Consider the following 55,839-nt stretch of genomic DNA (forward strand, 5'->3'; position numbering starts at 1 on the left):
TTTCTTTAATTCTATCCATAAGTATGTAGGTGTTTAGTTTTAAAAACAGAATTATAGATGTAATATAATCCTATTTTACATAGACGAATAGCATGGACGTTTGTTACTCAGAATTAATTAGAACGTTTGGATATAAACAATGGTCTCTATCCATTATTATAAAAATAAGATTGTAGCTTTTTTAGTTTCAAGAACGATCTATTTGCTGTATTTTTTTAATTTTTGTTCAAATTAATTATGCTTTCAGTTTTAATTTTTGAAAGTTCTTTTAGTTTATTAGCTTCGTAAAGTGAAGGTAAGTCTTTTAAAGGAGTGCCAACTTCAGCTTTATAGTTTATATAATCTTGAAATGTAATACCATCAATAACTCTAGTGTTATAAGCGCTTCTAAAGCGCACACCACCTTTGTTTACTTTGTAACTGTAAGCTAGATAATCAATCTTTTTTGTATCTTTATTTATCCAATAATAGAATTCATCGTCAAAATCTTCTCCTCCACCATCTTTATTAAAAGTAACTTCAATAACACTGTAAGAAATGTTTTTAATAGTAGTGTTTTCTATAAATTTAGAATTAACAGCTTTGTCATTTAATTTATGAGGCAAGGTTGCAAAATAAATCACAGAATTTACTGCACCCGTTCCATTTGCAATGTCTTTTTCTGAAAGGTCAATTGCTTTCCCATTAATTGTTCTTGAGAATTCATTATTTAATAGTGCGTCTTCAATTATTGACGCTCCTTTTTTTGAAATCTTTTTGTATTGATAATCACTTAAATTATTTTTAAAATGATAGGTGTTTCCTCTAAAGACCAATGAATAATGAGCAGAGTTGTATAAATTACCGCCATGAGCAGCAAATGTTTCATTCAATAGTTCTTCAGATTTTGTTAATTTAATGTTGTCTGATGGAATAATAATTTCATTTGAAGAAACAGTATCATTATTTTTTTCTTTATTATTACAAGAAAGAAGTAGGAGCACACAAAATACGATTGAAAGAGTTTTTAATAAGGACATTCTTGTTTATTGGTTTTAAATGATAACTTCTCGATTTGTCGAATGTAATTCAAAAAGCTTTCAACTAATGAATACAATTCAAATTAAAGAGAATCTATAATTTATAATGGTGATTTACTGTTTAATAAAAATACCAAACAATTCATTTCTATTAGGAATAGAGTTATAACACGTTTCGAAGGTTTTTATTTTAAAGTAAGGTTTTAAATAAGATAAATATACTGTTTTGTCTCCACCAAAAGGGCGCTTTTCCAAATCCTCGGTAAGCGGGAAATCAAACCATAAACCAACCAACTTACCATTTGTGTTTAGCAAATTAGCCATTTGTTTAGCATATGCTTTTCGAGTGTCTTCTAATGGTGGAAAAGAACAGAAAAAGGTTTGCTCGATAATGAGATCGTACTTAGAATTGTGAGTAAAGAAGTCTCCTTGAATTAATTGAGACTCTGGAAAAGTTGGATTTCTTTTTTTGAATGCTTCTAGAGGACTTTTTGAAATGTCCATAACATATACATTTTTAAATCCGTTATTATAAAGATATTCAGCTTCATAGGCATTCCCAGCACCCGGAATTAAAATCGTTAATTCTTTATCTTTTAACTGATCAAAATATGTTTTTAGAGGGGCAGAAGGATGGCCAATATCCCAACCTGTTCTTTCTTCTTTATAGCGTTGAGTCCAATAGTTTTTGGTTTCTAGATCTTCTGTTTTCATCTTTAATTTTTATTAAAATTAAAGAATAAAGTCTTTTAAGACAAAATTATACCGAATAAACTTAACTTTTATATTTTTGCAAAATGATTGATAACTTCGAAAATGAATATTTTGGAATCGGTATTCAAAATGGTAAAACACCAGAAAACCTTGGTGTACTTTGGCGCTCTGCACAAAATTTAGGCGCTAGTTTTATTTTTACCATTGGTAATCGCTATGCTAAGCAGGCTTGCGATACGCACAATGCTGTAAAGTCTATTCCTTATTTTCATTATGATAATTTCGAGGAATTCTATAAATATTTACCAAAAGGAGCAAGATTAGTTGGTGTCGAATTAACTAATGAAGCTGTACACTTAGAAACCTTTAATCATCCAAGGCGTTGTGTTTATTTATTAGGGGCAGAGGATCATGGTTTGTCTAAAAAAGCCATCGAAAAATCGCATCATTTAGTGAAGTTTAAAAGTGAATTGAGTTTAAATGTTTCTGTTGCTGGAAGTATTGTGTTGTATGATAGAGGAATAAATAAACCAAGGTCGTAACTTTGCAGTCTGTAAAACAGAATATAATGAGTCATAAAGCAGGTTTTGTAAATATTATTGGTAATCCTAATGTTGGGAAATCGACATTGATGAATGCCTTTGTGGGTGAAAAATTATCAATAATCACATCCAAAGCACAAACTACGAGGCATCGTATTTTAGGGATTGTAAATGGTGAAGATTTTCAAGTTGTATTAAGTGATACACCAGGGATTATTAAGCCAGCTTACGAGTTGCAAGCTTCTATGATGGATTTTGTGAAATCGGCTTTTGATGATGCCGATTTGCTTATTTATATGGTTGAAATAGGTGAAAAAGAATTAAAAGACGAATCCTTTTTTAATAAAATCACTAGTGCCAAAATTCCTGTTTTATTGTTATTGAATAAAATAGATCAATCCGATCAAACGCAGTTAGAAGAACAAGTGCAATTGTGGGCAGAAAAAGTTCCAAATGCCGAAATTATTGCTATTTCTGCTCTAGAAGGATTTAATGTAAAAGAAGTATTCGATAGAATTATAGAATTGCTTCCAGAATCTCCACCTTATTACCCAAAAGATCAACTAACAGATAAGCCAGAGCGTTTTTTTATTAACGAAACCATTCGCGAAAAAATATTAATTCATTACAAAAAGGAAATTCCATACGCAGTAGAAATAGATACTGAAGAGTTTTTTGAAGAAGAAAAAATTATTAGAATTCGTTCTGTTATTATGGTAGAACGCGAGACGCAAAAAGGAATTATTATTGGTCATAAAGGAAGTGCTTTAAAACGTGTTGGTATTGAAGCTAGAAAGGATTTAGAAAAGTTCTTTGGAAAACAAATTCATTTAGAGCTTTATGTGAAAGTGAATAAAAATTGGAGAAGTAATCAAAGACAATTAAAGCGTTTTGGCTATAACCAATAACTAATTATGTTCTGCGTGAATATCTTGACTTCTTAAAATATCTCGCATAAAATGATGCAGTTCATGCATTTGGTCTGTTCCCGTTTTTTTGCCAATTCTTCCACCAAAATACAGGACAAGCCATACTATTGCCATTAAACAGACTAGAAATAGTTGCGTAGCATAATTTGTATCTAAAGACCAATTAGTATAGGCCCAAACACCAAAACCAAAAAACAAGCCAATAACTACAAAGTGTAAAAACATAAATAGTGTCCAAACGGTTGGGTTAGGGCCAAACAAACCATAAAGAGTACTCTTATTTATAGTTTGATTTTTGTTAATTTCTATATGTAATTGAGGTGACCAAAAGTGTTGCTTCGCTTTTGGTATTTTAATAAAAACATGATCATCTACTCGTGAAACTATAAAATTACTTTGTGTGTTTTTTGTGTCCTCAAAAAGATTTAGAAGCGTTTCATTATCCTCATTAATATCAAATTTAAAACGTGGTCTTAATATTATTTCGTTGGTTAAAGGCATTTTTATTGTTTTAAAATTTTAATTTACATTTTTTTCTTTGAATTCTTTTATAAATTTAGGTTTGAAGCGAATATTATCTTTTTTTGAGTTGTATGCTATCAATACACCAGGTGTAAAAGACAAATAAAGGATTCAAAATAGCATTTTTTGGAGGGAATTAAAAAAAATAAACGAGTTCTATAATAAACACTACCTTTGCACGCGCTTACAGGATATGTAATGCAGATAAAACACAAGATATGAGTAATATAGTAGCTATTGTAGGAAGACCAAATGTTGGAAAATCAACATTTTTTAATCGTTTAATTCAACGTCGTGAAGCCATTGTCGATGCCGTAAGTGGTGTTACAAGAGATCGTCATTACGGAAAAAGTGACTGGAATGGTAAGGAGTTCTCCTTAATCGATACAGGTGGATATGTAAAAGGAAGTGACGATATTTTTGAAGCCGAAATTGATAAGCAAGTAGAATTAGCTATCGATGAAGCAGATGCTATCATTTTTATGGTAGATGTCGAAGATGGAATTACAGGAATGGATGAGGATGTTGCAACATTACTTCGTAAAGTTACAAAGCCAGTGTTTTTAGTTGTAAATAAAGTAGATAATGGAAAACGTGCCGAAGATGCTGTAGAATTCTATAGTTTAGGTTTGGGAGATTATTTTACTGTTGCAAGTATTAACGGAAGTGGAACAGGAGATTTATTAGATGCCTTAGTTGAAGCTTTACCAGAAAAAGAACAAGAGGAAGAACAAGACGAATTACCAAGATTTGCAGTGGTTGGTAGACCAAATGCTGGAAAATCATCTTTTATTAATGCCTTAATTGGAGAAGATAGATATATAGTTACAGATATTGCAGGTACAACACGAGATTCTATAGATACCAAGTATAATCGTTTTGGTTTCGATTTCAATTTAGTAGATACTGCAGGAATTAGAAAAAAATCTAAAGTAAAAGAAGATTTAGAATTCTATTCTGTAATGCGAAGTGTTCGTGCTATAGAACATGCAGATGTATGTTTAATAGTCGTAGATGCTAATAGAGGTTTCGATGGACAAGTGCAAAATATCTTTTGGTTAGCCCAAAGAAATAGAAAAGGGATTGTAATTTTAGTTAATAAATGGGACTTAGTAGAAAAAGACCATAAAACAACCATTGCTTTCGAGAAACATATTCGCCAACAATGCGAACCCTTTACAGATGTGCCAATTGTATTTATTTCAGCTTTAACAAAACAGCGTATTTATAAAGCCATTGAAACGGCAGTTGATGTTTATAAAAACAGAACAAAGAAAATTAAAACAAGTGTCTTAAACGATACCTTCTTGCCGATAATTGAAAATTATCCACCACCAGCTTACAAAGGTAAATTTGTGAAAATTAAATACATTATGCAATTACCAACAGCACAACCGCAATTTGCGTTTTTCTGTAATTTACCGCAATATGTACGTGAGCCTTATAAACGTTTTTTAGAAAACAAATTACGAGATATATTCGATTTTAAAGGTGTTCCAGTTAGCGTTTACATGCGCAAGAAGTAAGTTTTAAAAAAAGTTTATTTTATTTAGAATTGTTTTTTTTACTGTAATTATTAGCATTAGAAAACGATACAATACAAATCCAATCTTTAGGTTACAACCTGTTTGATTGGATTTTTTTTATATAAATGTTAAAATAGCACTAAACAAACACTACATAAGCACAACATTAGCTTTACAGCTATTTTAAAATAAAAAACTAAGGTATATTTACTATCCTTACTTTATACTAAAAATGAATATTAAAATAAAATTAGCATATATTTTTATTATTGTAAACACGTTTTGTGGATTCTCTCAAGACAATCCACCATCAATTACGGCTATTGGAAGCCAAGGGTATTGTCCTGATGTACCTTTAAGTATTGTGACTTCAGTTTCAATTACAGATCCAGATTTCGGGGATAATACTTTAGATATTATTACAATTCAAATATCAGAAGGGTATTCTCAAGGAGAAGATTTACTCATCTTAACAGGAGCTCATCCGTCTGTAACATCTACTTGGTCTCCCAATCTCGGTGTTTTATCCTTAACTGGGCCAGCCAGTTTTACGGAATTTGAAAATGCAATACAAAGTGTTCAATATCAAACAACTCAAACTTACTTTACTGAAGATAAGTTTTTTTCTATAAATATAGGTAGTGCTAATTACTTACCATCTACAGACCATTATTATCTTTATGTTCCAGATTTGGGGATTACTTGGACACAAGCAGCGTCTGAAGCAGCTAGTCAAACCTTTTTTGGTTTGCAAGGCTATTTGGGAACCATAACAACTCCCGAAGAATCTCAATTAGCAGGAGAACAAAGTCCAGGCGCAGGATGGATAGGAGCAACAGATTCAGAAACAGAAGGAACTTGGAAATGGGTTACTGGACCAGAAGCAGGAACCGTATTTTGGATAGGAACCTTTAATGGGAATCCACAAAACGGTGCCTTTAGTTTTTGGAATACTAACGAACCCAATAATTTTAATGGAAACGAAGATTATGCGCATATTACAGATCCAAGTATTGGTCAGTTAGGCTCATGGAATGATTTGCCTGTAGGAGGAGATGGAGGTCCGTCAGATCCCTATCATCCTAAAGGGTATTTGGTAGAGTTTGGAGGTATGCCGGGAGATCCTATAATTAATTTATCTACAAGTACTTCAATAGTAACCCCAAGAATTACGCAAGTTAACGATGTCACTTTTTGCGAAAATGAGGCTATTTCTGTTACTGTGAATTCGAATACAGATTCAGTTTTATGGTACAATTCTATAACTTCAACAACTCCAATTTTTAACGGGTTTACATTTAATCCATCTATAACATCAACTACAAACTATTGGATAACTCCCGTGTTTTTAGGGTGCAATACTGGAGAGAAAACTCAAATTACAGTAACAGTGAATTCAGAACCAATCGCTAATAATTTATCATTAATTGTTTGCGAAGATGATCTTATTTACGATGGAGTACAAATATTTGATTTAAATAACGAAATTAATAATATTACCGATGGTTCTTCAGCAAACCTATCTGTAGTGTTTTATAGCGATGTAAGTTTAACCAATAGTATAAATGGTGATGATTACAGTAATACATCTAATCCACAAACGGTTTTTGTATTAGTAACAAATACCGCAACGGGCTGTACTAATGTTTCTTCAGTTGTTTTAGAGGTCAGTACAGCTATTTTAAATAATGCGACTTTAAGCAGCTGTGATAATAGCGGAAATCAAGGTTTTGCTACTTTTAATCTTTTAGATGCAAGTAGTCAAATACTTTTAGGCTTTCCTCAAGACATTGATTTGGCATTCTATGAAACTCTTGAAGATGTTTCTCTTGAAACAAATCAGCTAGATAACCAGTTTACCAACACTATTTCTTTATCACAGATTATATACGTAATAGGAAATCTAAATGGGGTCTGTTATGGTGCAGCAGAAATAGAATTATTTGTTATTGATGTTCCAGAAGTGCTTTCTGATACTGAAATTTATTATTGTTTAAACGGGTTTCCCAACACTTTAGATTTATCAAGTGGTCTTATTGGGAATCAAAGTGGTTTTCTATTTAATTGGTTAACTGGAGAAACTTCAGAAAGTATAAGTATTAATGAAACCGGTGTGTATACCGTTACTATTACAGATAGCGGGACTAATTGTTCAGTAACAAGAAACATAACTGTTTTACCATCTAATATCGCTACCATTGACACCGTAATAGTGGCAGATAACTCGCAAAATAACACAATATCAATTACAGTAACAGGAGAAGGACAGTATGAATTTTCTCTAGATAATAGTAATGGGCCTTATCAAGATAATGGCTTCTTTACAAATGTTTTAATAGGAGCACATACCGTTTATATTAGAGATGTTTTAAATAATTGTGGAGTAACGGAACAAGAAGTTTCGGTTATTGGTTATCCTAATTATTTTACCCCAAATGGAGATAACATTAATGAAACATGGAATATTAAAGGACTTTCAGATAATTTTAATGGTGTCTTTAATGTTACTATTTACAATAGATTTGGTAAGATTTTATATTCTATTAAAAATAAAGATGATGCTTGGGATGGCACATTTAATGGTGTAGAATTACCAGCTTCTGATTATTGGTTTACTGTCTTTTTAGATAGAGGGAAGAATTTTAGTGGCCATTTTACGTTAAAGCGTTAGACACTTATAGCAATACACAATTGGCAAAGTACAGTACAAAACAATATTTAATTTTTAGTTATATCGGGAAATTTAAGGGTCTGGATTTCTAAAGTGGAAACAGATGTTTGTTTTTATTAATTAATGCCACTTCACAATAATAGAATCTAAACCAATAGATATGCCTTCAAAATAATGGCTGTTTTTAAATTGTGGTAAAATGGTGTTTTCAATAATAGTTTTAGCAAAAGAATCTGTAATAATTCTCTGCGTGCCAGTTCCAGTGGCGATTGCTATTTTTCTATCTAACCTAGAAATTAAAATTAAAAGGCCATTATTCTTCTCTTTTGTGCCAACACCAAGATTGTTAGCGAGGTTTTTAGCATGATTTTGAATGGCTTCATTATTAGGGATAGAGTCTATAGTGTAAACACAGATTTGATTAGTACTGCGTTTTTCGTAATTAATAATTTTTTCTGAAAGTTTTTGTTCTTCAGCCTCAGAAAATAAATCACTATAATCTTGAACTACTTTATTATAAATTAGAGTACTGGAGGTTTCTTTCTTACAAGAAATTAGTACTAAAACACTAAAAATAAGAATGAGGTCTTTCATTTTAAAAATAATTTAAATCAATAAGAGGTAAAGAGTAGGCCGCTAAGTTAAATAAGTAAACACATTAGAGTAGTACTGCAAACAGAAGACTAAATGCTTCCTACTAGGTCTACCATCCGCCAGAAGCACCACCTCCGCCAAAGCCACCGCCACCAAAACCGCCACCAAAGCCACCTCCGCTAGAAGCACCTCCTCCGCTGCCAAATCCTCCTCCAAAGCCTCCAGAACCACTTCTGTAGCCTCCACGGCCAGAGTTGCTTAGTATAATAGCTTCAAGGATATCTCGTGGTGTATTTCGGTTATCAAAACCACTTCCATTATTGTTTCCGCCTCGTCTGTTTTTAGAAATTGAAATTAGAATAATAATAAAAACTATAAATAGAAAGAAAATAACACCAAAAGGAAAACCACCTTCGCTAGATTGTCTTGTGCCTTGGTATTCTCCTTGCATGACTTCAAAAATAGCATCTGCGCCACGATTAAGTCCACCATAATAATCGTTTTTTTGAAATATGGAATGATGTCTCGTTCAATAATACGTCGCGACATGGCATCTGTCATTAAATGCTCGGTACCATAACCAGTGCTAATACTAATTTTTCTATCGTCTCGAGCAAGTAATATAAAAATACCATTGTCTTTATCTTGGTCTCCAATACCCCATTCTTCAGCCCATTGTGCACCTAAATAGTTGATGTATTCTCCATTTGTAGACGGTATTATTGCAACTACTATTTGGGTTGAAGTGGTATCAGAATATTTTATAAGTTTTTGTTCTAAAGCTGTTTTTTGACCTGATTCAAGTAAGTCTATGTAATCATAAACGCTAGTTTGTTCTCCATTTGCTTTAGAAGGAACATCTGGAATTTTATATTGTCCAAAAGAAAAATGACTGCTAAATAAAATGAACACAATTAACAAGCGCTGTAAGCTGTACTTGAGTTTAATGTTTGAGTATTGTTTACTGAAGATTAAAGACTGCTGACTTAATTTCATCCTTTAGAAATGGTGTTACTGAGCTCGTTTCTATCATTTTTAGAAATAGGGAAATGTGATTTTAATTGCTGTCCAGCAAGAAGAACACCATCTACCAAAGCTTGTTTACGGTTTCCGTTTTTAAGATGATTTTGTATTGTTTCTTTCGTGGTGTCCCAAAAAGAATTAGAAACAACAGCGTCGATGCCTTTGTCTCCATAAATAGCAAAAGCTTTATCGTTTGTAGCTATATAGATAAGTACAGCATTGTGTAATTCGGTATTCTGCATGTTTAGAATAGAAAATACTTCTAAAGCTCGCGTTTCTATATTGCCTTTAGAGGTGGTTTCGATATGTACTCTTATTTCACCAGAAGTTTGTTGTTCTGCTTTACAAATGGCAGCAACAACTTCTTGTTCTTCTACGGTCGTTAGAAATGATTCAACAGAATTTTGCATAGACTAAAATTCTACTTTTGTAGCATTTTCACTTCCTGGTGCAGATTTAAACAACGCTAGTGCGTTTTTGTTGATGTAGTTAGCAACAAAGCTAGTTGGAAATTTAGCAATATAGATATTGTAAGCTCCGGCTAAACCATTAAATTTATTTCGCTCTACGTTAATTCTGTTTTCTGTACCTTCTAATTGACTTTGTAGTTCTAAAAAGTTTTTATCAGCTTTTAATTCAGGATAGCGCTCTACAGAAACTAATAATCTAGATAAAGCACCACTAAGACCTTGTTGAGCTTGTTGAAACTTAGCCATGCTTTCTGGAGTAAGTGCATCTTTGTCAATATTTATTGTTGGTTTAGTAGCTTCGGCTCTTGCTTTTATTACAGCTTCTAATGTTTCTTTTTCATGATCTGCATATCCTTTTACAGTGGCAACAAGATTAGGTATCAAGTCTGATCTTCGTTGATAAGAACTCTCTACGTTAGCCCATTGTGCTTGTGCTAAACCTTCTTTTTCAATGATTTCGTTATTAATTCCTATTCCCCATTTAAAGATTGCGAAAATTATTAATCCAATAACAATCACTGGTATTAGCCATTTTTTCATAATATTAGGTTTTTTAGCTGTGTTTTGTGCTAGTGCTTTATAGTTCATTTTTTAGTTTAATAAGTTGTGCTTTAACGCCTTCCAATTTACTAATTATTTCAAAATCAGTTAAGCTTTTCTTTTTTTCTTCTCTTAAATGCGTTTTTGCACCTTCTAAAGTAAAGCCACGTTCTTTAACCAAATGATATATAAATTGAAGGTTTTTTATATCTTCAGGAGTAAATTTACGATTGCCTTTTGCATTTTTTTTAGGCTTTAACGCATCAAATTCTTTTTCCCAGAATCTAATTAATGAAGTGTTAACACCGAATGCTTTTGCTACTTCGCCTATAGCATAATAACGTTTTTCTGGAAGGTCTAGTTGCATTAATCTAAAGATTGGTTTTCTATCGAAGAACGGTCGAGCAGTTTGCTATATTCTTCAGCAGTTAAACTACCATAATAGAAGTTAATAGGGTTTATGCGTTTTCCGTCTTTAAATATTTCGTAATGTAAATGTGGGGCTTCAGAGCGACCAGTACTTCCTACAAAACCTATTAAATCGCCACGTTTTACCTTTTGGTTTTTGCCGATTTTATATTTGTATAAGTGTGCATATAAAGATACGTAACCATAACCATGATTTATACGAATATGCTTTCCGTAACCAGAGCTATTACTATCTGCACGTTCAACAACGCCATCACCAACAGCATAAATAGGAGTGCCTCTAGGAGCTGTAAAGTCCATTCCCCAATGCATTTTTCGTGTTTTATTAAAAGGATCTGTTCGCATACCGTAACCAGAAGCCATTCGTGTTAAATTTTCATTATTTACAGGCTGAATGGCAGGAATGGAAGCCAAGAGCTTTTCTTTTTCTTCTGCTAAAACAGCAATCTCGTCCAAAGATTTAGATTGCACGACTATTCTTTTTTGAAGAATGTCTATACGCTTATTACTCTCTTTTATGAGTTTAGAATTATCGAAACCTTCAAAAACTTTGTATCTGTTTACACCTCCAAAACCTGCTTTTCTTTGTTCTTCAGGAATAGGATTAGATTCAAAATATAAACGATATATATTATTATCACGATCTTCTATATTAGCAAGTACAGTTTCGGCTTCGTTTATTTTTTTATTCAATAAATCGAACTGGAACTGCATATTACTTAATTCGCGTTTTAAGGCTTTTTCGTTTGGAGATTCAAAAAACTGACTTCCTATAAAAACAAAGAGTAAACCAAATAAAGCAGTCGCTAATAAAAAAGCTAATATGTACTTAAAAGTACGACGTTTTTTACGTGTTATTTTGCGATACGACAGCGTATCAGAATCATAATAAAATTTTACCTTACTCATGATGTAAATTATACTATTTTTGCAGTGAAATGGAGCTCAAAATCAAGCAACATTATTTAAAAACGTAAAACAAATATAGAAATTGTTTCGCATTTAAAGTAATTTAACAGAAACAAGATATTAATTCAAGCATATGAAGTCTCAAGATATACGCGCAAAATTTTTAAGTTTTTTTGAAGAGAAAAAGCATAGCATAGTGCCATCTGCACCAATGGTACTAAAAGATGACCCAACATTAATGTTTGTAAATTCTGGGATGGCACCTTTTAAAGAATATTTTTTAGGGGATGCACAACCAAAAAACAGCAGGATTTCGGATAGCCAAAAATGCCTACGTGTATCTGGTAAACATAATGATTTAGAAGAAGTTGGTTATGATACCTATCATCATACGCTTTTCGAGATGCTCGGTAATTGGAGTTTTGGAGACTACTTTAAAAAAGAAGCAATAGCTTGGGCGTGGGAGCTTTTAGTTGATGTTTATAAAATAGATAAAGATATTTTATACGTTACTGTTTTTGAAGGTAGTGAGGATAAAGACAACCTTGAAATGGACACAGAAGCTTATGATATTTGGAAACAATACATAAGTGAAGATCGAATTTTAAAAGGAAATAAAAACGATAATTTCTGGGAAATGGGAGAGCAAGGACCTTGTGGACCTTGTAGCGAGATTCATGTAGATATTAGAACTCCCGAAGAAAAAGCAAAAGTAGATGGCAAATCTCTAGTAAATATGGATCATCCACAAGTAGTAGAAATTTGGAATTTGGTATTCATGCAATACAACCGAAAAGCAAATGGCTCTCTAGAAGATTTACCTAACAAGCATATAGATACAGGAATGGGTTTTGAGCGTCTTTGTATGGTATTGCAAAATGTGAAGTCTAATTACGACACGGATGTGTTTATACCAATTATTCGTGAAATTGAAACCATTACAGATAAAGGTTACGGAAAAGACGAAAAAACAGATATTGCTATTCGTGTAATATCAGACCATGTTCGCGCAGTAGCATTTTCTATTGCGGACGGTCAATTACCAAGTAATACGGGCGCTGGATACGTGATTAGAAGAATTTTACGTAGAGCAGTACGCTATGGTTTTACCTTTTTAGATAAAAAAGAACCTTTTATTTATAGATTGGTTGAGGTACTTGTTAAAAAAATGAGTGAAGCTTTTCCAGAATTAAAAGTGCAACGTCAGCTAATTGAAAACGTAATTAAAGAAGAAGAAGGATCATTTTTAAGAACTTTAGAACAAGGCTTAATTCTTTTAGATAGACTTGTAGAAAATGCAAAAGCAAAAGAAATATCGGGGGCAAAAGTATTCGAACTTAAAGATACTTATGGTTTTCCTGAAGATTTAACAGATTTAATTCTTCGCGAAAAAGGCTATACTTATAATGAAGAAGAATTTAATACTAAATTAAAACAGCAGAAACAACGAGGCAAAGAGGCATCACAATTAAAATCTGACGATTGGACTGTTTTAATAGAGGATGAAGTACAAGAATTTATTGGTTATGATACGCTTGAAGCACAAGTAAAAATAACGAAATATAGAAAAGTAACCTCTAAAAAAGATGGCGAGTTATTCCAATTGGTATTTAATTTAACGCCGTTTTATGCAGAAGGAGGTGGACAAGTTGGTGATAAAGGCTATTTAGAGGATGTACATGGAGACGTCGTGTATATTATTGATACCAAGAAAGAAAATAATGTAGCCATTCATTTTTCAAAAAATTTACCAAAGCACATAAATGAAACTTTTAAAGCTTCTGTTGAATCTAAACAGCGTTACAGAACAGAGTGTAATCACACAGCAACACATTTATTACATCAAGCACTTCGTGAGGTTTTAGGGACTCATGTAGAGCAAAAAGGATCTGCTGTGCATTCTAAGTATTTACGTTTCGATTTCTCTCATTTCTCAAAAGTTACTGTAGAGCAATTACGTGAGGTAGAAAACTTTGTAAACCGAAGAATTTCAGGTAAATTAGAACTACAAGAACACCGTAATATACCAATTAAGCAAGCTATAGACGAAGGAGCGATGGCCCTTTTTGGCGAGAAATACGGAGATACAGTTCGTGCAGTTCGTTTTGGGCAATCTATTGAGCTTTGTGGTGGAACTCATGTAAAAAACACAGCAGACATTTGGCATTTTAAAATAGTGTCAGAAGGGGCGGTTGCTTCAGGAATACGAAGAATTGAAGCGATTACAAACGATGCAGTAAAAGACTTTTATTTTGAAAATAACAAATCGTATTTCGAAATGAGAGATTTGCTTAACAATGCAAAAGAACCTGTAAAAGCATTACAAAATTTGCAAACTGAAAATACAGACTTAAAAAAGCAAATTGAAGGTTTATTAAAAGATAAAGCAAAAAATATTATTGGCGATTTAAAAAACGAACTAACCCTAATAAATAACATACAATTTTTAGCTAAAAAACTAGATTTAGATGCTGCAGGAATTAAAGATGTTTGTTTTAAACTAGGAGAGAATCAAAATAATGTATTCTTGCTTTTTGCAACAGAACAAAATGGAAAAGCATTACTTTCTTGCTATATTTCTAAAGAATTAGTTGCAGAAAAAGGATTAGATGCAGGAAAAGTGGTTAGAGAACTTGGTAAGCACATACAAGGAGGAGGAGGAGGACAGCCTTTCTTTGCAACAGCAGGAGGTAAGAACCCAGCAGGTATAGAAAAGGCTTTAAGTGAGGCTGAGAGTTATATAAATGTTTAGTATTACATAATTTAACAAATCGTGGTGCTTACAAGAATTAATAGGTAAAATATATTAAATTATTATTATCCCTATTAAGGTCAGTTAGAATTTTTATTAGAAAGTAATAAATGAAACTACAAACCGAAATAAAACTTAAAAAACAAGAAGAGAACCCGCTAGATTATAACTCAAAAGTCTTGTTGTTAGGTTCGTGCTTTTCAGAAAATATTGGGAATAAATTCGAGTATTTCAAGTTTAAAAGTTTATCAAACCCTTTTGGTATTTTATTTCATTCTAAAGCGATTGAGAATTTAGTAGTTCGGGCAATTCAGAAAAAGGAATATACTGAAGAAGATGTTTTTTTTTATAACGAACAATGGCATTGTTTCGATGCACATTCGCAGTTAAGTAGCTTTTCAAAAGAAAATATTTTAAAGGATTTAAATGCTCAAATCCAAATAACCCATCAGCAAATTACAGAGTCAACACACATTATAATAACACTCGGGACAGCTTGGGTCTATAACTTGTTAGAGAATGATAAGGTCGTTGCTAATTGTCACAAATTACCTCAGAAAAAGTTTAACAAGATTCTGCTTTCTATTGAAGAGATAAAAAAGAGTTTGCAATCTATAATTAAAACCATTCAATCTGTAAACCAAAAGGTGTCAGTGATTTTTACTGTTTCGCCCGTCAGGCATATAAAAGATGGTTTTGTAGAAAACACACTAAGCAAGTCTCATTTAATAGCGGCAATTCATCGGGTTACAGATAAACACGTTTTTTATTTCCCGTCTTATGAAATTATGCTCGATGAGCTTCGTGATTATCGGTTTTATAAGCACGATATGATTCATCCCAATAAAACAGCTATAAACTACATTTGGGAGCGGTTTAATAATGTCTGGGTTTCAGAATCTACACAGCAAACTATGTTAAAAGTAGATGGGATTCAAAAAGCACTAATGCACAAGCCTTTTAATCCAAATTCTAAAGCGCATCAACAATTTCTTAAGGATCTCAATTTGAAAATTATTAAATTATCATCTATCTTTAAACATATTACCTTTTAATAAAGACGTTTGAAATGATGCTTAAAAGTGTTTTTATACCACACAAAACCAATGCATATGCTTGGTTAAATGTGCTGTTTTTAATAGTGTTTTTAGTGCTTGGAGAAATAGATCCAATTGCAGTACTATTTGGCTACTTTTTGGAAACTATAATTATTGGCGTTTTTACAATTTTTAAAATGTATCTAGCGTCAAAACACGATGGAAGTGGTAAATCTATTAAGTTCTTAATTCCTTTTTTTATGTTTCATTATGGGATGTTTGTTGCAGTGCAATCGGTATTTGTATTTGCTGTTGTAGGTATGAGTGATGCTGAATTAATTAAAGAACCGTTTCAGCTTTTGCAAAATTATAGTGCTATTTTAAATTTGAAAGGGATGAATTTAATATTGATTCTATTGGTTGTATCTCAAACTGTAAAGTTTATATTCGATTTTTTAGAGCCAAAAAAACACTTACAGTTTACAGCTAGCGAAATAATGGTTATGCCTTATGTGCGTATTATTATTATCCAGCAATTTGCAGTAATTATAGCCATGTTTTTTATGCTATTTTCTCAAGCAGATATTGTCGCTGCAATCTTATTAATTATTATTCGAGCATTTGTAGATTTCTTTTCAATAGCCTTAAAAGACAATGCTCCTTTTTTAGATTATATGGCAAAAAAGCTGGATAATGGTAAAGCAAGTAAAGCTGAAATTAAAAAACAACTCTTACTCTTTAGTGAGTAGCCAAGTTTAAATGAATAGTTTTTCGATCTGTTAATGCGCTCTTTATTTTTCTTTCCTCATCTCTAATAATAAATATTTTTGAGGTTTCAAAACACACTATCCTTTTAATATACGCATTTCGTCGTATTGCCTGCCTTTCTCTTTTTAATCACTTTTGTACTATTATTAATCACAAAAATAATTATTAAAATGAAAAAAATCAAACAAATTATGTTGCTTTTAATGACGGTTTCATTAGTGACATTATCAGGATGTTCAAACGACGACGATACAAGCGGTGGAAATCAAGGTGCAGCTTCAGGAACTTTAACTGCAAAAGTAGATGGTACCGCTTATGCTTCTTTAGAAATTTCATCTTCTGCTACAGTAGCAAATAGTGAGCAAAATTTAATAATTATTGCTTCTAATTCGGATGGTAACGCCTTTTCTTTTTCTGTATTTGGTTACAGTGGACCAGGTACATACCCTTTCGGTGGTGGAGTAAATATTACAAATGCTGGATCTTACACAGAAACAAATGTAGATTTAAGTAATCCCGCAAACTCAACAACAGAAGTATGGCAAGCACCTTATGATAGTGCTGAAGTAGGTTCTATTACAATAATAGAGGAGACAGATACTAACATAAAAGGTAATTTTACTTTTATGTGTAAAAATGTTAATGGGGACCAATCTATTAAGAATATTACAGAAGGTGGTTTTGATTTAACAAAACAAATTATATAATTTTATTATTATGAAAAAGATATTAAAATTTAAAAGTATTGTGATGGTTGCTCTTTTTTTTAGTGCAACCTCACTATATGCGCAAAAAGCAGAAGTTCCAGATCATAAGTATGAGTTAGGAGCAAAAATAAATGAAATGACACTTACGCAAGGAGGTACAATGGTAGTTGCAACTAACGACGGTCTTGTGGGTATTAAACCTGGTAAGGAAGGATTACTTTTTAATTTCACGGATTACGGAAGAGTAAAACCTGAGCAGTTAAATTTTATTCCAATGGCTCCTTATGTAATGGTTGGCCAAACAGGTTTTGCAAGCATATCTTCTAAGAAGGCAGTTATAGATTATATGTCTGGTAAAGTGTTGTTTACAACAGAATCAAAAGGCTGGAAAAATGTGTTTACCTGTGATGTAATGATGCCACAAAACAAACTTGTAGTTAGTGGTTTTCAAAAAGGCGATGAAAAAAATGCAGGAGTAACGGCAAAAGTTGCTGTGTATGACCTAAATACAGGTGATGAAGATTACTCTTTCTTTTTGGTGGAACCAGGAAAGGTTACTATGAGAAGTTATGCTGTTACTGGTCGGCCTTTATTATTAAAAGATAAGCTGTTAGTGCCAACTAGTCAAGGGATAATTGCTAAAACTAAATCTGGTGAAACTTTATGGGAGAATAAAGTAAAAAATATTAATTGGATGACCAGTAATGAATCTGAAAGTGATATTTATGCCTTTACAACTACTACAAATGGGAAGAATACTAAAATTTTTAAGATTAAGTCTAATGGCAATTCAGCTTGGCCTGACGAGCGTAAAGTAAAAGGAGGTATTTCTAATTTTCAAATTTTACCACAAGGAATAGCTGTAGTTAGTGATGTAGCTGCTTCAGGTAAAAAAGGGTTGGCTAAATTAGCCGCGAGTAGAGCAGAATCTAAAATCACTTTATTAAGCGCTTCAAATGGTGAAGATCTTTGGGATAAGACACCAAAAACTAAGGGATACGTTCAGCATTTTTATATTATGGACGATGGTATTTTGTTTGGTATTAAAGAAGGTGGAATAAATAAAATATCATATGGCGGAAAGACCTTATTTAAAAAGCCATTAAAAACTGGTGAGAATATTTTAACTATGGCGCAAACAGCACAAGGTTTAATTTATATTACCTCAGAAGACGCTAACATTGTAAATCTAAATACCGGAGAGCAAGTATGGGATAAGCCGTTAAAGTTTAAACGTGCAGATGTGGTAAGTTCTGATTATGACAAAAAGAACGATCGCTATTTAATTACAGCAGATGAAAAGTTGTTTTCTATTGATGCTAAAAGCGGAACTTCGGAATTATTAACTGAAATCGATTTTGATGGTAAAGAAGACCCAACGTCTGTAGAAGTTAGAGATGGAGGTGTTTTATTAACTTCAGATCAAAACATGATGATGTTAGATTGGAGTGGAAGTACATCATGGCATGAATATAAACGTGCTCCTGGGAAAAGTGCTTTTGGAGCAATTCTAGCCGGTGTTACCGCTGTAGCTACTGCAGCAGCATCTACTGCTGCCTATAGTTCAGCAAATCAAAATAGAAATAGTTTGGGTAGTTATACCTCAAGAGGTCAACGCGACGCAAACTTTGGAGCAGGCATGGCTGCTGCCTCTGGAGCTTCAGTGGCAGAAATGTTAAAACGTTTTAAAGCGACATCAGCTACGCAAAACGCACAATTTGTTTTAACTAAGCTTGACGATGGAGTCGGCTTAGTGAAACTTAATAAAGACACAAGTGTATTAGAGAAAGAAATAGTGTTGAAAAACAAAAAACCAGAGTATCAGGTTGACGGATACGGCGGTTATTTATACTATAAAGCTAATAATAGCACCATTTATTCATATAATCTTAATAATTAATATTGTTTTTATAACTTGATAATTAAGCGTAATATTTGAGTTATTTCAAGATTTCGCTTATTTTTTTACCAGCAATCAAAAAACGAAAAGCCTAGAAACAAGAATAAATAAAACCCGCAATAATCAATTTTCACGAAACATCAGTATCTAAGAATAGAAGCCTTTACTACTGATGTTTTTTTATTCAGCTATTTTTTTATAATTTACAGTACCACTTATCATCTTTATATGTTAAAATTAAAACACTTCTTAATTGGTTTACTTTGCTTTGTCTGCGGTGTTAAAATTCAAGCTCAAAATAAAAACAACTCTTTAGATAGCTTTTTAATTGTTGCCAGACAGACAAAGAATGATTCTTCCCAAATCCGTATGTATAATAAAATTGCTTTCGGTTATATCTTTAACGATACTAAAAAAGCAATTGCCGTCATTAAAGAGGGTAAACAATTAGCAAATGACGTAGGTTTTAATTTCGGTTTAGCAGAGCTTACTAATACGCAAGGTGTTTTTATGGACGTTACAGGTAAGTCTGATTCTGCAAAGTATTACTTTGAGAAAGCATTAGATCTGAGTAGAAAACATAGTTTTAAGTATATAGAATCTATGTGTGTTAATAATCTCGGGATGTTTAATTGGAATACAGGTGATTTCGAATCGGCATTGGCTTATTTTTTTCAAGCCTTAAAAATGAATGAAGACGCTAACAATGAAAAATCTACGGGAATAGCTTTAAATAATATAGGTCTTATTTATCAAGATATGAACTTAAGTGAAAAAGCACTTGCATATCACCAAAAGGCATTAAAAGTTCGTGAAAAATATAATTTAGAAAACGAACAAATAGCTTCGCTAAATAACATTGGAATTAATTTCAAGGATTTAGGTAGGGTAGATGAAGCAATAGCGATATATAAAAGAGGGCTAGATTTAGCTAAACGGAAAAATAATTTAATAGAACGCTTTAAATTGCTTGATAATCTTGCGAATGCGTATTACAAAAAAGGGGATGCTAATTTGGCCTTGGAAACGTGTTTAAAAGCTTTAGATAAGCCATTAGATTTTGATGCAGAAGAGAAAAGGGAATGGTCTTCTTTAAATAATATTGCAACACTTTACAACGAAATAGGTAAACCTAAAATGGCATTAGTTTATCTCAATAAAGGTTTTAATTTGATAAAAAAATACCCTGAAATTCAATTAGCAGCTTCAAATTTATACTTAACAAGAGCAGAGAGTAATTATATGCTTAGAAACTTTAAGCAAGCTAGAAAAGACAAAAAAAAGTTTGTGGTTTTAAAAGATTCAATCTTTTCCGAAAGTAATGCCAAAGCTATTGCTGCTTTAGAAATTAAATACGAGACAGAGAAAAAGGAAAAAGAAATTTTGGTGCAACGCACAGAATTGGCTGAACAAAATTTAATTATACAAAAGAAGAATTTTCAACTGTATGGATTAATAGCTCTTGTTTTAGTTTTAGGTTTTTTAGGCTATTTATTTTACAACCAGCAAAAGCTTAAAAACATACAACTTCAAAAAGAAACGGAGCTTAAAGACGCTTTAATGAAAATTGAAACACAAAACCGTTTACAGGAACAACGTTTAAGAATTTCTAGAGATTTACACGATAATATTGGCGCACAACTCACATTTATCATTTCGTCTATCGATAATTTAAAATACGGCTTTACACTACCAAAGGAACTACAAACGAGACTAGAATCGATTAACCAATTTACTTCTGGGACTACTTATGAACTTCGAGATACTATTTGGGCGATGAATAAAAGCGAAATTACTTTCGAGGATTTACAAACGCGCATATCTAATTTTATCGATAAAGCAAAAATTAGTTCAGAAGGCATTCAATTTAATTTTAAGGTAGATAAAAGTCTTTCAGAAGAAATAGTTTTTACTTCAGTTCAAGGGATGAATGTTTATCGTATTATTCAAGAATCTATTAATAATTCCATAAAATATGCAAGCGCTAAACATATTAAAGTAGATATTACTAAGCAGAATAAAACTTTAGCTATTAAAATTGTAGATAATGGGAAAGGGTTTAATACCAAAGAAGTTGAGCTTAGGAATGGAATTAATAACATGAAAAAACGAGCTATGGATTTAAATGCAGAATTTCAATTAAATTCTAAAGAAAATTCTGGAACAACCATACAATTGCAAATACCAATACATATGTAAAACGCATGTGTAATAATTTTTAATAAGATGTTATCTAAATGAAAATGACTTTTAAAAATATATTTCTTTTAATACTAATTTTCGGATTTTCATATTTGGGCTTTTCCCAAAACAATTCCTATTTAGATAGTTTGTCGGTTTCTATTTCTAGTCTTTCTAAAGATAATCAAGTAGAACAAATACTTAATATTCCTTACGATAAGGCAGTAGGTAATATAGTTGTTTTTGAAAAGCTTGCAGATCGCGCTATTTTATTTTCAATAAAATTGGAGGATAGCCTTAAGCTAGCAGCAGCATTTGAACAAAAAATATTAGCATTACATTTTACTTCAAAAAATGAGGAGGCACTACAATTATCTTTGCGCTGTATTAGAATTTATGAAAAATATAATAAGCTAATAAAAGTTGGTAAATTGTATAGCGACTTAGGCTGGAAGCTAAAACATAGAGATTTTGATAAGGCTTTTGTTTATATGCAAAAAGGAATTAATATTAGAGAAAAAAATAAAGATAGTTCAAATAGTCTGTATGCTTCTTATGATAATTTTGGTGTATTACATGGGATGAAAAAGCATTGGGATAGCGCATTGTATTATCATAACAAATCTCTAAAGTACAGAAAATCTATTCATGATAGTGTAAGTATTCCATTTGGTTATGCGCATATTGCTAATGTGTATTTAAACACTCAAAAATTTAAACTCGCCGAAAAATATTTAGATAGCTCTTTGTATATAAGAGAAAAGAGAAATGATGTATATGGTGTAACAGATTCTAAATTGTATTTAGGTGATTTATTTTTTGCTAAAAAAGAATTTGAAAAAGCTGAAAAAAAATTCAGTGAAGCTTTTTATTTGTCTAGTAAATATAAATATTACCCTTTAAAAAAATATGCTTCAGAGTATTTGTATAAGTGTAATTATTCTTTAAAGAATTACAAAAAAGCATTAAAGTATAATTTAATTTTTAATAAACTTAAGGACAGCGTTTCTAACGTTGAGACGAATAGCAAAATAGCAGAATTAGAAATTGAATATCAATCAGAAAAGAAAGAAAAAGAAATTTTAAAACAACGTGCCAATATAGCAGAACAAAGCTTAACTATACAAACCCGAAACTATCAAGTTTTTGGGCTTATAGCTTTTGTAATTGTTCTTGGGTTTTTAGGTTATTTATTTTATAATCAACAAAAACTAATAAACCAACAACTAAAAAAAGATAATGAACTTAAAGAGGCCTTGACAAAGATTGAAACACAAAATCGATTACAAGACCAACGTTTAAGAATCTCAAGAGATTTACATGATAATATAGGAGCGCAATTAACTTTTATTATCTCATCTATCGATAATCTGAAATATGGATTTAAACTGCGAGATACTTTAAATTCTAAATTAGAAACAATAAGCACATTTACAACGGCAACAATCTATGAATTGAGAGATACCATTTGGGCGATGAATAAAAATGAAATCACTTTGGATGATTTGCAATCTCGTATTTCAAATTTTGTAGATAAAGCTAATTCAGTTTCAGATGCTATTACTTTCGAGTTTAAAGTAGAAGAAAAAACTCAAAAATATTTGATATTAACTTCTATTGAAGGTATGAATGTTTATCGAATAATCCAAGAATCAGTAAATAATGCACTTAAATATGCTGATGCTTCAAAAATTGAGGTGTATATAAACTCAAGTAATAATAAGTTAAATGTTACTATTCTAGATAATGGAAAAGGTTTTGATTTAGAAACTTTAGCTTTAGGAAATGGACTCAATAATATTAAAAAACGAGCGCTTGATATTCGAGCACAAGTTTACATAGAATCTTCTCCAGGAAATGGAGTTTCTGTTAAATTAGAAAAAAAATTAAATACGTAGTTCGTCGTATTGTAATGTGTTTTAAAATGATATAGTTTAGTGAAAAATAACAATTATGAACATTAAAATAGCCATAGCAGACGACAATACTTTTCTTACCACTGCGGTTAAAGAAAAATTATCTTTTTTTGATGACTTAAATTTTAAGTTTTCGGCAATTAATGGTTCCGAGCTGTTAGTTAAACTTGAAGAAAATCATAATATAAACCTCATATTAATGGATATAGAAATGCCAGTTTTAAATGGTATTGAAACTACAGAAATTGTGAAGCAAAAATATCCTCATATTAAAATTATTATGCTCACCGTTTTCGATAACGATGAGAATATTTTTAATGCTATTAAAGCTGGCGCAGATGGCTATTTGTTAAAAGAAATTAACGCAAAAAATTTACATAGTGGTATTGTAGAAACTATAAATGGAGGCGCTGCAATGAACCCATCCATAGCCATGAAAACGTTAAAATTACTTCGTAACCCTATAGAAATCGAAAATACCAAAGAGAAAGACGACATTAAATTAACAGAACGCGAAATCGAAGTATTGGAGCAATTAAGTAAAGGTTTGAGCTATCATGCCATTGCTGAAAATTTAATTCTCTCGCATGGTACAATCCGCAAGCATATAGAAAACACGTACCGTAAACTTCAAGTGCATAACAAACTAGAAGCGGTACAAAAGGCGAAACGTAATAATTTAATTTAGCAATTGACAAAATGTTTTTACTAAATTAGCACATGCGAAAAATTCTATTTGGAGTTCTTATTACACTAGTAATTCTTTTTACATTTAAATATTGTGGAGATCAACGCAAAGATAAAGTTGTGCTTAAGGAAAACGCTGCTTTAATTCAAAAATCACTTAAAAATGTAGGAAAGTTAGTAGTAACTGAAGGCCATTTTAGTCAGGTATTCAACTATAGTAATTCTAAAGATTTATTTGCAAACTTAGTTTCTGCAGATAAAAAGGCACTTGTTGTAGTAAACGCAGATGTAACCGTAGCCTACGATTTAAGTAAAATTAAATACAAAATAGATGAAGAAAACAAAATCCTAACCATTTTAAGTATTCCAAATGAAGAAATAAAGATTAGTCCAGATTTTGAGTATTACGATGTTCAATCCGATTTTTTTAACCCGTTTGAAGCCAAAGATTATAATGCTATAAAAGAAACAGTAAACAAACAGTTACTAAAAAAAATTGAAGCTTCAGAATTAAAATCAAACGCCAAAAATAGATTAATAAGTGAGCTATCAAAGTTCTATATTCTTACTAGTTCTTTAGGGTGGACATTACAATATAATGAGACTAAAATTAAGACTCCAAAAGCATTTGAAATCCTAAAATTATAATTTTAATTAAGAGTAGTCTATAGCGCTTTCATTTCCTTCGGAAGGGAATAAGGGTAGAGAGAATATTAGGGATGCAACTATAGCTTTTTACTCAAACTAGACCATCCGCCACCATTTATTGCTTCAATACCTTGAGCTTTTAATATAGAAGCTGCACTACTAGAACGCATACCACTTGCACAACACGTTATTACTGGTTTGTTTAGCTTTTTAATATCGTTTATTTTGCTGTTAATTACTTGTAGCGGAATATTTTTAGAACCAGTAATTGAGCCTTGGTCGTATTCGCCCTTAGTTCTAACATCTAAAATAAGTGCACCTCTAGATTGAAAATCTTTAATTTTATCCTTTTTATTTCCAAATAATGAATCTAATAATCCCATATTTTTATTTTTTTACAAATTACATGCTTTCTTTTCAAAACATAAGTAACAATAGTTACAACTTATTTTTTTATCTTCATTAAATATATGAAATCAGAAACACGTAAAGACGAAATTATTAAAACTGCAGCTGAACTTTTTAAAGAAAAAGGCTATAGTGCTGTTACCATGAGAGATTTGGCTACAGCCATGGGTATAAAGGCAGCCAGTCTCTATAATCACATAAACTCAAAGCAAGAAATTTTAAAAGAAATTATTATTTCTCTTGCCGAAGAATTTACTAAAGAAATAGAAGTAATTGTAAGTTCAAACACTAATAGTCTCGATAAATTAAGTCAAATTATTGCGCTACACGTTAAAATATCAACCAATAATGCAAATGAAATGGCATCATTAAATAATGATTGGATGCATCTTGAAGACCAATTAAGCTATTATCTTAAGTTAAGAGATAACTACGAAGCAACTTTTTTAAAAATAATAAAAGAAGGTATAATGTCTTCCGAAATCAAGAAAGCTAATCCAGAAATCATTATGTTTTCAATGCTTTCCACCTTGCGCTCATTGTATCTTTGGGTTCCTAATAAAGAAGATTCTAACGCAAACGATTTAGCAAATAACCTAAGCAAGATCCTAATTCAAGGAATTAACAAATAGTTATCATTTTATTTTGTAATTTTGTCAAACAAACTAACAAGTGTTAGTTTTTGTTTAAGTAACAACTATGGCTCAATTTTATAAACTTAAAATTAAAGATATATATAAAGAAACAGAAGATACATCAGTGGTCTCTTTTGAGATTCCTGAAAACCTTCAAGACGTTTTTAAGTATGCTCAAGGTCAGCATTTAACTTTAAAAGCAGATATAGAAGGAGAAGATGTTCGTCGTTCTTATTCGCTATGCTCTAGTCCTATAGACAAAGAATGGAAAGTAGCAGTAAAGTTGATTCCTGAAGGAAAATTTTCAACCTATATAAATGAGCGGTTAAAAGCAGGAGATGTATTGGAAGCTATGGCGCCAAGTGGGAATTTTGGAGTTCCTGTTGAGCCTAAAGCTTCAAAAAATTATCTCTTTTTTGCAGCAGGTAGTGGTATAACACCTATGTTGTCGATGATAAAAACGCATTTAACTAAAGAACCAAATGCAACATGCAAGTTGTTTTATGTCAATAAAACAGCAAAATCAATTATCTTTAAAGAAGAACTAGAACAGATGCGTAATGCGTTTTTCGGAAGATTAGAAATCTATTATTTCTTAACTAAAGAACGTCGAGATATCGAATTGTTTAATGGTCGTTTTGATGATGATAAAATGAAAGTTCTCACAAAAACATTTATAGATATTCCAGACACAAGCGAAGTATTCCTTTGTGGTCCAGAAAAAATGGTCAACTATGTTAGTGAGTATCTTGTAAATAGAGGATTGCCAAAAGAATTAGTACATTTTGAGTTGTTTGTAACAGGGCTTTCAGAAGAAGATATTAAAAGAGCAGAACGTCTAGCAAAACAAAACGTAGAAGGAGTAGAAGTCACCATTGTAGATGGTGGAAAAGAGTTTGCTTTTACAATGACCAAAGAATATGATAATATTCTTGATGCAGCTTTAGGTGCTGGAGCAGATTTACCTTTTGCATGTAAAGGAGGTGTTTGTAGCACTTGTAAATGTAAAGTCGTCGAAGGTGCTGTAGAAATGAAAATAAACTATGCATTAGATGATAAAGAAGTCTCTCAGAATTTAGTATTGAGCTGTCAGGCTGTGCCAACAACAGATAAAGTAGTTGTGGATTTTGATGTGTAAATAAATTGCTACAAGTTAAGAGGTTGCATTGCAACGTCTTCAAAATAAATAAGTTCAACACGCTAAAGGCCAAAAGCCAATAGCTAAAAGCTAAAGAAAATGAGTGAAGAACAAATTAGAAGTTTAGAAAATCAATTCGAAGCACGTATCGCAAGAGACGAAAAAATCGAACCAAAAGATTGGATGCCAGAAAAGTATCGTAAAACACATATTCGTCAGATGTCGCAACACGCACATTCCGAAGTTGTAGGGATGCTTCCTGAAGGAAACTGGATTACAAGAGCACCATCGTTAAGACGAAAAGTAGCTTTGCTTGCAAAAGTTCAAGATGAAGCAGGACATGGTTTGTACTTGTATTCTGCCTGTGAAACCTTAGGTATTTCTCGCGATGAGTTATATGATCAATTACATTCAGGAAAAGCAAAATACTCTTCCATTTTCAATTATCCAACAGTAACTTGGGCAGATATGGGAGCGATAGGTTGGTTAGTAGATGGCGCAGCAATAATCAATCAAGTACCTTTATGTAACACCTCTTATGGCCCCTATGCAAGAGCGATGATTCGTGTATGTAAAGAAGAAAGTTTTCACCAACGTCAAGGTTATGAAATCATGATAAAATTGGCAAACGGAACGCCTGAGCAAAAAGAATTAGCTCAAGATGCTCTAAATCGCTGGTGGTGGCCAAGTCTAATGATGTTAGGTCCAACAGACGCGGAATCCATTCATACAGAGCAATCTATGAAATGGAAACTAAAACGTAAATCTAACGACGATTTACGTCAGCAATTTATAGATCAAACCGTGCCACAAGCAGAATTGATAGGACTAACAATTCCAGATCCAGATTTAAAATGGAACGAAGAAAAAGGATGTTACGATTTTGGAGAAATCAATTGGGATGAGTTCTGGCAAGTAGTAAAAGGTCATGGGCCATGCAATAAGGAGCGTATGAAAGCAAGAGTTGGAGCTTGGGAAGAAGGCGAATGGGTTAGAGATGCAGCAATGGCTCACGCAGAGAAGAAACAAGAAAGAAAACAAAAACAAGCAGTTTAAATTTCATTGTCAGTTCGAGTGAAATTGCAATTTCGCGATTTTGTGTCGAGAATAAAATGAAACAATACTTATATATTATGTCAAATAAAAAAAACTGGCCACTTTGGGAAATCTTCGTAAGAAGTAAAAACGGATTAGAACACAGGCACTTTGGAAGTCTGCACGCAGCAGATGCAGAAATGGCTCTTGAAAATGCAAGAGATGTTTACACAAGAAGAAACGAAGGTGTAAGTATTTGGGTCGTAGAATCTAAAAACATCACAGCCTCAAATCCTGAGAATAATGGCGAAATGTTTGAACCAGCTCACGATAAAGTATATCGTCATCCAACATTTTACGATTTACCAGATGAAGTGAAGCATATGTAATTATTGCTTAGCAATAATTACAATTCCCATCAAAAAGGTGAATTTATTAATAGAAAGTAAACGTCACTTCGAGTGATTTGTGAGGAAACGAACAAATTGTATCGAGAGTAATTAAATAGATACCCACTTTCGTGGGCGCTTAAGATGAAAAACGAAAATTTATACAATTATATACTTGGCATAGCAGACAATTCCCTAATTCTAGGTCAAAGAATGGGAGAACTTTGTGGTCATGGACCAAGTTTAGAAACAGATATTGCGTGTACCAATATCTCATTAGATTTATTCGGTCAAGTACGAAGTTATTTTCAATACGCATCAAAAATTGCAGGAGATAATAGATCGGAAGACGATATTGCAATGCTTCGTAAGGAACGTGAATATAAAAATGTATTATTGGTAGAACAACCTAATACAGACTTCGCTTATACAATGGCGCGTCAGTTTTTATTTGATGTGTATCATTTAGCATTTCTATCAGAATTGCAAAAAAGCACAGATTTAACACTATCAGCAATTGCAAATAAGTGTATTAAAGAAGTGAGTTATCATGAGCGTTTTTCATCAGATTGGGTAAAGCGATTAGGAGATGGTACAGAAGAAAGCAAAGCTAAAATGCAAGACGCTATAAACTATTTGTGGACGTACACAGACGAATTATTTCATCAAACCGAAGCAGACAAGATTATGGTTTCTGAAGGAGCTGGAGTCGATGTAACAAAACTAAAAGAAGCGTATTACAAAAATGTTGGGGACTTATTAGAAGTCGCAACACTCGAAATTCCAGAATCAAAATACTTCCAAAAAGGAGGTAAAGAAGGTATCCATACAGAGCATTTAGGATACTTATTAAGCGATTTGCAATATATGCAACGCACATATCCTAATATGGAATGGTAAACAAAAAGTGAACTTGAAATTGAGCTTGAAACCACATGTTAAACCTTTCAAATTCAGTTTTAAATTCAGTTTCAAATATATATATGACAACAACAGAACAAAACATAGATCAAAAACTTATTCCAATCTTGGAAGAAGTATCAGATCCAGAAATCCCAGTACTATCTATAATGGATATGGGAGTTGTGCGTACTGCTGTTATAGAAAACAATATTGTCAAAGTCGAAATTACGCCAACCTATAGTGGTTGTCCAGCAATGGATGTTATTGGAGATGATATAAAAAAAGCATTAAAAGATGCAGGTTATAATTCTGAAATTGAATTAATATTAGCTCCAGCTTGGACTACAGATTGGATTACTCCAAGAGGTAGAAAAGCATTAGAAGATTATGGTATAGCAGCACCATTAAGTGCAGAAGCAGATAAAGATGTATTGCTTAATGAGAAAAGACTCGTTAAGTGTACCAATTGTGGTTCGCAAAACACGAGATTAGTAAGTCAGTTTGGTTCAACTGCATGCAAAGCACAATTTCAGTGTGATGATTGTCAAGAGCCATTTGACTATTTTAAGTGTTTGAAATAAAATAATGTCAGTTCGGGTAAATTTCTTTAAAAAAGAATTTTTGTCGAGAATAGATGAAAAATAAAAAGATAGGTATGAGCAATAATTCAATTCTTTTGAAAATTGAAAACAAAGTAGCGTACATAGCGCTCAATAGACCAGAAGTATTCAATAGTTTCAATCGTGAAATGGCGTTTTTACTTCACGATACACTTGATGCTTGTGAAAAAAACGAAGACGTTAGAGCAATCGTTCTTACTGGAAACGGAAAAGCATTTTGCGCTGGTCAAGATTTAAAAGAAGTGACAGATCCAGATTTAAATCCGGGTTTCAAAAAAATACTAGAAGAGCATTATAATCCAATTATCACAAGAATTCGTGCTATTAAAAAACCTGTTATAGCAGCAGTAAACGGAGTTGCTGCAGGCGCAGGAGCTAATATTGCTTTAGCTTGTGATATTGTGGTTGCACACGAAAAAGTAAGTTTTATACAAGCATTTAGTCTTATTGGTTTGGTTCCAGATAGTGCTGGAACTTTCTTTTTACCAAGACTTATTGGATTTCAAAAAGCATTAGCATTAGCTATGTTAGGAGATAAGGTTTCAGCAGAAGAAGCAGAAAAAATGGGAATGATTTACAAGCTAATTCCTCTTGAAAGTTTTGAAGAAGACGTAAATAAATTGGCTTTAAAACTAGCAAATATGCCAACCAAAGCATTAGGTATGATTAAAGAATTATTTAATAATTCTATGACTAATGATTTAGAATCACAATTAGCATTAGAATCTAAATTACAAATAGAAGCTGCACAAAGTGAAGATTATGCAGAAGGTGTTGCTGCGTTTATTGAAAAACGTAAACCAGAATTCAAAGGAAGATAACTGTTATTAAGAGCACTACTGAAATCAAAATATATTTTGATTGAAAGTGTTTTATGAAGTAAACAAGAATCTCACTTAAAAAGATAGAATATTTATGTCATTCCTGCGCAGACAGGAATCCACAATAAAAGAAAATATATGAACGTCGGAATCATAGGAGGAGGAACAATGGGAAGTGGTATTGCACAAGTTGCAGCAACTTCTGGTTGTAAAGTAAAATTATACGATACCAATCAAACTGCTTTAGATAAAGCAAAAGCAAGTCTTGAAAAAATCTTATTACGTTTAATCGAAAAAGGAAGAATAGATTCTGAAGAAAAAAATAGAATCCAATCTAACATCTCTTATGTAGATACATTAAAAGATCTGTCAGATTCAAACTTAACTATCGAAGCAATTATTGAAAACCTTAACATTAAAAAGAAAGTTTTTTCAGAATTAGAAAGCTATGTGGCAGACGATTGTATTATTGCATCAAACACTTCAAGTTTATCGATAGCTTCAATTGCAGCTTCACTTAAAAACCCAAAGCGTTGCCTTGGAATTCACTTTTTTAATCCTGCGCCTTTAATGAAATTAGTTGAGATTATTCCAGCCATTCAAACGTCTTATGAAACATTAGAAAAGGCAATAGATACAATCTCAAGTTGGAAAAAAACAGTGGCTGTTGCTAAAGACACACCAGGTTTTATTGTCAATAGAGTCGCAAGACCATTTTACGGAGAAGCTTTAAGAATTTATGAAGAAGGTATAGCAGATTTCGCAACCATAGATCATAGTTTAAAAAGTTTAGGTGGCTTCAGAATGGGACCATTTGAACTTATGGATTTCATTGGAAACGATGTCAATTACACCGTAACAGAAACCGTTTTTACCGCCTTTTATTTCGATCCAAGATACAAGCCATCATTCACGCAAAAACGATTTGCAGAAGCAGGTTATTTGGGAAGGAAATCTGGAATTGGGTATTACGAATACGATAAAGACGGGAAGAAAGTAGTTGGTAGTGATGTCATTCCAAACGAAAGTGCCATTCAGAGCGATAGCGAAGAATTTCTAAAAGAACAAATATTTAATAGAGTCTTGGTTATGCTAATCAACGAAGCAGCAGATGCACTATTTTTAAACATTGCATCAGCAGAAGATATAGACATCGCCATGACTAAAGGTGTTAATTACCCAAAAGGATTATTGGCTTGGGCAGATGAAAAAAGTATAGATTGGTGTGTGTTAAAGTTAGACGAATTGTATAGCGAATATCACGAAGATAGATACCGTTGTAGTCCGTTATTACGTAAAATGAACAGAGAAAACAAAACGTTCTTTTAAATGAAAGGCGAAGCAATTCCATATAAAATGTTGTCTCAAGATGCTTACAGTACTTGGTTAGGTATAGAGATTCTAGAATGCAAAATTGGGCACTGTAAAGTAGCAATGACAATTAGAAAAGACATGCTAAACAGTATGAACAAAGCACATGGAGGAATTAGTTATTCGTTAGCAGATACTGCTTTCGGATTTGCAGCAAACACACATGGTAAATATGCAGTTTCAATAGAGACAAGTATAAATCATATCGAAGCATTAAACGAAGGTGATTATTTAATTGCAGAATCTGTAATTGAAAAAGTAAATAAAAAATTAGGTTTCAATATTATAGAGGTTAAACGAGGAGATGAATTAGTCGCACTTTTTAAAGGTGTAGTTTATAGAACTCAAAAAGACTGGGAAGAATAATATAGAAACGATTTGTTATTCCTATATAGGCAGGAATCCTCAGTAAAAGAATAAAATATTAATTTGAGATTTAGGTTTTGACTTTAATTTCAATTTCAATTTCAAATATGGAAGCATACATAATAGACGGAATTAGAACACCAATAGGAAACTATAAAGGCACTTTATCTGCCGTTAGAACAGACGATTTAGGAGCAATAGTAATTTCAGAAATCGTAAAAAGAAACCCAAGCATTCCAAAAGAAGCTTATGACGATGTCATTATGGGTTGCGCTAATCAAGCAGGTGAAGACAATCGTAACGTAGCGCGTATGTCATCACTTTTAGCTGGATTACCATTTACAGTGCCCGGCGAAACCGTTAACCGTTTATGTAGTTCAGGATTATCAGCAATCATTCACGCAAATAGAGCGATAAAAGCAGGAGATGGAGATGTTTTTATTTCTGGAGGAGTGGAGAATATGACGCGTGGACCATACGTAATGGCAAAGCCATCATCTGCATTTGGAGGAGATTCTAAAATGTATGATTCTACTTTTGGATGGCGTTTTATCAATCCGAGAATGCAAAAACTATATGGTACAGATGGCATGGGTAATACTGCCGAAAACTTAGTTGAGAAATATAATATATCTAGAGAAGATCAGGACAAATTCGCGTATTGGAGCCAAATGAAAGCAACCAAAGCGCAAGAAAATGGAAGGTTAGCAAAAGAAATAGTGACTGTAGAAATTCCACAGCGCAAAAAAGATCCTATCAAATTTTCGAAAGATGAGTTTGTAAAACCAACAACCTCTTTAGAGGTTTTAGGAAAATTAAGAGCAGCCTTTAAAAAAGAAGGAGGAAGCGTAACAGCTGGAAACTCTTCAGGTTTAAACGATGGAGCCGCTGCAACAATTATTGCCTCAGAAGCTGCAGTAAAAAAATACAATTTAAAACCATTAGCAAGAATAGTAAGTTCTGCAGTCGTTGGTGTTGAGCCAAGAATTATGGGAATTGGTCCTGTTCAAGCGTCAAATAAAGCTTTAGCAAAAGCAGGCTTAACTATGAATGATATAGATGTTATCGAGCTAAACGAGGCCTTCGCTGCACAAGCCTTAGCATGTACTAGAGCTTGGGGATTGGCAGATAACGACCCTAGATTAAATCCAAATGGAGGTGCCATTGCAATTGGTCATCCCTTAGGAGTTACAGGAGCTAGAGTTGCATATTCAGCAGCTTTAGAATTGCAAGAACAAAACAAACGTTACGCATTAGTTACTATGTGTATTGGCGTTGGTCAAGGATACGCAGCGATTATTGAAAATGTGAATTTGTAAAATGAAAATAGAAAGAACGGGTTTAATTTTATATGTAAAAGCATACAAGAAATGCGTTACTTTTTATGCCGAAATGTTAAGTCTTTCTATATTATTTCAGAATGAAGAACTAACCTGTTTTGATTGCTTTGGAACATATCTCATGGTTGAAAAAGAAGACCGATTAGAATACTTAGAAGAGGATTCCAAATTAAAGAACTATAGCTGTTTACGAATTAATGTAGCAGATGTTAAAACAATTTCTGAAAAACTAAAAAAGCAAAATATTAAGGTAGATTATCAAGAGCATTCTTGGGGAAAAGTCGCGAAATTTAAAGATCCTGAAGGAAATTTAATAGCTTTTAAAGACGAAGAAAGCTTTGCTAATCAAATAAAAGACTATAACAAGTAAGATGAATAAAATTCAACATTATGTTCAAGGACAATGGACAACTGGAAAAGAAGAAGGACAACCAATTTTAGATGCTGTAACAGGAGAGGCCTTTACAAGTGTTGCCGTTGAAGGTCTAGATATTCCGGAAATTCTAAACTACGGAAGAACAAAAGGAGGAGAAATACTTCGTAAAATGACATTCCAAGAGCGTGGAAACATGCTTAAAAGTTTAGCATTATATCTTACCAAAAGAAAAGATGCTTTTTATGAGTTAAGTTACAGAACAGGAGCTACGAAAGTAGATAGCTGGATAGATATAGAAGGAGGTTTTGGGAATTTATTTGCCAATGCTTCACTTAGAAAATTATTTCCAAATCAACCGTATCATGTAGAAGGAGATGCTATCGATTTATCTCGTGGAGGACGTTTTATGGCGCATCATATTATGGTGCCTAAAAAAGGAGTTGCAGTGCATATTAACGCCTTCAATTTCCCAGTCTGGGGAATGTTAGAAAAATGTGCAGTAAACTGGATGGCTGGAGTACCAGCCGTTGTTTTACCAGCACCTTCAACTTCTTATTTAGCTGAAGCTGTAGCCAAAGAAATTATAGCCTCAGGTATTTTACCAGAAGGTGCATTACAAATTATAAATGGAACCGTAAAAACTATTCTTGATACTGTAGAATCTCAAGATGTAATAACATTTACAGGTTCAGCAAAAATAGGACGCTTATTAAAAGCGCATCCACAACTTATTCTGGAATCTGTGCCATTTACTATGGAAGCCGATTCTCTAAACGCTTCAATTTTAGCAGAAGATGCTGTTCCAGGAACACCAGAATTCGACTTGTTTGTTAAAGAAGTAAGAAAAGAAATGACTGTAAAAGCTGGACAAAAATGTACAGCGATTAGAAGAATAATTGTTCCACAAAATCTAGTAGAAGATGTGCAAACAGCATTATCAAAAGCTTTAGATAAAGTTACAATTGGTGACCCAAGACTTAAAGAAGTAAGAATGGGTTCTTTAGTGAGTCATCAACAAGTTCAGGCTGTTAGAGATTCAGTAAACGATTTAGCAAAAGGAGCACAAATTGTTTATGGGAGTTTAGATGAAATTAATACCATTGGAGCAGATGCTAAAAAAGGAGCTTTTATAAGTCCAATTTTATTAAGAGCAGATCATCCTTTTCAAAACACAGTAGTTCACGAACGCGAAGCTTTTGGTCCTGTAAGTACGATAATGCCATATAAAAACTTAGATGAAGCTATATTGTTGGCTCAAATGGGTAAAGGCTCATTAGTATCTTCAATCGCAACAAACGATGATAAAATCGCAAAAGAATACGTAGTAAATGCTGCAAGTCATCATGGTCGTATTATGGTTGTTAATCGCGATATGGCAAAAGAAAGTACTGGTCATGGTTCGCCATTGCCTTACTTGGTTCATGGAGGCCCAGGACGCGCAGGTGGAGGAGAAGAAATGGGAGGAATGCGTGGTATAAAACACTATTTGCAACGTACAGCGATTCAAGGTTCGCCAACAACAATTACAGAAATAACGGGTATTTACCAGCAAAATGCAGAATACAAGGAAGCAGAGATGCATCCATTTAAATACCATTGGGAAGATATCCAACCTGGAATGTCGTTAAAGACTCACAAACGTACATTCACTGATACTGATATTATCAACTTTGCGAATTTAACTTGGGATCATTTTTATGCACATACAGATATTACATCATTAGATGGTAGTATTTTCGAAAAGAGAACAGCTCATGGTTATTTCATTATTTCTGCAGCAGCAGGATTATTTGTGTACCCAAATAAAGGGCCAGTTGCAGCTAATTACGGATTAGAAGATTGTCGTTTCTTACGTCCTCTTTACCATAATGATACCGTTTATGTAAGATTAACATGTAAACAAAAAATAGATAGAGATGTCGCTTCTGCAGAACATCCAAGTGGAATCGTAAAATGGTATGTTGAGGTTTTCGATGCTGAGGATGAATTAGTAGCAATAGCAACCATTTTAACAATGGTTCAGAAAAAGCAAGAAGTATTTGTTGAAATGACTGAAGATAAAATCACTGAATATCTTTCAAAATTAAAAGAAGATGCAAAGCCAAATTGGGGAATCATGACACCACAACACATGATAGAACATTTGGAGTACACTTATAAAATAGCTTCTGGAGAAATTCAAGATTTTGAAGTTGCAACACCAGAAAAGATTCTTGAAAAAGTCCATAATAGCTTATATAATCATAATAAATTTCCATTAAATTCTAGGTTTCCATTACTTGAAAAAGATACTTTGGATACGTTAAAGCATCCAGATTTAGAAACGGCAATTCAAAAGCTTAAAGGTCAAAGAGAAAAGTATTTAGAGTATTTTAAAGAAAATCCAGATGTTAAATTGAACAATATGGTCTTTGGAGAATTGAATAGATATGAATGGTATTTGTTAGAGCGTAAGCACTTAAATCATCATTTTGAACAATTCGAATTAATATAGTTTGTCATTCCTGCGAATGCAGGAATCCAAATATTAAGTAAATAATCATTAAAAGTTATATTCCTGCATGAGCAGGAATATTAAAAGAGTTAAAGAGATGTCAGAACCATACGTAAAACAAATTATAGAAAACGAAGTAGGATACATAGAGTTTTTCCATCCTGCACACAACTCGTTACCGGGAGCTGTTTTAGCTGAACTAGCACAAACAATAATTGATGCCGGAACAAATAACGACATCAAAGTAATTGTTCTTAAAAGTGGAGGCGAGAGAACATTTTGTGCAGGTGCAAGTTTTACTGAACTGATAAATATTAATGACGCGGCAACAGGAAAAGTTTTCTTTTCAGGATTTGCAAACGTGATTAATGCGATGCGTAAATGTCCAAAATTTATTATTGGACGTGTACAAGGAAAAACAGTTGGAGGAGGAGTAGGACTTGCTGCTTCAACAGATTATTGTATGGCATCAAAATTTGCAGCAATTAAGTTAAGTGAACTAAATATAGGTATTGGGCCATTTGTAGTTGGACCAGCAATAGAACGTAAAATGGGATTAAGTGCCATGTCACAAATTGCGATAGATGCAAATACATTTTATCCAGCAGAATGGGCAAAACAAAAAGGCTTGTTCACACATGTTTATGAAAGTACTGAAGCATTAGATGAAGCAGTTAAAACAACGGCAGAACATCTGTGTACTTATAATACGGAAGCGATATTAGAAATGAAAAAAGTCTTTTGGAAAGGGACTGAAGATTGGGATGCTTTATTAGCAGAGCGAGCAGCAATTAGTGGAAAACTAGTTTTAAGCGATTTTACAAAAGAAAAATTAAAAACTTATAAATAAATACTGTCATTCAGAGCAGAGCGAAGGATCTCTTCAAAAGATTAACACCGCTCTCGTAACGACATCAAATAGAATATGATTTACAAATTCAAAGGCTATACACCAGTTGTCCACGAATCCAGTTTCGTACATCCTTTGGCTGCAGTAACAGGAAATGTTATTATTGGTAAAAATTGTTATATAGGACCAGGTGCTGCAATTCGTGGAGATTGGGGACAAATTATTTTAGAGGACGGTGTTAATGTTCAAGAGAATTGTACAGTGCATATGTTTCCTGGAAAATCAATTACACTTAAAGAAAGTGCGCATGTTGGTCATGGCGCAATAATTCATGGTGCTAATTTGGGGAGAAATTGCCTAATTGGTATGAATACTGTTATCATGGATGATGCAGAAATTGGAGACGAATGTGTAGTTGGAGCCATGGCATTTGTTAAAGCTGAAACTAAAATTCCAAAACGAAGTTTAGTTGTTGGTAATCCAGCAAAAGTGATTAAAGAAGTTACAGATGAAATGATTGCTTGGAAAACTAAAGGCACACAATTGTACCAACAATTACCAGCACATTGCCATGAGAGTTTAAAAGAAGTGGAACCTTTGAGAACCATTCCTGAAAATATGAAAGTTCAAGAAGACGTTTATAAGACGCTTCGTGATTTTATGAAAAAATAACTATGTCTAGAGTTGAATTTAAAATGCCCAAATTGGGAGAGAGTATTACCGAAGCAGCCATAATTACATGGTTCAAAAATGTTGGGGATACTATAGAAGATGATGAAATGCTTTTAGAAGTTGCTACAGATAAAGTAGATTCTGAAGTGCCTTCAACAGTTTCTGGAGTTATAGAAGAAATTTTATACGAGGCTAATGCTGTTATTAAAATTGGAGATACAATTGCTATAATTAATACAGATGGTCAAGTTTTAACTTCTAAAAAAGAAACTTCTAAAAGGGATACTAAATTACAACAAAAGAAAACTGAAAAGCCCAAAGCGTCTAAAAGGCCTAAGCCTAGTCCAGTTGCTTCTTCAGATCAATTTAGTGTATCAAATTCAAACACGTTCTTTTCGCCATTAATAATTAAAATAGCAAAAGAAAGTCATATTAGTTTTGAAGAATTAGCTAGAATTCCAGCGACAGGTCATGAAGGGCGTTTACGTAAAAGTGATGTCTTTCAGTATATAGAAGAGGGGAGACCATATAAATTTGCGCAACCAGTTGCTCAAAAAGATACTACAGCATATCGTATTCCGCAATTGAATTTTGATAAAGGAAAAGGCAAAGTGGTTGAGATGGATCGTATGCGTCTCATGATTGCAGACCATATGGTGTATTCAAAACATACATCACCACATGTTACAGCTTATGTCGAGGCCGATTTAACCAATATGGTAAATTGGAGAAATGCTAACAAAATTGCCTTTCAAGAAAAACATGGAGAACGTTTAACATTTACGCCTTTGTTTGTAGAAGCTGTAGCTAAAGCAGTAAAAGATTTTCCAAATATTAATGCCTCTGTAGATGGCAAAAATATTATTATCAAAGAGCATATTAATATTGGTATGGCAACAGCCTTGCCTAGCGGTAATTTAATTGTTCCAGTAGTTAGAAATGCCGATACAAAAGACTTGAAAACTTTGGCAGGAAATGTAAATGAACTTGCAAATAAAGCGAGAGAGAATAATTTAAAAGCAGACGATATTCAAGGTAGTACATTTACAATTTCTAATGTTGGAACTTTCGGAAGCGTTATGGGAACTCCAATCATTAATCAGCCAGAAGTAGCAATTCTTGCTTTAGGAATCATAAAGAAACGTCCAGAAGTTATTACTACAGAAAAAGGTGATGAGATTGCCATTCGTAGTATGATGTATTTGTCATTATCTTTTGATCACAGAGTAGTTGATGGATTTTTAGGCGGAAGTTTTGTGCGTCGCGTTGCAGATTATTTTGAGCAATTTGATGTTAATAGAAAAATATAATTGAATTGTCATTCAGAGTGAAGCGAAGAATCTTATTTGAGGTTCCTGTGTCGTTTTTCTCTTCATAATGACAAATAAATAAAAATATGAAACATAATATTTCAATATCCAAAGTCTCTCAATCTAAAGTTGAAAACATCGATTTCAACAACATTCCGTTAGGCACAACTTTCACAGACCACATGTTTATTTGTGATTTTGAAAACGGACAATGGAGCAATCCTAGAATAGAACCTTTAGCATTAATACCAACGCATCCAGCAGCAATGGCATTGCATTATGGACAAGCGATTTTCGAGGGCATGAAAGCTACGGTTGATGGAGAAGGAAACCCAATGTTGTTTCGAGCGAATAAAAATGCAGCACGTTTAAATGCAAGTGCAGATAGAATGGGAATGCCAGATTTCCCTGAAGATCTATTTGTTGAAGGCTTAAAGCAATTAGTAGATTTAGAACGTAATTGGATTCCTCCAACAGATGGAAGTGCATTATACTTAAGGCCATTTATGTACGCAGATGAACCATTTATTGGTATGCGAGCAGCAACACATTATAAGTTTATAATTATGGCTTCACCAGCAGGGCCATTTTTTAGTAAACGTATTAAATTATGGGCTGAGAAAGAATATATCCGTGCTGCCAATGGTGGAACGGGAGAGGCGAAAGCAGCAGGGAATTATGCAGCAGCCATTCGCCCTACAGAATTGGCAAAAGCAAAAGGTTACGACCAAGTGTTGTGGTTAGATGCGGTTGAGCATAAGTATATTCAAGAAGTTGGAACCATGAATATTTTCTTCAAAATAGATGGAAAATTTGTTACACCTAAACGCGATGGTTCTATTTTAGATGGCATTACTAGAATAAGTGTTATGGATGTTTTAAAAGATAAAGGTTACGAGGTTGTTGAACGTGCAATAACAATCGATGAGATAAAAGAAGCATCAGAAAAAGGTGTTCTAGAGGAAGCTTTTGGAACAGGTACTGCTGTTGGTATTGCTTATATTCAAGAGATTGGAGTTGGCGATGAAACAATTCATGTGTCTAATGAAAGTCCAGTAGGATTAGATGTCAACACTACTTTAAACGCGATTAAAACGGGTAAAATAGAAGACAAGTTTAGTTGGATAATTAAAGTAAAAAAAGAGCTCGCTTAGAATAATTTGGGCGTTACCTGAAGGTCGGGCTTTCGGCAGTCGCTATCTGCGAGGAGCTTCAACAAAGCCTCAATCCCTACCGCAGAAGTAACCCTCTAAGAATAAATAATGTCGCTCGTATTGACGAGAGTTTGTCATTCCTGCGCAGGTAGGAATCCACAATGGACGAGAATTAATAAATAGATTCCTGTGTACACAGGAATGACAAGTATGGAAAAAAGCATTTTAGAAAAAGGATTTTCAAAACTCTGCACAGCAAAAGCTATGACAGAATTATACGAAGCTAATTTTAAACAAGTTTCAAAATACGTTCATGCCACATCAAGAGGTCATGAAGCGATTCAAATAGCTTTAGGTTTGCAATTATTACCTCAAGATTATGCCTTTCCTTACTATAGAGACGATGCTATGTTATTATCATTTGGTTTAGAACCTTATGATTTGATGTTGCAATTATTAGCAAAAAAAGCCGATCCGTTTTCTGGAGGAAGAACTTACTATTGCCACCCAAGTTTAAAAGACGATGATAAGCCAAAAATTCCACACCAATCCTCAGCAACAGGAATGCAAGCTATTCCTGCAACCGGAGTTGCCATGGGAATGCAGTATAAAGAATTACAGGGTTTAGATGACAAAGCACTTAAAGATTTGCCTTTTGTGGTATGCTCTTTAGGAGACGCATCTGTAACCGAAGGAGAAATAGCAGAAGCCTTCCAAATGGCAGCTTTAAAACAGATGCCAATTTTGTATTTAGTACAAGATAATGGTTGGGATATTTCAGCAAATGCAGCAGAAACCAGAGCGCAAAATGCTTTTGAATATTCACAAGGTTTTCATGGTTTAGATGCGATTTCAATTGATGGTGCAAACTTTACGGAAAGTTATGAAGCCATAGAAAAAGTGATCCATACTATTAGAACAGAACGTCGCCCATTTTTAGTTCACGCTAAAGTGCCATTATTAAACCATCATACCTCTGGTGTAAGAATGGAATGGTATCGCGATGATCTGGAAGAAGCACGTTCACGAGATCCCTATCCAGTTATTAGGCAACAATTACTAGATGCTGGTTTTTCTGAACAACAGATTTTAGATATTGAAAATTCCGCGAAAGCGAAAGTGCAATCAGATTTCGGAAAAGCTTTAAAACAAGAAGAACCAAAGCCTGAAGATTTATTCACGCACGATTTTGCACCAACACCAATTACAGAAGAAAAAGGAACTCGTGCGCCAGTAGGCGCAGATAAAGTAGTCATGGTAGATTGCGCCTTATTTGCTGTAGAAGAATTAATGAAAAAACATAAAGAATGTTTGCTCTACGGACAAGATGTTGGAGGACGACTTGGTGGTGTGTTTAGAGAAGCAGCAACCTTAGCTCAAAAATTTGGAGACGATCGTGTTTTTAATACACCAATTCAAGAAGCCTTTATTGTAGGTTCAACTGTTGGTATGAGTGCTGTTGGATTAAAACCTATTGTTGAGGTTCAGTTTGCAGATTATATTTGGCCTGGCTTAAATCAATTATTTACAGAAGTGAGTAGAAGCTGTTATTTAAGTAACGGTAAATGGCCAGTAAGCATGATTCTACGTGTGCCAATTGGTGCTTATGGAAGTGGAGGACCTTATCATTCATCTTCTGTAGAAAGTGTAATTACTAATATTAGAGGTGTTAAAATTGCGTATCCAAGTAATGGAGCCGATTTAAAAGGCTTGATGAAAGCTGCTTACTACGATCCAAATCCAGTAGTTATTTTAGAACATAAAGGTTTGTATTGGTCTAAAGTGCCAGGAACTCAAGGTGCAACATCTGTTGAGCCAAGTGAAGATTATGTTTTACCTTTTGGTAAGGCTTGGGTGCTTCAAGAAATATGGAAACAAGAAAATGTTGAAACTTTAACCATTGTAACCTATGGAATGGGAGTGCATTGGGCTATGAATGCTTCCGAAGAATTAGGAATGCAAGATCAAATAGAGGTTATCGATTTACGTACATTATTTCCTTTGGATGACGACACGATTATGAAATCTGTTAAGAAAACAGGAAAATGTTTAGTAGTGACAGAAGAACCTTCAAATAATAGCTTTGCTAGAGCTTTAGCTGGAAAAATTCAGGAAGAATGCTTTAAATATTTAGATGCTCCAGTAATGACCATTGGTAGTGAGAATATGCCGGCAATACCATTAAATTCAACTTTAGAACAAACAATGATTCCTTCAACTAAAAAAGTACAGGATAAAATAGAAAGTTTGCTTAATTACTAGTCTTTTGTATCTTACGTCAAATAAAAATATTTTATGTATACAAGACGAATATTTCCAGTAGCAGGTGTTATTAAATGGACACGAAGGCATATTTTTTTATTTCTCATATTAGCAACAATTCCTGTCATCTTATTTGATGTTGTTGGATTGAAATGGTTGCATGTGCCTTGGTTGCCATTAGGTGTTTTAGGTACAGCAGTAGCGTTTATGGTGAGTTTTAAAAATAATGCCTCTTATGATCGTCTTTGGGAAGCGCGTAAAATATGGGGCGGTATTGTTAATGCCTCTCGTACTTGGACTATTATGGTTAGAGACTTTATTAATAATGACCATAGTAAAGAAAAGCTTTCCGAAACCGAATTATTTGGTATTCATAGAGAATTGGTGCATAGGCATATCGCTTGGTTAACAGCATTGCGTTATCAAATGCGTGCCGACAAACCATGGGAGCAACATGTGAAAGACCAAAAGTCTAATCAGGAATTTAAAGAATCAAATTACCTTGTTTGCGAAGACACTATTCCAATTAAAGACGCCATTAATGGTTACATTTCCGAAGAAGAATATAATACTATTTTTGCTAAAGGAAATAAGGCGTCACAATTATTAGGTGTACAATCTAAAAGACTTAAGACGCTAATGCAGGAAGGTTTGATTGAAGATTTTAGGCACATGGAAATGGTGAATGTGCTAAAAGAGTTTTATACACTTCAAGGTAAAAGTGAACGTATTAAAAACTTTCCTTACCCAAGACAATTTGCAACATTGAATTATATGTTTGTTTGGGTTTTTATCATTCTTTTACCTTTTGGCATCATGGGAGGTTTTGAAGCCATTGGTGAGCATATTATTGGAGATTTAGAAAACCATAAATCTCATACTTCTACGTTACACCATATTCAACAGTTTATTGCACATCATTTTGTGTGGTTTTCAATACCATTTAGTGCATTATTAGCATGGGTGTTTCATACTATGGAAGTTATTGGTGAAAGTACAGAGAATCCATTTGAAGGCGGTCCAAACGATGTGCCAATTACAGATATGAGTCGTGGAATTGAAATAGATATTAGACAGCTTATTGACGATACAGATATACCAGAACCTTATGTTTGGAACAATGATATTGTGATGTAATTATAAGTTGTAATTGTTATCTAAATTTTTTTTTTGTATTTTATTGTTCCATTTCTGGAGGATATTTGGTCATAATCTCAGCAACAAATGTTCTAATTCTTTCCTCTCTTTTGTCAACACTAGAAGATGTGTTTAGATAACCAGAACCTTTTCCTTGCCATACCAATTCTTTCTTTTTAGCATCGATTAAGTCAATGTAAAGGCTGCCTTCTGTCGTGGTACTTATGTTGCTATTAAAGTTGTTTCCCATGTAAGGGCTCCATCCCCAACCATAGCCATAACCACCAAAACCATTGTTCCAAACATTAACTTCTTGTCTTTCTTTAGTAAAAATACTTACTAGTAAATCTGGGTTTTTAGATTTTGTAAAGCCTTTTGCTAGCATTTCTGTTTCAATAGCACGAAGAATTCTACGTTTGTCTAAATCACTAATTTCTGCTTTGTCTATTCCTGTTTTAAAAAACGCAAAGGTTTTATAGGAATCAAAATCTGCGCTTTTATCGTAGTCTGAAGCTACACGAACCGAAGTACAAGAGCTTACAATCATTAAAAGCATTAATAAGGGTAGCGTTTTTTTTACAATTTTTCTCATAGTATAATTTGTTAATGGTTATAACGAATCTATTATAGCATCATCAACGTTATTTGGCAATGTTACTTTTAAATTAGGTTCAATTTCCATAGCACGTTTTATTGCGAAAACTGCGCCTTCGTTTCTTGCCCAACTTCTTCTAGATATACCATTATTAACATCCCAGAATAACATGGATTTTAAGCGTTTTGAAGCTTCTTTACTACCATCAAGAACCATACCAAATCCACCGTTTGTAACTTCTCCCCAACCCACTCCACCACCATTGTGGATACTTACCCAAGTAGCACCGCGAAAGCTGTCTCCAATAACATTTTGGATTGCCATATCTGCTGTAAAGCGAGAGCCATCGTAAATATTACTGGTTTCTCGGTAAGGAGAATCTGTACCGGATACGTCGTGATGATCGCGACCTAAAATAATAGTTTCAATCTCTCCTTTAGCTATGGCTTGATTGAAAGCTTCTGCTATTTTTGCTCTACCTTCAGCATCTGCATATAATATTCTGGCTTGAGAACCGACTACCAATTTATTTTCTTGTGCGCCTTTTATCCATTGGATATTGTCGGCCATTTGTTGCTGGATTTCCTCTGGAGAGTTCTTTTTTATTTCTTCTAAAACAGCGCAAGCAAGAGCATCAGTTTTTGCTAAATCTTCTGGATTCCCAGAAGCACAAACCCAACGGAAAGGTCCAAACCCATAATCGAAACACATAGGTCCCATAATATCTTGTACATAACTTGAGTACTTAAAATCGATACCATTTTCTGCCATAATATCTGCTCCAGCTCTTGAGGCTTCTAATAAGAAAGCATTTCCATAGTCAAAAAAGTAAGTACCTTTAGCTGTGTGCTTATTAATAGCATCAGCATGTTTGCGAAGTGTTTTCTGAACTTCTATTTTGAATTGCTCAGGATTATTAGCCATCATTTCATTCGCATTTTCAAACGATAAGCCTGTTGGGTAATAACCTCCAGCCCAAGGATTATGAAGTGAGGTCTGGTCGCTACCTAAATCTATATGAACATTTGCTTTATCAAAGGTTTCCCAAACATCTACTATGTTTCCTAAATAGGCTATTGAAATAGTTTCTTTTTTAGCTTGTGCTTTATTTACACGTATAACTAATTCATCTAAATCAGTAATCTTTTCATCTATCCAACCTTGATCTAGACGTACCTGAGTTATTTTCGGATTCACTTCTGCGCAAACAGTAATGCAGCCAGCGATATTTCCTGCTTTTGGTTGTGCTCCAGACATTCCTCCTAACCCAGAAGTAACAAATAAGCCACCTTTTGGATCTTTTTTTATTTTTCTGAAGGCATTCAAAACCGTAATCGTTGTGCCATGAACAATACCTTGAGGCCCAATATACATGTAGCTACCTGCTGTCATTTGTCCATATTGTGTAACACCTAAAGCATTAAATTTCTCCCAATCGTCAGGTTTAGAATAGTTAGGAATCATCATGCCATTAGTAACCACAACTCTTGGTGCTTCTTTATGCGAAGGAAATAAGCCCATGGGATGTCCAGAATACATTGTTAATGTTTGTTCGTCGTTCATCTCTGCCAAATATTTCATTGTTAAACGGTATTGAGCCCAATTAGAGAATACACCACCATTGCCCCCATAGGTAATGAGTTCGTGTGGATGTTGTGCTACATCATAATCTAAATTATTCTGAATCATTAACATAATCGCAGCAGCTTGTTTAGAATTTGCTGGATACTCGTTTATTGGTCTAGCATACATTTTGTAGTCTGGACGTAGGCGATACATGTAAATTCTGCCATAGGTATCTAATTCATTTTTAAACTCTTTAATTAGTACGTTATGGTGCTTTCGGTCGAAATATCTCAGGGCATTACGTAAGGCTAGTTTTTCTTCTTCTTTAGAAAGAATAGCTTTTCGTTTTGGTGCGTGATTTATGTCTTTTTCGTATGTTTTAGGTTCAGGTAATTTTTCTGGTATACCTTCTAATATTTGCTCTTTAAATGTCATATGATCTATTGACTTTGTTTTTTTATTGTATTTTTTTCTTATTAAATCCATAAGGACAATGTCTGCAACCGCTTTCACAACAATAACCACGTTTTAAGTGGTATTGTTCTGTAAAGCATCGATAACCTTCTGGTGTTAAGTAATAGTCGCCTTCTTCTATTGGTACAAATGTCTTCATACTTAATATTAACTTTTTCTTAAAATAATCGTAATGATTATGTGTCTTTTTTTTGTCTTCTTTAATAAATAATTTGAGTAAACATATTAAGATAGACTTAATATTACAAAGATAATGTAAATTGGAGTGATTTTTGAAACCTTCATTTTGTGATTTTAATTTTTAAATATTTAGTTCCTAAGGGTTATAGAGGTATAACTATTTTTCCGTTTATTTTTTTGAAGAGTAAGTCTTTAGAAACAGATCTGGTTTTAATAAACCACGAGAAGGTTCATTTAATACAGCAATTAGAGTTGTTAATAATTCCATTTTATGTCTTTTATAGTATTGAGTTTGTGGTTAGACTTATTCAATATAGAAGCTGGTACACGGCGTATAGAAATATTTCTTTTGAAAGAGAAGCGTATGCAAACGAAAACAACCTTGATTATTTAAAATCAAGGTTGTTTTATAATTTTTTAAAATATTTATAGTCTTAATATAATGCTTTCTTGTATACAATTGTATGATCATTAAATGTTATTTTTAGCATTAATGCAACATTCGATTTTTTAATCCCTTTTAATAGAATAGTATTTTCATCAACGTTGTTGTACGTCATTAGTCTTTTTCCAAGGATATCATACACTTCAATACTTTTAATATTTTTAGATTCAGAAATGACTTTTAAATCGTTGCCTGAAACCACTTTTATATCGTTACTGTCGACGGCATATTCTTCTGTAGATAAAGTCTGATTAGTATATATTATTTCAAATCGATTATCAAAAGTACCAACATTTGTATTAAATGTATATGGAGAAGAATTTAAACTGTGAACAATATTTAAATCTTTATCGTTTAAAAATATTGGTTGATTTATGAATAAGGTATCAAAATGGTCAATCCCTATTCTATATTGCCCTTGATTGAGTGCTTCAAATCCTAATGGAACAATATCCGACGTTGTGAAAGGTAATGGTTTGGCTTGTATTGTTAATTTTAAATCTGGAGCTGTTGAGTAAAAATTAACATCGTTTCCTCCATAAGAAAGTCCATCTTTTCCGCGATCCCAGCCTAAAGTGGCACCTTGCGCATAACCAAAGAGTATTTGACTAAACGCGCCACTATTGTTACTTAGGTTTAGCCATATTCTATGTTTCTCGAAATTAGTGAAAGTACTGCTGGAATTTTTGGCATTACTAGTTTTAAAGAAATTATCATTACCGCTTTGAACACGCATATCATTTTTAAATACAGCAGAGCCGTTGCCTAAACCTAGCACAAAAAAGCCTTGACCAGAAGCAAAATATTGCGTTGGTGGTGTACCTCCGGTGGCTGCTGTAGTATTTGTAGTTCCCATTGAATTTACAGAAGCATAATCGTTTGATGTGTAATTTGAAAAATAATCGGCATAGAAAGGGTCTGGTGTACCGCTGTTTGGAGGTGTATTGTGCGTCCATAAATATGCTGTACCATCTAATAAAACATCATTCCCTGTTTCATTAAGGAAACTTAAAATATCTATAGCAGATGGATATGGGTTACCGAGTAAGTTCCATTGGTCATCATCTGCTGTTACAGCTGTGTTTCCTATAGTAACTCCAAGTGTATTATCTGTTCCAACAGAAATAGGAGCTAATATATCTCCGTTATTAGGTGTGCCAACAAATAAAGCAGGAAACACTGTTTTAATTGCAGAATTAGTACTGAAATTTTGTGGACCTCTTATTGCATAACCTAAAGTTGGTGACATAACAGTTGTGTTAGGGTTCTCACCAGTCCAATCTCCATGTCCTCCAGATACTGTTGGTATCCAACTATAAAACTTGTCTGCTAAAGTATTTGGAGATAAATCATCTAATAGATATCCAGAAGCTGAAGTTAGAGGTGAAGCCCAATAAGTATAGTCGTAACGATACATTGGTTGGCTATTTCTTAGTATTCTAACTTCACCAGTATTAGCATCGTTGTCTATTTGCAACAAACTAGCGCTATCACTAATATTAAAAACACCATTTGTGTCTACATGTATCCATTCTGTAACCGTTAGACTATTACCGGATTCAATTTGTAAATCTCCAGTGTTTTTAATGGTAAGATTTCGTGCATAAGCATTAAAAGAAGTGCCAGATATAATGGTTTCATCTGGTATAATTATACAATTGTCTGCTGTTGGTACTCCATTTGGTAGCCATCTAGAAGGATCCTCCCAGTTTACAATTCCAGGACCATCCCAATATTTTGTATTATTCGTTACAGATACGTTTTCACTAATATCACATCCATTAGAAAGTGTTACTGTGGCTGTAAAAGAAAACGAAGGTGTTTTTAATTGTGCAGTTGTTGGTTTTACATATACTGTGCTAGCTGTAGTGCCAGATATGTATGGTATTGTTGCGTCTTCATCTAAAAATGCATTTATAGTTGTTGGTGTCCAAGAAAATGAAGAACTTAAAGGTATCGAGCCAAATAGTTGAATATTATCTACGGCAACACCGTCGCACCAATTGTCTGTATAATACCTAATTCTAATTTTTAAATCTGGTTCATTTATATACGCATTCATATTTAAGGATATAGATGAAAAATCTGTACCATAGCCTACGTCATCGTCATAAAATGCTATACTCGTCCAATTTGTTCCGCCATTGGTAGAGACTTCAATATTTACATTTTCCGTAATTGATGAAAGGTACCTTGAGAAATATATATCGAAATTTAGTGTTAAATCTATATAGTTTGAAGAATCTAGCGACGGAGATTGTAATGCGTTGTTTGTTATTATGGGAGCACCAGGAAAAGGAGGAGGGCCACTTTCCTGAGTGTCTGAGGTTGCCATAACAAATTTATTGGTTCCAAATCCTGATGAAATTGCAGGAAACCAAACTTCTTCACTAGGGATAAAAACACTCGTTCGTTGTTGCCATATTTTTCTAGTATTTTCTACTGCTCCATTATCTACAATATTATTATTAGTAAAAATACCTAAGCCAGCGCCTTCAAAATCTTCATCAATTAAATAAGCAACTTCGCTAGAGGCAGAGGCTGTAAGTTCTAAAATATCGTCTTCACCACAAACCTCTGGTATGGTTGGTGTAAAAGTTAGCGTGGGAATAGGTTTTATGCTTGCTGTAATTTTTGTCCTTACTAAAGATTCGCAGCTACCATTATCTGCTGTAACATAAAAATCTGTTGTCGTATTAATGGATAACGTAGTATAAATACCCATTGCGGTTGTTGCAATTGGCATAACGTCTATTTCATTAGCGTACCAATGGTACTGTGTTGTACCAACAGAACCAGTTGCGGTAAGTATAACTTGTCCAGGTCCACAGTTTTCGTTTTCTGTAATGCTGGTAATAATTGCAGGACAACTTTCTACAACTGTAAAAGAATAGTCTTCCGTTTCTCCATATTCTGTATAAGAACCTAGAGTGTCAAAATTCTCACAGGCATTAAAATTATAGCCATATTGTTCATCAGAGCCGTCAAAACTATTATAAATTCTTATTCTAATGTTGTAATTGCCAATAGGTTGACTTGAAGGAATAATAAAGCCAAAGGTAGTACTTGAAGTTGCAATGCTTCCAGAATCGAAAACAATTTCTGTTGCGTCGTTAAAAGAACCGTCTGAGTCCCAATCTACCCACGCTTTAATATGGCCTCTACTCACGGCTTCAACAAAAATATTCATACCTTCTCCTTGGGCTTGAATACTATTTGTTAAACCTGTAAAATCTTGATATCCTAGTGGACTAGAGGAGAAAGTACTCGTGTTTGTGACATCATTTAATGTTCCAATAAATTCGTTTTCTACAAAATAGAGACGGGTTTCATCGGAAGTGGACAGAGCAGTACAGCCCGGAGATGTAATGCAAATATCAAAAGTACCTTCGTCTCCAGTAGTTGTATAACTATAGATTCTAACATAATAAGTAGTCCCAATAGAAAGGCCTGAAGCATTTATAATTTCGTTACCAGAGGCAACAGCATCAGCACAGTTAATAGTTGTACCGTTGCAAGCTCCAGATCTTAAATCTATTACAAAGTCTCCAAGAGTCCCTGGAGTAACGGTAATATCATGATTAGCGTCGGTTGCAATAAATGAATACCAAACATCATCACTTGAATCACCAGTAAATCCATTACAGGTAATACCCGCAGTACTTTGTGTCGCATCAACGGTTGTTCCAGATGTACTCGTGGTGCAAGTTTCTGTTGGGTTCACCGTAAGACTTGTTGCTCCTACGCAATCATCGTTAGTAATAGATGCCGGTGTTGTTACGCAAATTCCAAAATCGCCATTATTGTTATTTCCATATTCCCATACTCTAACATATATTGTAGATAATGGAACAAAATCTGATCTTGTAATAGAAGGCATTAAGCCATTAGCACTATCATCATCGTCACATTCTATAAGGGCTAATGACCCGCAAGCTCCAGAGTATACTGCCATTCCTCCATCTGTAATTACATCTGTTTGTGTATCAATAGTTAATTGGCCACTTGCAGGAACTAGAATTGAGAACCAAACATCACCACCATTATAGTCTGCACAACCCGGATCTGATACGCTACTATCTGTGGCATTTTGGTTTGTATAAGTTGTATATGTACATGCTATATTTGGTGTTAAAGCTATTGCTCCTGCACAATCGTCGTTTGTAGTGCTAGAAGAAGATGTAAACGTTCCTGTTGTAGAGTTTGTATTAGATGCAGATGCAGTACAAGTGACTACCAAGCGCCAAGTTCTAACGACACCAGAAGCTGGAGCTACCATGCTAGTAAGTGCTGCATATGTTGAGGTTGCTGTACCTTGATTAGACCAAGGTGCGCCACCAGTATCACTGTATTGCCATTGGTATGTAAGTCCAGAGCCAGATGTAAAACCTGTTGCAGTTACATTATAAGTAGAGCCTGGAGTGCCAGATACAGGACTTACTGTTACAACTCCACCTGTTGGTGTACCAGAACATGTCGTAATTAAAGTTCCTTGGATAATTATATTATCAACATAAAAAAATCTAGTTCCAGATGCATTAATAGCCCTCAGTCTTAATCTAACTGTGTTTTCGGTATTTAGAATATTAACAGTATATGGATTTGTTGCTACAGCGCCTCCATCATTATCTGATGTGCCCCAAGGCCAATCTTCTCCACCTCCTCCGTTTTGTCCATCTATTAATTTTGTAGAAGCCCAGCTAGTGCCATTATTATAAGAAACATCTAAGAATAAATCTCTATTATTGTTAGCGTTAATTGAAGAAAATGAAATTGTAGCAGTTACATTAGTATAGGTAGTAATATTTATATCATCAAATAAAACAAAAGCACCATTGCTATTCATTCTAAAAGAGTTCGGTGCAGATTCTGAAGAATCATTTGTAACAGCAACTGTTCCTGATGTAGTGTAATTTAAATCATCTGCATACCCTGAAACTCCTGCGTCGAAACTTTGACTCCTAATTATTTGCCCAAAACTAGTGAGGCTTGATAATAAGAATACTATTAATATAATTTTTTTTGAAAGATTACTCTGTGATGTATTCAATTTTCTATGTAATTTTATCTGCATAATCTTAAGTCGTATTTATTATACCTAATGTTTGCTTTTAAATGTTTTAAAAATGTTTCTGATCCACAAGTTGCACCTTGTCTTAAACTATTTATAGTTAAGAACTGCAAAAGAACTTTAGAGTGTAGTTTTCTAATCATATCATTATATTGAATCAATCTTAAATCAAAAAAAATAAATTTAATTAATACAGATTGCTTATTACATCTAATTTAGTTAAAAAAACAAAAAATCATGATTAAAAACATATTTACTCGACGAAATACATATATTTTTTATATATTTTAATGTATATCGATATAATGGTGCTAATATTTGATTAAAGCCAGCTGCTGAGATTAGCTTCTTGAAGCTAATTTTTTAAACTAAATTAGATTTTCTTTTAACGCAGGCAGTGCTTCTTCCTTGTGTTTAATTGAAAAACACCGAGACGCTTTCTTCAAGTTTTCGGATTGCTCAGAAATTTCAAAAATAGCGATGTCTTTAAAATGAAGAGGAAAGCAGCTGTGTTAACTTGATTTTTATACAGAAGTGTTTGGTATAATAATTTGAAATATTTTTTTTAATTTTTCTTTTTAATAGAATTATGGACAAATAAATCTACTGACTAAAAAAATATTTTTTGTTAAAAAACAATTACTTTTACCCATCGCGTTTATAATATTTAATTCGGAATTGCGATTCATTTATAAGAAATCATCTTTTTTGTATTTTTAATCGAATAATAATGGCACAACGAAAGTAATTTGAAATTAAATATAAAAAATATAGATAATACTAAATTGGTATTTAATATTGAAGGAATTAAGTGTCTGACAATTAAACGAGAAGATTTAATCCATTCTGTTGTTTCTGGAAATAAATTCAGGAAATTGAAATACAATCTAATTCAAGCTAAAAAAGAAAATAAAATCACATTACTAACTTTTGGTGGCGCCTATTCAAATCATATTATGGCAACAGCCGCTGCAGGAAAACTAGAGGGTTTTAAAACTATTGGTGTTATAAGAGGTGAAGAGTTGTTTAATAAGATAGAAAATAATCCAACACTAAGCTATGCGAAATCTTGTGGAATGCAATTTAAATTTATTTCTAGAAACGACTTTAAGCATAAAAATGACATCAAATTTATTGAAGCTCTAAAACAGGAGTTTGGTGATTTTTATTTAATTCCAGAGGGCGGAACAAATAAACTGGCGATAAAAGGTTGTGAAGAGATTTTAACGGAAGCAGATAAAGATTTCGATTATATTTGTGTGCCCGTTGGAACAGGAGGTACTATTGCAGGTATAATAAACAGTGCAAAACCCAGTCAACAAGTTTTAGGTTTTTCAGCGTTAAAAGGTGATTTTTTAAAAGAAGATATTAGTAAATTTGCAAAACAAGATAATTGGCAATTAATTACAGATTATCATTTTGGAGGTTATGCAAAAATAAATATGGAGTTAATAACGTTTATTAATACCTTTAAAAATGTGCATGGCATACCTTTAGATCCTGTTTATACTGGGAAAATGATGTTTGGAATTATTGATATGATTAATAAAGGTGTTTTTAAAAAGAATGCTAAAATTTTAGCAATCCATACAGGAGGATTACAAGGTATTCAAGGCATGAATATTAGATTAAAACAAAAACAATTACCGTTAATACAATAAAATGAATAAACTAGTTACACTATTATGTGTTATGTTTTTTGTGATGAGTTGTGGCTCTTCCAAAAAAGTAGCAATAAAAAAAGAGGCTTCTAAAAAGGAAACGGTCAATGAGGTCGTAATTAAAGAAATTCCAAAAGTATATAATAGTCCTGTAGAGAAATATATAGCAATATATAGTGATATCGCACAAGACGAGATGCGTAATTATGATGTGCCAGCTAGTATAACCTTAGCACAAGGGATTTTAGAATCTGGATCTGGCAAAGGAAGACTTGCTGTTGAAGCAAATAATCATTTTGGTATAAAATGTCACAAAGAATGGACTGGTGGAAGAATATATCATGATGATGATAAAGACCAAGAGTGTTTCAGAAAATATAAAAACTCTAAATACTCTTTTAGGGACCATTCATTATTTTTAAAAGAACGTACACGTTATGCAGGATTGTTTAAGTTAGATATATCAGATTACAAATCTTGGGCAAAAGGATTAAAGGCGGCAGGTTATGCAACAGATAGAAAGTATCCGCAAAAATTAATAAGCTTAATTGAACGTTATCAGTTATATCGTTTCGATAATCAAGTTTTGGGCATCGCGTATAACCAAAAAGACAAACATACTATTGTAGGAGGAGATACATTATATTCTTTATCTAGAAAATATAATATCTCAGTATTAGAACTCAAAGCATTAAATAGTTTAGAAACTAACGATTTGTTTGTAGGACAAATTTTATTTATTAAGCCTATTCCAAAAGATTAATTACAATGATTTATAAACGTAGTAGTATGCTTTTCGAAGCAGCGGAGAAAGTAATTCCTGGAGGTGTAAATTCTCCAGTTCGAGCCTTTAAAGCAGTTGGTGGAACACCCATTTTTGTGAAAGAAGCCAAAGGTGCTTATTTATATGATGAAGATGGAAATGTATTAATAGATTATATTAATTCTTGGGGACCAATGATTTTAGGTCATGCCTTTGAGCCAGTTGTTAATGCCGTTATTGAAAAAGCTAAAAAAGGAACCTCTTTTGGTATGCCAACCGAAATAGAAACTGAAATTGCAGAATTAGCAGTGTCTATGGTGCCTAATATTGACAAAATTCGTTTTGTTAATTCTGGAACAGAGGCTTGCATGAGTGCTGTGAGGTTAGCAAGAGGTTTTACTGGGAAAGATAAAATTATAAAATTTGCTGGTTGCTATCATGGACATAGCGATTCGTTTTTAATCCAAGCAGGTAGTGGAGCAGTGACTTTTGGTAGCCCAAATAGTCCTGGAGTTACTAAAGGAACAGCTAAGGATACATTGTTAGCAAATTATAACGATTTAGCAAATGTTGAAGCGTTAATAAAAGCTAATAAAAATGAAATTGCTTGTGTTATTATTGAGCCAGTTGCTGGAAATATGGGTTGTATTCCTCCCTTAGATGGTTTTCTTGAAGGTTTAAGATTGCTTTGTAATGCTCATGATATTTTACTAGTTTTCGATGAGGTCATGACAGGTTTTCGTCTTGCAAAAGGTGGTGTTCAAGAGTTGTATGGCGTAGATGCGGATATTGTTTGCTTCGGAAAAGTTATTGGCGGAGGTCTTCCTGTGGGAGCCTTTGCTGCAAGAAATGAAATTATGAATCACTTAGCGCCATTAGGTCCCGTGTATCAGGCAGGAACTTTAAGCGGGAATCCGTTAGCTATGGCTGCCGGCTTGGCAATGCTAAAAGCATTAAATAGTGATACAGAAGTTTTTAAGCGTCTGGCTGAAAAAACGGAATACCTTCATAAAGGTTTAGCTAAAGTTTTAAATAGTAATAATGTTACGCATACCATAAATAGAGTTGGTTCTATGATATCTGTTCACTTTGATGAAGTTAGAGTTGTAGATTTTGAAACAGCTGCAAATGGTAATAACGACACCTTTAAAACCTTTTTTCATGGGATGCTAAATCAAGGTATATATATTGCGCCAAGTGCTTTTGAAACTTGGTTTATTACAGATGCTTTAACTTATGAAGATTTAGATAAAACGATAGCAGCTTGTGATACTGTTTTTAAATAGTTTAGAAAGTATAAAACATAAAAAAAAAGGCGA

The 55,839-nt window shown here is 33.3% G+C and carries 48 protein-coding genes and 1 pseudogene (1 of these 49 cut by a window edge); 34 read left to right on the forward strand and 15 right to left on the reverse strand.

The window, feature by feature from the left end; translation table 11 throughout:
* The 3 genes from RH82_RS13900 to RH82_RS13910 form a co-directional block, all read right to left on the reverse strand.
* Positions 1 to 19 carry the beginning of a hypothetical protein gene (locus RH82_RS13900; RefSeq protein WP_156112485.1) on the reverse strand. 614 nt of this gene lie to the left of the window's left edge, so only the first 19 of its 633 coding nucleotides appear in the window; the start codon lies at positions 17 to 19; the stop codon falls past the left edge of the window.
* Positions 20 to 215: 196 nt separating this feature from the next.
* Complete coding sequence (locus RH82_RS13905) at positions 216 to 1,019, reverse strand: DUF6503 family protein (protein WP_034061555.1); 804 nt, start codon at positions 1,017 to 1,019, stop codon at positions 216 to 218.
* 114 nt (positions 1,020 to 1,133) lie between these two features.
* Positions 1,134 to 1,733 (reverse strand): methyltransferase domain-containing protein, encoded by a 600-nt coding sequence (locus tag RH82_RS13910; RefSeq protein WP_034061557.1) that lies wholly within the window; start codon positions 1,731 to 1,733, stop codon positions 1,134 to 1,136.
* Positions 1,734 to 1,816: 83 nt separating this feature from the next.
* Here RH82_RS13910 and RH82_RS13915 point away from each other — a divergent pair, with 83 nt between their 5' ends.
* Both RH82_RS13915 and era read left to right on the forward strand, forming a co-directional pair.
* Positions 1,817 to 2,275 carry an RNA methyltransferase gene (locus RH82_RS13915; RefSeq protein WP_034061559.1) on the forward strand — a complete coding sequence of 153 codons (459 nt, stop codon included), beginning with the start codon at positions 1,817 to 1,819 and terminating at the stop codon, positions 2,273 to 2,275.
* A 26-nt stretch (positions 2,276 to 2,301) separates the two neighbouring features.
* Entirely contained in the window at positions 2,302 to 3,183 is an 882-nt protein-coding gene (gene era, locus RH82_RS13920) for a GTPase Era (protein ID WP_034061560.1), read from the forward strand.
* Here the strand turns inward: era and RH82_RS13925 are convergent, their stop codons facing one another.
* Positions 3,184 to 3,705: a hypothetical protein gene (locus tag RH82_RS13925; protein ID WP_034061561.1), complete on the reverse strand. Its 522-nt coding sequence runs from the start codon at positions 3,703 to 3,705 to the stop codon at positions 3,184 to 3,186. It lies immediately after the preceding gene.
* 239 nt (positions 3,706 to 3,944) lie between these two features.
* On the opposite strand from RH82_RS13925, the gene der reads away from it, so the two are divergent.
* Both der and RH82_RS13935 read left to right on the forward strand, forming a co-directional pair.
* A complete protein-coding gene (gene der, locus RH82_RS13930; RefSeq protein WP_034061563.1) occupies positions 3,945 to 5,252 on the forward strand; it encodes a ribosome biogenesis GTPase Der in 1,308 nt (435 codons plus the stop codon).
* Between the two features lie 232 nt (positions 5,253 to 5,484).
* Positions 5,485 to 7,923, forward strand: coding sequence for a T9SS type B sorting domain-containing protein (locus RH82_RS13935; RefSeq protein ID WP_052158360.1), 2,439 nt, complete (start codon positions 5,485 to 5,487; stop codon positions 7,921 to 7,923).
* A 120-nt stretch (positions 7,924 to 8,043) separates the two neighbouring features.
* On the opposite strand, the gene RH82_RS13940 is transcribed toward RH82_RS13935, so the two are convergent.
* From RH82_RS13940 to RH82_RS13965, 6 genes and pseudogenes are all read right to left on the reverse strand, one after another.
* Positions 8,044 to 8,517 (reverse strand): TPM domain-containing protein, encoded by a 474-nt coding sequence (locus tag RH82_RS13940; protein WP_052158361.1) that lies wholly within the window; start codon positions 8,515 to 8,517, stop codon positions 8,044 to 8,046.
* A gap of 109 nt (positions 8,518 to 8,626) precedes the next feature.
* Positions 8,627 to 9,513: pseudogene (locus RH82_RS13945) on the reverse strand (TPM domain-containing protein).
* On the reverse strand, positions 9,510 to 9,950 hold the full coding sequence (locus RH82_RS13950; protein ID WP_034061564.1) for a TPM domain-containing protein: 441 nt from the start codon (positions 9,948 to 9,950) through the stop codon (positions 9,510 to 9,512). The pseudogene RH82_RS13945 and the gene RH82_RS13950 overlap by 4 nt, the downstream one beginning before the upstream one ends.
* Before the next feature lie 3 nt (positions 9,951 to 9,953).
* Positions 9,954 to 10,598 carry a LemA family protein gene (locus tag RH82_RS13955; RefSeq protein WP_394330733.1) on the reverse strand — a complete coding sequence of 215 codons (645 nt, stop codon included), beginning with the start codon at positions 10,596 to 10,598 and terminating at the stop codon, positions 9,954 to 9,956.
* Positions 10,588 to 10,917 (reverse strand): MerR family transcriptional regulator, encoded by a 330-nt coding sequence (locus RH82_RS13960; RefSeq protein ID WP_034061566.1) that lies wholly within the window; start codon positions 10,915 to 10,917, stop codon positions 10,588 to 10,590. The genes RH82_RS13955 and RH82_RS13960 overlap by 11 nt, the downstream gene beginning before the upstream one ends.
* Positions 10,917 to 11,888 (reverse strand): M23 family metallopeptidase, encoded by a 972-nt coding sequence (locus RH82_RS13965; protein ID WP_034061568.1) that lies wholly within the window; start codon positions 11,886 to 11,888, stop codon positions 10,917 to 10,919. The genes RH82_RS13960 and RH82_RS13965 overlap by 1 nt, the downstream gene beginning before the upstream one ends.
* A 133-nt stretch (positions 11,889 to 12,021) precedes the next feature.
* Between RH82_RS13965 and alaS the strand changes: the two genes are divergently transcribed.
* The 9 genes from alaS to RH82_RS14010 all read left to right on the forward strand — a co-directional run bounded on the left by alaS (position 12,022) and on the right by RH82_RS14010 (position 24,484).
* Positions 12,022 to 14,640, forward strand: a complete 2,619-nt coding sequence (alaS, locus tag RH82_RS13970) for an alanine--tRNA ligase (protein ID WP_034061569.1) — start codon at positions 12,022 to 12,024, stop codon at positions 14,638 to 14,640.
* A gap of 110 nt (positions 14,641 to 14,750) precedes the next feature.
* A complete protein-coding gene (locus RH82_RS13975) occupies positions 14,751 to 15,695 on the forward strand; it encodes a GSCFA domain-containing protein (RefSeq protein ID WP_034061570.1) in 945 nt (314 codons plus the stop codon).
* Between the two features lie 14 nt (positions 15,696 to 15,709).
* The gene (locus RH82_RS13980) at positions 15,710 to 16,426 is read left to right on the forward strand and encodes a DUF6498-containing protein (RefSeq protein ID WP_156112486.1); all 717 of its coding nucleotides are present in this window, start codon (positions 15,710 to 15,712) and stop codon (positions 16,424 to 16,426) included.
* Between the two features lie 189 nt (positions 16,427 to 16,615).
* Positions 16,616 to 17,152, forward strand: a complete 537-nt coding sequence (locus RH82_RS13985; RefSeq protein ID WP_034061573.1) for a DUF6252 family protein — start codon at positions 16,616 to 16,618, stop codon at positions 17,150 to 17,152.
* A 10-nt stretch (positions 17,153 to 17,162) separates the two neighbouring features.
* Entirely contained in the window at positions 17,163 to 19,052 is a 1,890-nt protein-coding gene (locus RH82_RS13990; protein WP_034061574.1) for an outer membrane protein assembly factor BamB family protein, read from the forward strand.
* 228 nt (positions 19,053 to 19,280) lie between these two features.
* Entirely contained in the window at positions 19,281 to 21,251 is a 1,971-nt protein-coding gene (locus RH82_RS13995; protein WP_052158362.1) for a tetratricopeptide repeat-containing sensor histidine kinase, read from the forward strand.
* A gap of 44 nt (positions 21,252 to 21,295) precedes the next feature.
* Positions 21,296 to 23,131, forward strand: a complete 1,836-nt coding sequence (locus RH82_RS14000) for an ATP-binding protein (RefSeq protein WP_052158363.1) — start codon at positions 21,296 to 21,298, stop codon at positions 23,129 to 23,131.
* A 55-nt stretch (positions 23,132 to 23,186) separates the two neighbouring features.
* A complete protein-coding gene (locus RH82_RS14005) occupies positions 23,187 to 23,837 on the forward strand; it encodes a response regulator (protein WP_034061576.1) in 651 nt (216 codons plus the stop codon).
* 32 nt (positions 23,838 to 23,869) lie between these two features.
* Entirely contained in the window at positions 23,870 to 24,484 is a 615-nt protein-coding gene (locus RH82_RS14010) for a DUF4230 domain-containing protein (RefSeq protein WP_034061577.1), read from the forward strand.
* Positions 24,485 to 24,561: 77 nt separating this feature from the next.
* On the opposite strand, the gene RH82_RS14015 is transcribed toward RH82_RS14010, so the two are convergent.
* Complete coding sequence (locus RH82_RS14015; protein ID WP_034061578.1) at positions 24,562 to 24,867, reverse strand: rhodanese-like domain-containing protein; 306 nt, start codon at positions 24,865 to 24,867, stop codon at positions 24,562 to 24,564.
* A gap of 87 nt (positions 24,868 to 24,954) precedes the next feature.
* Between RH82_RS14015 and RH82_RS14020 the strand changes: the two genes are divergently transcribed.
* The 18 genes from RH82_RS14020 to RH82_RS14105 all read left to right on the forward strand — a co-directional run bounded on the left by RH82_RS14020 (position 24,955) and on the right by RH82_RS14105 (position 43,765).
* On the forward strand, positions 24,955 to 25,524 hold the full coding sequence (locus tag RH82_RS14020) for a TetR/AcrR family transcriptional regulator (protein ID WP_034061579.1): 570 nt from the start codon (positions 24,955 to 24,957) through the stop codon (positions 25,522 to 25,524).
* Between the two features lie 67 nt (positions 25,525 to 25,591).
* Positions 25,592 to 26,665 (forward strand): 2Fe-2S iron-sulfur cluster-binding protein, encoded by a 1,074-nt coding sequence (locus RH82_RS14025; RefSeq protein WP_034061580.1) that lies wholly within the window; start codon positions 25,592 to 25,594, stop codon positions 26,663 to 26,665.
* Between the two features lie 99 nt (positions 26,666 to 26,764).
* A complete protein-coding gene (gene paaA / locus RH82_RS14030) occupies positions 26,765 to 27,721 on the forward strand; it encodes a 1,2-phenylacetyl-CoA epoxidase subunit PaaA (RefSeq protein ID WP_034061581.1) in 957 nt (318 codons plus the stop codon).
* Positions 27,722 to 27,798: 77 nt separating this feature from the next.
* On the forward strand, positions 27,799 to 28,089 hold the full coding sequence (gene paaB / locus RH82_RS14035; RefSeq protein ID WP_034061583.1) for a 1,2-phenylacetyl-CoA epoxidase subunit PaaB: 291 nt from the start codon (positions 27,799 to 27,801) through the stop codon (positions 28,087 to 28,089).
* A gap of 144 nt (positions 28,090 to 28,233) precedes the next feature.
* Positions 28,234 to 28,989: a 1,2-phenylacetyl-CoA epoxidase subunit PaaC gene (paaC, locus tag RH82_RS14040; protein ID WP_034061587.1), complete on the forward strand. Its 756-nt coding sequence runs from the start codon at positions 28,234 to 28,236 to the stop codon at positions 28,987 to 28,989.
* Positions 28,990 to 29,072: 83 nt separating this feature from the next.
* A complete protein-coding gene (paaD, locus tag RH82_RS14045) occupies positions 29,073 to 29,573 on the forward strand; it encodes a 1,2-phenylacetyl-CoA epoxidase subunit PaaD (protein ID WP_034061589.1) in 501 nt (166 codons plus the stop codon).
* Positions 29,574 to 29,647: 74 nt separating this feature from the next.
* Positions 29,648 to 30,433, forward strand: a complete 786-nt coding sequence (locus tag RH82_RS14050; RefSeq protein WP_034061668.1) for an enoyl-CoA hydratase-related protein — start codon at positions 29,648 to 29,650, stop codon at positions 30,431 to 30,433.
* Positions 30,434 to 30,571: 138 nt separating this feature from the next.
* On the forward strand, positions 30,572 to 31,762 hold the full coding sequence (locus tag RH82_RS14055) for a 3-hydroxyacyl-CoA dehydrogenase NAD-binding domain-containing protein (RefSeq protein WP_034061593.1): 1,191 nt from the start codon (positions 30,572 to 30,574) through the stop codon (positions 31,760 to 31,762).
* On the forward strand, positions 31,763 to 32,170 hold the full coding sequence (locus RH82_RS14060) for a PaaI family thioesterase (protein ID WP_034061594.1): 408 nt from the start codon (positions 31,763 to 31,765) through the stop codon (positions 32,168 to 32,170). It begins immediately after the preceding gene.
* 107 nt (positions 32,171 to 32,277) lie between these two features.
* Positions 32,278 to 33,489 (forward strand): 3-oxoadipyl-CoA thiolase, encoded by a 1,212-nt coding sequence (gene pcaF, locus RH82_RS14065; protein ID WP_034061595.1) that lies wholly within the window; start codon positions 32,278 to 32,280, stop codon positions 33,487 to 33,489.
* A gap of 1 nt (position 33,490) precedes the next feature.
* Positions 33,491 to 33,880: a VOC family protein gene (locus RH82_RS14070; protein WP_034061596.1), complete on the forward strand. Its 390-nt coding sequence runs from the start codon at positions 33,491 to 33,493 to the stop codon at positions 33,878 to 33,880.
* Between the two features lies 1 nt (position 33,881).
* Entirely contained in the window at positions 33,882 to 36,380 is a 2,499-nt protein-coding gene (paaZ, locus tag RH82_RS14075) for a phenylacetic acid degradation bifunctional protein PaaZ (protein ID WP_034061597.1), read from the forward strand.
* Between the two features lie 97 nt (positions 36,381 to 36,477).
* The gene (locus RH82_RS14080; RefSeq protein ID WP_034061671.1) at positions 36,478 to 37,230 is read left to right on the forward strand and encodes an enoyl-CoA hydratase/isomerase family protein; all 753 of its coding nucleotides are present in this window, start codon (positions 36,478 to 36,480) and stop codon (positions 37,228 to 37,230) included.
* Between the two features lie 75 nt (positions 37,231 to 37,305).
* Complete coding sequence (locus RH82_RS14085) at positions 37,306 to 37,902, forward strand: acyltransferase (RefSeq protein WP_034061599.1); 597 nt, start codon at positions 37,306 to 37,308, stop codon at positions 37,900 to 37,902.
* 2 nt (positions 37,903 to 37,904) lie between these two features.
* On the forward strand, positions 37,905 to 39,212 hold the full coding sequence (locus RH82_RS14090) for a dihydrolipoamide acetyltransferase family protein (RefSeq protein ID WP_034061600.1): 1,308 nt from the start codon (positions 37,905 to 37,907) through the stop codon (positions 39,210 to 39,212).
* Positions 39,213 to 39,298: 86 nt separating this feature from the next.
* Entirely contained in the window at positions 39,299 to 40,366 is a 1,068-nt protein-coding gene (locus RH82_RS14095; RefSeq protein ID WP_034061601.1) for a branched-chain amino acid aminotransferase, read from the forward strand.
* Between the two features lie 210 nt (positions 40,367 to 40,576).
* Positions 40,577 to 42,628: an alpha-ketoacid dehydrogenase subunit alpha/beta gene (locus RH82_RS14100; protein ID WP_034061604.1), complete on the forward strand. Its 2,052-nt coding sequence runs from the start codon at positions 40,577 to 40,579 to the stop codon at positions 42,626 to 42,628.
* Between the two features lie 33 nt (positions 42,629 to 42,661).
* Entirely contained in the window at positions 42,662 to 43,765 is a 1,104-nt protein-coding gene (locus RH82_RS14105) for a bestrophin family protein (protein ID WP_034061607.1), read from the forward strand.
* 40 nt (positions 43,766 to 43,805) lie between these two features.
* Here the strand turns inward: RH82_RS14105 and RH82_RS14110 are convergent, their stop codons facing one another.
* From RH82_RS14110 to RH82_RS14125, 4 genes are all read right to left on the reverse strand, one after another.
* Positions 43,806 to 44,357, reverse strand: coding sequence for a DUF4136 domain-containing protein (locus RH82_RS14110; RefSeq protein ID WP_034061609.1), 552 nt, complete (start codon positions 44,355 to 44,357; stop codon positions 43,806 to 43,808).
* Positions 44,358 to 44,375: 18 nt separating this feature from the next.
* A complete protein-coding gene (locus tag RH82_RS14115; RefSeq protein WP_034061673.1) occupies positions 44,376 to 46,361 on the reverse strand; it encodes a urocanate hydratase in 1,986 nt (661 codons plus the stop codon).
* A 22-nt stretch (positions 46,362 to 46,383) separates the two neighbouring features.
* On the reverse strand, positions 46,384 to 46,539 hold the full coding sequence (locus tag RH82_RS18575) for a DUF5522 domain-containing protein (RefSeq protein WP_162182461.1): 156 nt from the start codon (positions 46,537 to 46,539) through the stop codon (positions 46,384 to 46,386).
* Positions 46,540 to 47,014: 475 nt separating this feature from the next.
* Positions 47,015 to 52,099, reverse strand: coding sequence for a GEVED domain-containing protein (locus tag RH82_RS14125; protein ID WP_034061620.1), 5,085 nt, complete (start codon positions 52,097 to 52,099; stop codon positions 47,015 to 47,017).
* Positions 52,100 to 52,866: 767 nt separating this feature from the next.
* Here RH82_RS14125 and RH82_RS14130 point away from each other — a divergent pair.
* Genes RH82_RS14130 through hemL form a run of 3 tightly spaced genes read left to right on the forward strand, consistent with a single transcriptional unit; the run spans position 52,867 to position 55,806 of the window.
* Positions 52,867 to 53,757, forward strand: coding sequence for a 1-aminocyclopropane-1-carboxylate deaminase/D-cysteine desulfhydrase (locus tag RH82_RS14130; protein ID WP_241148072.1), 891 nt, complete (start codon positions 52,867 to 52,869; stop codon positions 53,755 to 53,757).
* Between the two features lies 1 nt (position 53,758).
* Positions 53,759 to 54,520, forward strand: a complete 762-nt coding sequence (locus tag RH82_RS14135) for a glucosaminidase domain-containing protein (RefSeq protein WP_034061622.1) — start codon at positions 53,759 to 53,761, stop codon at positions 54,518 to 54,520.
* 5 nt (positions 54,521 to 54,525) lie between these two features.
* Positions 54,526 to 55,806, forward strand: a complete 1,281-nt coding sequence (gene hemL, locus RH82_RS14140) for a glutamate-1-semialdehyde 2,1-aminomutase (RefSeq protein ID WP_034061624.1) — start codon at positions 54,526 to 54,528, stop codon at positions 55,804 to 55,806.
* The last annotated feature ends 33 nt before the right edge of the window (positions 55,807 to 55,839 follow it).

The sequence above is a fragment of the Lacinutrix jangbogonensis genome, assembly GCF_000797445.1.
Taxonomy (GTDB): domain Bacteria; phylum Bacteroidota; class Bacteroidia; order Flavobacteriales; family Flavobacteriaceae; genus Lacinutrix; species Lacinutrix jangbogonensis.

What these genes read in the sequence shown, in the direction of transcription:
- RH82_RS14105 (WP_034061607.1), top strand. Translation starts at nt 42,662, where the DNA reads ATGTATACAAGACGAATATTTCCAGTAGCAGGTGTTATTAAATGGACA.
- paaC (WP_034061587.1), top strand. Translation starts at nt 28,234, where the DNA reads ATGAAAAACGAAAATTTATACAATTATATACTTGGCATAGCAGACAAT.
- RH82_RS13915 (WP_034061559.1), top strand. Translation starts at nt 1,817, where the DNA reads ATGATTGATAACTTCGAAAATGAATATTTTGGAATCGGTATTCAAAAT.
- RH82_RS14090 (WP_034061600.1), top strand. Translation starts at nt 37,905, where the DNA reads ATGTCTAGAGTTGAATTTAAAATGCCCAAATTGGGAGAGAGTATTACC.
- RH82_RS13925 (WP_034061561.1), bottom strand. Translation starts at nt 3,705, where the DNA reads ATGCCTTTAACCAACGAAATAATATTAAGACCACGTTTTAAATTTGAT.
- RH82_RS14100 (WP_034061604.1), top strand. Translation starts at nt 40,577, where the DNA reads ATGGAAAAAAGCATTTTAGAAAAAGGATTTTCAAAACTCTGCACAGCA.
- paaZ (WP_034061597.1), top strand. Translation starts at nt 33,882, where the DNA reads ATGAATAAAATTCAACATTATGTTCAAGGACAATGGACAACTGGAAAA.
- paaB (WP_034061583.1), top strand. Translation starts at nt 27,799, where the DNA reads ATGTCAAATAAAAAAAACTGGCCACTTTGGGAAATCTTCGTAAGAAGT.
- RH82_RS13975 (WP_034061570.1), top strand. Translation starts at nt 14,751, where the DNA reads ATGAAACTACAAACCGAAATAAAACTTAAAAAACAAGAAGAGAACCCG.
- RH82_RS13935 (WP_052158360.1), top strand. Translation starts at nt 5,485, where the DNA reads ATGAATATTAAAATAAAATTAGCATATATTTTTATTATTGTAAACACG.
- RH82_RS14110 (WP_034061609.1), bottom strand. Translation starts at nt 44,357, where the DNA reads ATGAGAAAAATTGTAAAAAAAACGCTACCCTTATTAATGCTTTTAATG.
- paaA (WP_034061581.1), top strand. Translation starts at nt 26,765, where the DNA reads ATGAGTGAAGAACAAATTAGAAGTTTAGAAAATCAATTCGAAGCACGT.
- paaD (WP_034061589.1), top strand. Translation starts at nt 29,073, where the DNA reads ATGACAACAACAGAACAAAACATAGATCAAAAACTTATTCCAATCTTG.
- RH82_RS14015 (WP_034061578.1), bottom strand. Translation starts at nt 24,867, where the DNA reads ATGGGATTATTAGATTCATTATTTGGAAATAAAAAGGATAAAATTAAA.
- RH82_RS13985 (WP_034061573.1), top strand. Translation starts at nt 16,616, where the DNA reads ATGAAAAAAATCAAACAAATTATGTTGCTTTTAATGACGGTTTCATTA.
- RH82_RS14095 (WP_034061601.1), top strand. Translation starts at nt 39,299, where the DNA reads ATGAAACATAATATTTCAATATCCAAAGTCTCTCAATCTAAAGTTGAA.
- pcaF (WP_034061595.1), top strand. Translation starts at nt 32,278, where the DNA reads ATGGAAGCATACATAATAGACGGAATTAGAACACCAATAGGAAACTAT.
- RH82_RS14050 (WP_034061668.1), top strand. Translation starts at nt 29,648, where the DNA reads ATGAGCAATAATTCAATTCTTTTGAAAATTGAAAACAAAGTAGCGTAC.
- RH82_RS14115 (WP_034061673.1), bottom strand. Translation starts at nt 46,361, where the DNA reads ATGACATTTAAAGAGCAAATATTAGAAGGTATACCAGAAAAATTACCT.
- RH82_RS14055 (WP_034061593.1), top strand. Translation starts at nt 30,572, where the DNA reads ATGAACGTCGGAATCATAGGAGGAGGAACAATGGGAAGTGGTATTGCA.
- RH82_RS18575 (WP_162182461.1), bottom strand. Translation starts at nt 46,539, where the DNA reads ATGAAGACATTTGTACCAATAGAAGAAGGCGACTATTACTTAACACCA.
- RH82_RS14000 (WP_052158363.1), top strand. Translation starts at nt 21,296, where the DNA reads ATGACTTTTAAAAATATATTTCTTTTAATACTAATTTTCGGATTTTCA.
- RH82_RS14025 (WP_034061580.1), top strand. Translation starts at nt 25,592, where the DNA reads ATGGCTCAATTTTATAAACTTAAAATTAAAGATATATATAAAGAAACA.
- RH82_RS14070 (WP_034061596.1), top strand. Translation starts at nt 33,491, where the DNA reads ATGAAAATAGAAAGAACGGGTTTAATTTTATATGTAAAAGCATACAAG.
- RH82_RS13940 (WP_052158361.1), bottom strand. Translation starts at nt 8,517, where the DNA reads ATGAAAGACCTCATTCTTATTTTTAGTGTTTTAGTACTAATTTCTTGT.
- RH82_RS14125 (WP_034061620.1), bottom strand. Translation starts at nt 52,099, where the DNA reads ATGCAGATAAAATTACATAGAAAATTGAATACATCACAGAGTAATCTT.
- era (WP_034061560.1), top strand. Translation starts at nt 2,302, where the DNA reads ATGAGTCATAAAGCAGGTTTTGTAAATATTATTGGTAATCCTAATGTT.
- alaS (WP_034061569.1), top strand. Translation starts at nt 12,022, where the DNA reads ATGAAGTCTCAAGATATACGCGCAAAATTTTTAAGTTTTTTTGAAGAG.
- RH82_RS13990 (WP_034061574.1), top strand. Translation starts at nt 17,163, where the DNA reads ATGAAAAAGATATTAAAATTTAAAAGTATTGTGATGGTTGCTCTTTTT.
- RH82_RS13950 (WP_034061564.1), bottom strand. Translation starts at nt 9,950, where the DNA reads ATGCAAAATTCTGTTGAATCATTTCTAACGACCGTAGAAGAACAAGAA.
- RH82_RS13995 (WP_052158362.1), top strand. Translation starts at nt 19,281, where the DNA reads ATGTTAAAATTAAAACACTTCTTAATTGGTTTACTTTGCTTTGTCTGC.
- hemL (WP_034061624.1), top strand. Translation starts at nt 54,526, where the DNA reads ATGATTTATAAACGTAGTAGTATGCTTTTCGAAGCAGCGGAGAAAGTA.
- RH82_RS13960 (WP_034061566.1), bottom strand. Translation starts at nt 10,917, where the DNA reads ATGCAACTAGACCTTCCAGAAAAACGTTATTATGCTATAGGCGAAGTA.
- RH82_RS13965 (WP_034061568.1), bottom strand. Translation starts at nt 11,888, where the DNA reads ATGAGTAAGGTAAAATTTTATTATGATTCTGATACGCTGTCGTATCGC.
- RH82_RS14010 (WP_034061577.1), top strand. Translation starts at nt 23,870, where the DNA reads ATGCGAAAAATTCTATTTGGAGTTCTTATTACACTAGTAATTCTTTTT.
- RH82_RS13905 (WP_034061555.1), bottom strand. Translation starts at nt 1,019, where the DNA reads ATGTCCTTATTAAAAACTCTTTCAATCGTATTTTGTGTGCTCCTACTT.
- RH82_RS14020 (WP_034061579.1), top strand. Translation starts at nt 24,955, where the DNA reads ATGAAATCAGAAACACGTAAAGACGAAATTATTAAAACTGCAGCTGAA.
- RH82_RS14080 (WP_034061671.1), top strand. Translation starts at nt 36,478, where the DNA reads ATGTCAGAACCATACGTAAAACAAATTATAGAAAACGAAGTAGGATAC.
- RH82_RS14060 (WP_034061594.1), top strand. Translation starts at nt 31,763, where the DNA reads ATGAAAGGCGAAGCAATTCCATATAAAATGTTGTCTCAAGATGCTTAC.
- RH82_RS14135 (WP_034061622.1), top strand. Translation starts at nt 53,759, where the DNA reads ATGAATAAACTAGTTACACTATTATGTGTTATGTTTTTTGTGATGAGT.
- RH82_RS13980 (WP_156112486.1), top strand. Translation starts at nt 15,710, where the DNA reads ATGATGCTTAAAAGTGTTTTTATACCACACAAAACCAATGCATATGCT.
- der (WP_034061563.1), top strand. Translation starts at nt 3,945, where the DNA reads ATGAGTAATATAGTAGCTATTGTAGGAAGACCAAATGTTGGAAAATCA.
- RH82_RS13955 (WP_394330733.1), bottom strand. Translation starts at nt 10,598, where the DNA reads ATGAACTATAAAGCACTAGCACAAAACACAGCTAAAAAACCTAATATT.
- RH82_RS14085 (WP_034061599.1), top strand. Translation starts at nt 37,306, where the DNA reads ATGATTTACAAATTCAAAGGCTATACACCAGTTGTCCACGAATCCAGT.
- RH82_RS13910 (WP_034061557.1), bottom strand. Translation starts at nt 1,733, where the DNA reads ATGAAAACAGAAGATCTAGAAACCAAAAACTATTGGACTCAACGCTAT.
- RH82_RS14005 (WP_034061576.1), top strand. Translation starts at nt 23,187, where the DNA reads ATGAACATTAAAATAGCCATAGCAGACGACAATACTTTTCTTACCACT.